Genomic DNA, 57497 nt, shown 5'->3' with positions numbered 1-57497 from the left:
GAAAATACGACGATGAAATACATCGTCTTTCTTCAGCAAAACCAGATTTCTGATGCAGTCGCCGGGGTCATGGACGCATTGATTGACGGTGCTGCAGGTCGCGATGGAGCCATATATGAGCCGGAGTGAAACGCAGATAACGTGGATGGCCGAAAATGTGCTGTCATGGGAGACGGTCAGCGGACACATCACTCAGCGGGATCTGAACCGATATTATTTACTTGACGTTTATCTTCAGGCTCATTTTTCAGATTATGTGTTGCTCCCCGGATGGTTTAGTGAACATTCGCATCTTGCCCGCCCTGAAAAACGCGATTTTATTGCCTCTCTGAAACGATTTCTTCTGTCTTACCGTCCCGCCGGAAGGTTAACCATTTTCCGTTATCTCAATATGTTTTTTATATGGCAGTCAGTCAATCAGTATGACTATGGCACGGCTGAAGGCGTTGAAATGTATATTAAACATCTCATGAACGATATTCGTCGGCGAAAAATTTCAGTCAGGATGGCAAGACACTACTTGTCCGTGGTCAACCGGTTTTTGCTTACGGGCGGGCAGATTCAGAGGCGGTATGAATATGAATTCTTACCGAAAGGAACGTATCAGCAGCAGGGAAGGGATAGCTATACCAGGAATGAACTTTCCGAGATCCTGAGGCAGTTGTCATCCATGAATGAGTTCCTTGCGGGATGTATCCGGGAGCATATCGCTAAATCGGAAAAAGGGGTGCGGCATTTCTCACCGTCTTTGCTGGCACCTGTTTATGAAGCGTATTTCCGGTATCCGGGAGAGAACGGGGTCAGCAGGGCAGAGATCATCATCAGGGACGTTCTGGAAAATTACTTTCTTACTTCTTTTTTTCTGTTCTGTTACCACACATGGGGAAACACCTCTCAGGTTCTGGGTCTGACGCGGGATGATATACATCTGGATGAAAAGGGTATCAGCACTGATTATGTTTATAAGGGGAGAGCGAATAAGTATATACGTCTGACGATAGGTAAATCGGAGTATGTGACCAAACGTGCGGGCTATTACTGGTTTCTGTCTTTTATCAGGCTCAGGGACGACATCGTTAACTATCTGGTTTCCGCAGATAACTTCCCTCCGGTACAGGCGCTGTTTCTGAGTGAGCCGCAGGTGAAATTCCGTAAGCTTTATTCTCTTAATCCCAGTCATCTGACTAAATTTTCTAACTCTGAGGGGGCGTGGGCCACGATGCGGCAGCTTAATCCCTCGCTTCCATCAATTACCGTTTCTGGCTTGCGCAAAACGTCTGAGCAGTATACGGACAGAACATTAAAGAATGGTCTGATTACGGCGGAAAAAGCACAGCATAACTGGGGCACTTACAGGCGGAATTATGCTGCAGGTAACCCACAGGGGGCGAAGGAAAACTTCAGTGCTGCACTTGATACGCTTATGAATCAGGGGATTGCGACACGTGCGTTATCCGAGCGGGTAAAAGTTGCTGATGAGCTGGGGATCGATCTGCGTGGAAGCGATGAGGGTGTGGATCTTTTATTGAATGGCCTGGGATGTCGATCGCAGGAGCCGCCTACAGATATTGAATTGCGCTTTATAAAAAAGCAAAAACGATTTGGCCGGACACCAAAGGCTTGTGCGGATTTTTCTCATTGTGTCGAATGTTCAAAAAGTTGCGTTGTGGAAACGCTGGAGTCTGTATGGCTCCTGCTGTCATTCAGGCATGCTATCGAGTATGGAAAACCGTTGTACATCGGTTCGGTCAATGCTGTGGAGCGTTATGAAACGTTACTCCTGAAGATTGATTTACGGCTTGGGCTGGTAGATGAGGCGACCCTGAAAAAAGCGCGCGTTAAACTTCAGCGAGAAGGTGTGGCTCCGGTATGGCAGATTTGAAGAAAAAAGAGGTAAGCCGTAGTCGAATGGCGGAGTTTCCTGCCGGAACGCCGCTTCGTTCAGGGGATGAGTTTCCGACTGAGGATATCATCTGTGAGGCACTAGAAAACAAAAGCTTTGAACGTCTGAATAACTGCCTGGTTATCGCCAGCTCAGATGAACATGATATGCGTTTTATCAATGAGGAGACGCTGAATATTTATTTCAGGGATGATGTCTGGACCAATCGCTATGTCAGAACCCATATTGGTGAAACGTTAAGAACCGTTAATTTTTCAGGCATACGGGATCCTGAACTGCGTCTTGAAGCCAAAATCATCTCAGCCAGCCTGCTCTGGATTGTCGGCAGGACCGCGAAGACGCAGTCCCTGATCCGGAAATGTGCAAACATTGTGGCGGGAGCCCGTATTATTGAGTCTATGGGGTATCGCAGTCTGTTTCAGCTTCGTTTTCCGCTTGTCCGGAATGCTTTCATTGTAAAGATGAAGGAGGAGGATGAGCACGGCAGGAAGCGTTCTGAAAGAACATTACGTAATTACTTTATGGACCTGGCGGATATCTCGCTGACAGGTCATACCCGTCTTCGAAAATACGGTTACTTTCCTGATATTAGCTTCGACAGTTACAACAGTGTGGATGATTCAAACCAGACATATTGTATGCCTTTCAGTCTTATGATGTCTGTCTGGGAAGGGCTGATTACTGAACTGGATGCTGAAATCAGTGATTTCGATTTTGACGGGTTTTCCCGGCTGTGCGCTATCATAAACGGTTTTTATGATTCGCCTTACTATACGTCGATGCTGGAAGCCCGTAAAAGAGGGACAGCAAAAAGCATACCGGATTACCGGGCCGCGTATTACTACAATATTGTTGCCGGGGAAATTCGGGCGCTTTTCGCGACACTTGGCCCCGGGATGCAGGGCTGGTTCTCGGTACATAAAAATAAGCGCTGGAGATCTGATTTTATTGGCGTTGATCACATAAAGCTGAACACCTGGCATTTTGAGCTGACGTTAAAAGTCATGAATGTGATACAGGCCATGTCGGGGATGAGACACAGCGAAGTGCTTGGCGTGATGCACGGTTCACTGATTTATGATGGTGATATCCTGGGACTTCGTTCGGTGTTGCATAAGTTCGCCCCGGAAGGTGGAAGTCACGAAGACTGGGTTGTTTGTCGCTATGTGGAAAAGCCTTTTCAGCATTTACGCAGAATTAATCAAATCATGACAGGCCTGGACGGGAAGACGCTGGACAATGTTCCATTGTCTTTAAATATCAGGTCGTGGTTCTCGGAGCAAAAACTCTCTTTTATGGGGACGCAGCGCCAGACTGAGTGGGCAAAGAAATTTGTGAAAAGACACCATCTGTTCATCCGACGTGACCATATTGATGAGTTCAGGCTTTTAAATCCAAACATACGTGATGATGAACGCGTTGCGATGGAGATTCGGGAGGGGGCTTTCTGGCCATTGCGAACCCATCAGTTTCGCCGTTCACTTGCTGTACACCTCAGGCGTCTTGATCTGATTTCTACTAATGATCTTATCCGGCAGTTTAAGCACTTAATCAGAGGCATGACGGAGTGGTATATGTCCGGTGCACTCAACGCTTCGCATTTTAGCCGGGCGATCCCTCAGGCATTCGCTGCCGAGATTGAGAGGGTTGATACCGAACTCTCAGCTTCCAGGGCTGTTTCTTATCAGCATGAAGGCCTGCTTTATGGCGAAGGCGGGAAGTTACTGATGTCCCAGAGAGGTGGGCACTTACATCAGATGACGTTTCCTACACTGAAAAAAGCGATGAGCATGGCTAAACGAGGCGGGCAAAAACTGGTATCTCTTGGAAACGGTTTTTATTGCATGAATGGCCATGACTGCGAGTTTAAGGCGGTTGTTCAGTCAGCGTCCTGCAATCCGGGATGTGAGAACATGCTGGCCGGAGCTGATTCTGTTCCCGTGTGGAAACGCAGGATGGCTCATTATGACAACCTTCTGGAGATTGCCGTGCGAAATAATGCTCCTCAGGCTGACAGGGATTTTCTGATGCTTGAGAGAGATTTTTATGCAGATGCTGTCCGTTTTTTTGAAAAGGATGAATAGAGCATGACGAACGAACAGTCGGGGGTTAAAAAAACACAGGCAAGAGCAGAGCAGGCCCTGAGGGAACTGATGTTATCAGGGGAGCGTATCAGCCAGTATGCTGTGGAAAAACGAGCGGGGCTGGCAAACGGCACCCTGAATTATAACTGTCCTGAGTACAGGCAGGTCAGGGAGGCTATCCGCAGTCTGAAAAAAACGTGCCAGGGCACCGCGCCGGTTGATGAGCAGGGCATTGAGCAGCAGATCAAGCTGAAAGAAAAGTATCGCCGTCAGAGAAATGAGCTGAGGGAAGAAATCAAAAAGATGATGGCTGAAAATGTAGAGCTGTTACATAACCTTATACTTTTACAGCAGTATGTCAGGGAGCTTGAACGCAACACCGGGAGGGAGAAAGGGGACGTCATTCCGTTCTCGGGTGGTGTCAGGGACTGAGGCTATACTGAACGGAAGGACGCGAGGTGAATCGCCACAGGTTTAACAGACACCTCAGAGTCATTTAAGATGACTTAAAGAGAGGTGCCCATGAGCGGTAAGCGTTATCCTGAAGAGTTTAAAATTGAAGCAGTCAAACAGGTTGTTGATCGCGGTTATTCTGTTGCCAGCGTTGCAACGCGTCTCGATATCACCACCCACAGCCTTTACGCCTGGATAAAGAACTACGGTCCGGATTCTTCCACTAATAAAGAACAGTCAGATGCTCAGGCCGAGATCCGCCGTCTTCAGAAAGAGCTGAAGCGGGTTACCGACGAACGGGACATATTAAAAAAAGCCGCGGCGTACTTCGCAAAGCTGTCCGACTGAGGTACGCCTTTATTCGTGACAACACCTATTGCTGGCCTGTTCGCCTGCTCTGTCGGGTGCTGGATGAACATCCCAGTGGTTTTTACGCCTGGCTTCAGCAGCCGCATTCACAACGCCATCAGGCAGACCTGAGACTGACAGGACAGATTAAACAGTTCTGGCTGGAATCGGGATGCGTCTATGGTTATCGCAAAATCCATCTGGATCTGCGGGACAGCGGGCAACAGTGCGGAGTGAACAGAGTCTGGCGACTGATGAAACGTGTCGGGATAAAGGCTCAGGTCGGATACCGGAGCCCGAGGGCATGTAAAGGCGAGGCCAGTATCGTGTCGCCCAACAAGCTCCAGCGACAGTTCAATCCGGATGCTCCGGATGAGCGTTGGGTAATCACAGCGTGGTTTCCTCAAACCCTCGCTGTGAATTAACTGAAATACTTCATTGAAGCTGTAACCAAACAGTTAACTGAAAGAATGAGCCCGCAGAGCATTGCACAGCGATGACACCATTTGTTGAGCTTCACCGTTTTCGCATACAACCGTCCGGAATTTGGAAAAGCACTGTCTTTTTGTACTGACCGATCATGATTAAGTGACACCTCTTCGAAAAAGAGAGCGCGATGAGCGATTAATATATGGCTCGAAAGACAATTATGTTGGGCTTTTATGACCGCTGTCAGAGGTATTATCTTACCCGGACGGCAACAGGGTCGGAATGTCATCAGCGGCACTGTAACAAGCTATCCGCCATCTTAAATATCTGCAGGTCCTTGCACCGAGTATGCACACCAACCGACAGAGTGATTTGACCCAAACTGGTGGATATTTTGCAAAACTATTAGCCTCTTATGACCGGTCTGCAGCCTGATATTGAGGAATTAGTGCGCTTTCATGGAATGCCTGCCGGGATCGCAAGTACGAACCCCCGGTACTGTTACACTGAATGTGCTCAGTCCTGTATCAGATTGTATTTTTCAGCAACTCAAGAACAACCCTTATTTTATCATTGTCACGTTTGTAGTACGTCCAGGGACCGATGCGCTGAGAAGTAACAAGTTGTGCCCGTTGAAGAGCTGAGAGGTAAAGAGAAACGGTAGACTGTGAGAGCCCGACCTTTTCCTGAATGATACTGACACACACACCGAACTCGTCCGCATCAGCATAAGGCTGATGGAAGTGTATTTTCGGTTCCTTGAGCATATGCAGAATTTTTCTTCTAACAGGGTTTCCCAGCGCCTTAATCACGTCATTCAAATCAATATCAGGCATAAACTCTGTCACTTGTCGCATTGAGGAATTGCAATGTTACGATACTTCTCTACGTTAAGCATCAGCTTTTGAAAAGCTGATGCTCATAAGAATGGTTAGCCAAAGGCGGGATAATCTGTGTAGCCTTTTGCCGTTCCACCATACATGGTTGTTGGATCGACCGGATTCAGTGGCCATTCATGATAAAGGCGCTGCGGTAAATCCGGATTAGCTATGAACGGGCGGCCAAATCCGATAATGTCTCCCCAGCCAGCACCGATAATCCGTTCGGCTTTTTCTTGCGTATATCGCCCGGCATACATAATTACACCGCTGAATAACTTACGGACTTCAGCTCTGAATGCTTCAGGCAATTCGGGAGCATCATCCCAGTCGGCTTCAGCAAGAGAAATATAGGCTATTCCGATTTCTTCAAGAATTTTAACGGCTTCGGTATAGGTTTCATGGGGATCATCTTCCACCAGGCCAAGATAGACCCTTACTTCATCCGTGGTCTGAAAGAGCGGAGCAAAACGGACTCCCACACGGTCTTTACCGACCACATCAGCGACAGCCTGCGTCACTTCGCGCAGAAACCGCAGCCGGTTATGTAATGAGCCACCATATTCATCCTCTCTTTTGTTGCTATGGGATGACATGAACTGGTTAACCAGGTATCCATTTGCACAGTGAATTTCCACACCGTCAAAACCGGCATCAAGGGCGTTCTGAGCTGCCCCGGCGTACATCCTGACAATCTCACTAATTTCCTCTTTTTCCAGTGCGCGGGGGCAGGAAGCGGTAGCCAGCGCACCCTCTCCCGGCCCGGTTTCGATGAATACCTTAACGTTTTCCCCTGCCGGTATCGCCGACGGAGCGACAGGCGAGGCGTTACATGGCTGCAGGGAGTTATGGGATACTCTTCCGACATGCCAGAGCTGGGCAAAAATGATGCCTTCTTTTTCATGCACTGCCCGCGTCACTTTCTTCCAGCCTTCCACTTGCCGTGAGCTGTAGATCCCCGGGGTCCACGCATAACCCTGCCCACGAGGTTCGATTTGTGTTCCTTCGGTCACCATAAACCCGGCACTGCTGCGCTGTGCGTAATATTCAGCCATCAGTTCGTTCGGAATATCACCCGGTTGTGAGCTCCGTGAGCGGGTTAAAGGCGGAAGTACAACACGATTCTTCAGGGTGTAGGGACCTAGTCTGGTGGGAGAGAACAGGTTTTTCGTCTTCATTACATATCCTGATATAGCGAATTTTCAATATCACTGAAACGCCATGTCTCAGCATTTACGACCTGGCATGTCGTCGTTCGGCCGATGTAGCCGCAGAACCACGACACTTTATTCCACATATTGAGATTTACCAATATCTAGATTTATAAAAATTATGATCGGATGAGCGGAACGGGGGGGTTGCCTGATGGCTCACAGAATCGGCATCATGAACCTAAATGGTTCTGATAATGTTATCGGAGATCCTGAACGGGAACGGTATGCGTCACGATTTTAATGACTATGTTGCATTCATGGCAGTAGCACAGGAGTGCAGTTTTTCACGGGCTGCTGTCCGCCTCGGGATCTCGGCATCCACGCTTTCACACACGATACGTCGTCTCGAGGAGCGCGTTGGCATGCCGTTACTTATGCGTACAACCAGGCGGGTGGCTGTCACCGAAGCCGGTAAACAATTATTACTGACGCTTGAACCCGGTCTTGCGCGCATTGAAGCGGGCGTGACAGCTCTTCAGAGACTGCGCCATACACCGGCTGGGCTGGTCAGACTTACGGTATCAGATCACATGATTCATGAATGTCTCTGGCCACGATTGTCACCGTTACTAAAAAAATATTCGGATATCAAGGTGGAAATGTCGCAGCAGAACGGTTTTGTCGACATTGTTGAGGGCAATTTTGATGCCGGAGTCCGAATTGGTGATGACATATTAAAGGATATGGTGGCCGTCCGAATCGCACCGGACATACGGTTTGTCGTCATTGGATCGTCCACCTATCTTGCAGAAAGAGGTCTGCCGCTACATCCCTCTCAGCTGGAAAAACATGACTGCATCAATATACGTCTGTCACCCACAGGCCCGCTGTATGGCTGGGAATTTGTCAGGCAGGGGGAGATTGTGAAAAAAGTGGACGGGCAGCTTACTTTTTCAAGCATTTATCCAATGCTTCAGGCAGTAAAAGATGGCTACGGCCTGGCCTACCTGCCGGAGTCTTCTGCCCTGGCGGGGATTGAGGCGGGACACTATTGTCGGGTGCTTGAGGACTGGTCAGAGGCTTTTCCCGCCGACATGATAATTCCAATAATGTCCATTACAGGCTCCGGTAAAGATAATACCGACACCTTACATGAGAAAGGCAAAAGCAATATAACCTGCTGTGCTCCGGATTTTAAGAATGAGCGGTTTACGTAGCAGGATGAGCAGTTCGAACCAGAAATTTCGTTACTATTGCTAAAGTAAAACCTGATGACCTCTAATCGTAACGGAGACCAATATGACTTCACAACTGAACTGGCAGGCCCCGGCTATCAATCGCAAAAAAGTAGGTGACATGACTGTGACCATGCTGAGTGATGGCTATCTGGACGTATCTTTTGAGCTGCTGTCTGGTATTGACGGCTCACGTGCCGAGGATTTACTGCAGAAGCGCGGTGTGCCAGCAGTACCCCGTATTAATATCAACGTCTACGTTATCCAGACGCCTGAGCGAACCATCCTGATTGACAGTGGTGCCGGAGGTATCAATGGCTGGGGCGGTCGGCTTCAGGTAGCCCTGGCCGCGGCAGGCATTGACCCGCTTCAGATTGATACCCTTCTCCTGACTCACGCGCATCCTGACCATATCGGCGGGCTTGCAGGCCCCCTGCAGACTCCCGTTTTCCGCAATGTTCAGCAGTTGTTTGTGCATGAGAAAGAACTCGCTTTCTGGCGTGATGAAACCATTTCCGCTGGCGCGCCTGACGCATTCAAGCCGTTCTTTGAAGTAGCAAGGAACGCCTTCAGCGCTTATGACGACAAACTGGTGCCATTCCGCGAGGAAGCGATTTTACCAGGTATTCAGACTGTACCGCTGTTCGGCCATACACCAGGACATACCGGTTATCTGCTGGGTGATGAAAAAGAGTCGCTGCTCATCTGGGGTGATATTGTTCACTTCCCGCACATTCAGGTTGCTCAGCCTGACGTTACTATCGCGTTCGACAGCGATCCTGCGGCGGCGGCGGCCATCCGTAGCAAAGTGCTTGACCGCGCAGCGAGCGATAACCTGGCTGTCAGTGGTATGCACTTCAACCTGCCTACTACCGGTAAGGTTATCCGTGAAGGTAACAGCTTCGCACTGAATTACGACCTGTGGTCACCCGCAGTCTGATCACCTTCCTTCCCGGTGCACACAATAGTGACCGGGAAGATCCCCTTTCATATCGCCCGACAAGAACCCACCTGCAATACTATGAATATCACTGCCTCACAAAAAAATGGCTCATTACTCTTGCGCCCTGGCTTTTTGTATTCCTCTGGAGTCAGGGTTTGTCGCAGCCAAATTTACCGTGCAGTACAGCGCGCCGTTTCATCTTTTATTCCTGCGTGGCGCATTTTCCTGTCTGGTCCTTCTGCTGCTTACACTGGGGTTCAGGGCCCGTTTTCCGTCCGGCAGAGGAATGGTTCGCAACCTGATTGTCGGACTTTTCCTGCAGAGCTTCTTTCTGGGCGGATGCTTTTATGCCATCCATCGTGGCATGCCGTCAGGCATTGTGGCGCTCATCACCGGCCTGCAGCCGGTACTGACTGCAATACTGGTTTCACTCATGCACCGTCAGTCCCTGCATCCCCGGAAATGGCTGGGTATTGCGATTGGCTTTGCGGGCGTTTTCCTGGTGCTCTCGCCAGGCCAGCATAGTTTTGCACTGGATCCTGTGGCTTTTGGGTCGGTCATGCTGGGGTTATTTGGCGTAACGATCGGAGCGCTTTATCAGCGCCGTGCTCAGGGAGATGGACATATCTTTGCGAACACGTTTTTACAGTACGTCACTTTGACAATATCGATGGGTGCAATTAGCCTGATGTTCGAATCTGCTCCGACGCAGTGGAGCTTATCATTTGCGCTGGGTCTGGGCTGGCTGGTTATTGGCGTATCGGTTCTGGCGATTATGTTGCTGATTTTTATGATACGAAGCGGTGAAGCAACCAAAGTCGCTACTTACTTTTACCTGGTTCCCATTCTCACGGCAGCTGAAGCGTGGTTGCTGTTTGGAGAGGCCATTACATTGCCCATGCTTGTGGGTATGGCAATAACTATAATCGGCCTGATTTTTGTCATCCGGGAATAGACAACCGCACGCGTCGCTGTATGCTTTTGTATATGGCGACGTATAATAGCGGTCAAAGTCAAATTCCGGATGAATATGCAAACAGTCAGCTTTTCCGATTCTCCCGTTGATGATCTCCTCGCTGAGCTTCTTACCCTGGCACGCTCCCGTTTTCCACTTCCCTGCGATTGCCTTCGCGCAGAACAGACGCATCAGGTAAAGAAGTTCGAGGTGGAAGGTGCGACCCTTTCCTTCCCGCTGGAAGGAGAATTCCGGTATCGTGAAAATGAGAAATGGCACCGGGTGATCCCGGGCGAGATTATGGTCGTCCCGAATGCCCGTAGCATCGATATAGAATATGCCCCTTCAGAACAAAGTGGTGAGTTTGTTGCCCTGAGCGTGGTGCTCGCGGAGGAACAGCTTGAAGCAGCCAGGCTGTTACTTGCCGCACCACCACCACAGGACACCGGCAGCATCGCAGCCATTTCCGTATCAGCTCTTCTTTCACCCCTTAACCGCTGGACAGCCGCAATGCGGGAAGGGAAGCGTCCGCTTTCCCTGCACGCCATGGTTGAAGTGGTGCTCTGGCTTTATGGCATGGGATACCATGCTTTGCTGCGAGCCCGGCAGCCAAGTCTGGCCATGAAAATCCGTCAGATGGTAGCGGACAAACCGGCTCATCCCTGGAGTGCTGCTGAAATTGAAGATCTGACGGGACTCAGTGGCCCCACGCTTCGGCGCCACCTGGCCAGTGAGTCAACCAGCTTACGCTCAGTTATCGCCGATGCACGTATCGCGGAGGCTCTCCGCCTGCTGATGACATCGACGCTGCCGGTAAAAACGGTCGCGGGGCGGGTGGGTTACAATTCACTATCGAGCTTCAGCAAGCAGTTTTCTGAACGCTATGGAATCGAACCTTCAGGGTTCCGCTGACTTCAGTTCGTTCAAGGTACACATTGCGTCCCTCGCACTTCAGTAACTTGCGTGGATCTTTCGAATATAACGGAAGATATTGGCCGGCATTGCGTGTAACCGGTTCAGGAGTTCTCATCGTGACGGGAGAGCTAAATCGGTACGGCTGTTGTTCTCAGCTATAAGAACAACTGAGTATCTGACCAGCTGTCTGGTGCTGGCAGCAGCATGCAGTGCAATCGGTCAGGCTCAAAGGAACTGACCTGATGTCAGGTTATAATTTCGGACACATCATAACCCCAGAAGGAGACAACTGTGGTTCATGTTTTCATTATCGGTGGTGCAGGCAAAATCGGCCAGCGTCTGTGCAGGATCCTTTCAGGTAGGGGGCATGCTGTTCGTGCCCTCTACCGTAAGCCAGAGCAGCAGGCATTGCTAGGCGAGCTGGGTGCTGAGCCCGTCAGTGGGAGCCTGACAGAGCTGGATGCAGCTGCGCTGGCGATGCACTTTGCAGGTAGTGATACAGTGGTGTTTACTGCCGGTGCCGGCGGTAAGGGGGGACAGGAGATGACCAATGCGGTCGACGGCGAAGGGCTGAAAAAGTCGGTAGCTGCCGCCCTCAGTGCCGGTGTGTCTCGCTTTCTGCTCGTTTCTGCATTCCCGGAGTCCGCACGGGGAGAAACCACTTCTGAATCATTCGAAAATTATATGCGTGTTAAAAAAATGGCCGATGTGGAACTAGCACAAAGCGAGCTTGACTGGGTGATCCTGCGCCCCGGCGCGCTGCAGGATAAGACTGGTACGGGTTATGTACGTGCCGGCCTGGCCATCCCGTATGGTAACGTGCCCCGTGATGACGTGGCGGCTACGCTGGCTGAACTCATTGAGCAACCTGCCGTCAGCCGCGTCATCATTGAGCTGACGTCTGGCGATGCTCCTGTCCGTGAAGCCATACAGAAGCTGGCGGGCCGATAAAAGGCAGCGCACGTACCAGCAGGCTGCAGGCCCCCAGGCGTTTACAATAAACTTTCCAGCCAGTCGGTAAACGCCCGTACTTTTCGGGAGAGATGGCGGTGCGGATACAGAAGTTACAGTTTGCGATTCGGGGACGTATTATCTGGCAGAACCTCTACCAACAGCCCGCGATCGAGATAAGGCTGCAAAAAAATATTCATGCCCTGTAGTATTCCCAGCCCCGCCAGGCCTGCTGCAATGTAGGCTTCTGAGTTATCCACGACAAGCCTGCCTGGAAGTTCAATTTCGGTGGAGCCCTCTGACGTCCCGAATGTCCAGGGCATAACTTGTCTGTTGCTGCTGTTAATCCAGTTGACGGCCTGATGCTGCTGCAACTCGTCCATTGTTTCCGGGGTGCCGTGTTGATCAAGATACGCAGGACTGGCGCAGGTCGTCATTTTAACGGTTCCCACCTCCTTTGCGATATAGTCGCCATCGTCCAGCTCCCCCACCCTCAGTATGCAGTCCAGGCCATCATGCAGCATATTCCGTCGGCGGTCTGAGCTGCTCAGGATAATTTCAATTCCGGGATGCTGGCGATAAAAATCAGGCAGGTTGGGTATAACAAGTAAAGCCGCAAACGCGACAGGCATATCTATGAGCGAATAGCGGGCGTCAAAATGATAGCGACAGGAAAGTTCTGCCATATTAAACATAACAACCCTTGGGCGCACCGCCGCAGGCGCCCTCAGCACGTTTCTGCGGCCTCCCGCCTGTTTCCGGCACCTTTCAAACGCCCCTGATGATTTCTGCGCGTCTGCATGGCTATGCAGTGAGATCTGCTCTCCACCGATTAGTGCATGCAGATTTTGGAAACGTCCAATTCTGGCACGAAGCGGTCACCCCGGCGGGGTGCAGTCCGCTGTCAGCGAAAACGGACATTGAGCCAATCAAATAATCTGTGCCAGAATTTGTCATTGAGGCTAGTACTTTCGAGTAGATCTATTTCCCGCCCGTACTCTTAAACTCATCTATCTCATCCTTCTACGACTTATTACCGGGAATATAAAACCCCGCCGAAGCGGGTTTGGTAATTTGAGTTTTTCTCAGGCGGCCATCTTTCTGCATTGTTCGGCGCAGTGATGACAAGCGCTTGAGCAATCCTGACAATGGTCATGTTCATGCTTTCCACACTCGTCACCGCACTTCTGACAAACATCAGCGCAAAGACGGCAAAGATCCTGGGCAGACCCGCTATTTAGTGTCATGAATTGAGCTGCAAGACGGCAGATATTTGCACACTGCATATCCAGTTTTATGCACTCGCGCATCATCTCCAGATTCTCTTCGTCGAGACACGAAGCCGCACAGTTATCACATGCCGTTGCACATAGATAACAGGCTTCGATGCATTTTTTGTATTCGTCTAACATAATTTCTCCTTAGCTAAGGTTACGTATTAAGCATGGAAGAGATAACTGATTATTCAAATTTTGAATTAGTTAATTACCTTTTCAGCATTTCATATCATTGATTCAAAGTGCATCTCTAGGGTTACCTAATTCACCTATGTCTACTTCTGGCACAATGCAGAAATGAGATAGATTTACTTTATCCGCTTCTCGCTCAAAGCTGTCCGTAATCCCTTGCCTGCTTAAAAAAACCGGATTAACGTGTGATGTTTTTACGTTTTCCAGGCAGCCTTCATCGGTAAGTACCTGTCTTACAGACTTCAATGCACTTAGTTAAGAAACATCCTAATCGTCCTTTCGCCGATCGCGAGATCTGTTATGGCAGCTAAACTCGATTGATACCCCAATCCGCGGGGCAGCATTTCCTTTCCGCACGCAAGAAGGAGAAGATCATGAAAGCAGTAATTTACAACGGTCCTTATGATGTAAAAGTAAAAGACGTACCGGATGCGAAAATTGTCCGCCCCACGGATGTACTCGTCCGCATCACCACCACCAACATTTGTGGGTCGGACTTGCACATGTATGAGGGCCGGACCAGCTTTGAACAGGGACGGATTCTGGGTCACGAAAACCTGGGTGAAGTGGTCGAAATTGGCTCAGGCGTTGAACGTATTAAGGTGGGCGACTATGTTTGTCTGCCGTTTAACGTGGGATGTGGTTTTTGCGAAAACTGTGAAAAAGGTCTGACCGGCTTTTGTCTCACTACCAATCCGGGTACGGCAGGCGCAGCTTATGGTTTTGCTGAAATGGGTCCCTGGGAGGGAGGTCAGGCGGAACTGCTTCGGGTGCCATTTGCCGACTTTAACTGCCTTGTTCTTCCCCCTGATGCGGCAGAAAAAGAAGATGATTATGTGATGCTCTCTGACATTTTTCCTACCGGCTGGCATGCAACAGAACTTGCCGGATTGAAGCCTGGTGAAAGCGTGGCCATTTATGGCGCGGGGCCGGTCGGTTTGATGGCAGCTCATTCGGCGATCATTAAAGGTGCTTCACAGGTGTTTGTGGTTGATACGCACACAGACCGGTTGGCTCTGGCTGAAAAAATGGGGGCGACGGGCATCAATGCTACTGGCGATGAAGCTGTACAAAAAATTCTCGACCTGACGGATGGACGCGGTACGGATTGTGGCTGCGAATGTGTTGGCTATCAGTGCTGTAACAAACATGGCCATGAAGATAACTCTGTTACCATGAACAGTCTTGTTGCGTCGACGAAAGCAACCGGGGGAATTGGTGTGGTTGGCGTCTTTATTCCTCAGGATCCGGGGGCTGAATCGGAGCTTGCCAGAGAGGGTAAGATGCCATTTGATTTTGGGAGTTTCTGGTTTAAAGGACAGGCAATCCGTACCGGCCAGGCGAACGTTAAGGCCTATAACCGTCAGCTGTCTCGCCTCATCCATCACGATAAAGCCAGTCCGGGCAAAATAATTTCTCATCGTCTTTCGCTTGAAGAGGCTCCTGCCGGATATAAGCACTTCGATGAGCGGGATGAAGGATGGACGAAGGTTATCCTTAAGCCTTAAATAGAGTTATCCGGTATGAGAAAGCAAAAACCGGGAAAGAATGTATGACTTTTGACAGGGTGCAATAAAATATCCTGTCAGGGCGTTATTATTCATACTTTCAGCTGCCAGGCGCTTCCATATCCAGACTTGTTCCCTGATTTTGCCGACGAGATAGCAAAATTAATACATTCAGGAGGAGGCATCTGCGGTTGATCTGTTCCGTATTTATTAACGCCCTGTGCTGTAAGTATTGTCTGCCTCTACCACATAGCAGACATGTGCGCAGGAACGGTCCGCTATGAGCGAAAAGCGGACTTCCGGTCCTTGCGCAAACTCCCGTTCCGAGAAGTTGCAGTTCACAAATCACCTGTTAAAGAAGGTATGGTAGCCCACAGCATTAATTTTGCTTCCATCTTCAGTCAGACTGGCCGGTACCGGCTTCCGATAAGTTTCGTCGGCTGAGGCCCGCTAAAGTAGAGAGGTCAAAAAATAACCTTGACGTACAATAATTTTCGATATCCAAACTGACCCCTAATTAGGTGGACACCTGATGACTGACTTAAAATTTCTATCACGCCAGCGTTACACATCCGCAGTCGCATCTTGCGGGGTTCAGCGGGGTGTTGCAGGCGGACGTGCACGTGCGGACGCCCTCTGACACCACGACCGAAGCGCTGTGCCGTATCGGCGAGCTGTATGGCATCGAGGCGGGCATCCGGGGCAAAAGCGCGGCGGAACGGCTGGCCATTCGGCAGGAAAAAGCGGTACCGCTGCTGACCGCGCTGGAGGGCTGGCTGCGTGAAAAGCAGAAAACGCTGTCACGGCACTCGGAGCTGTCGAAGGCGTTCGCGTACGCGCTGAACCAGTGGGATGCGCTGAAATTATACCTGCGGGAGATTACTGATACAGAACACGCCGGGAATGTGCCGCCATTGACGCAATGACGACACAGCCCTTTTTAACCGTTCCGTGAGAGTTCCCTGGCAATATACTGTGCGGTACGGCTTTCTTTGACCTGCGATACCTGTTCGGGAGTTCCTGCGGCAACCAGGCGTCCTCCCTCATGTCCCGCTCCAGGACCGATGTCGATAACCTGGTCTGCCTGAGTAACCGCCCGCATATCGTGTTCAATCATTATCACCGTATTTTCTGCATCAACAAGCCGCTGCAGCTGCACAAGGAGGCGGTCGGCGTCTGAAGCATGCAGGCCGGTTGTCGGTTCATCTAGGATATACAACGTGTGGCCACGTTGGCTACGTTGTAGTTCGGTTGCCAGCTTGATCCTTTGCGCCTCCCCTCCGGATAACTCGGTTGCTGGTTGTCCCAGACGCAGGTAGCCCAGACCAATTTCACTCAGCAGACGGAGGGGACGAGCCACTGGTTCTTCAGTCGCAAAGAACTGACTGGCTTCATCCACCGTCATATGCAGGACCTCCGCGATATTTTTGTCCTGCCAGCAGATCCTGAGAGTATCCCGGTTATACCGCGCGCCATGGCAGGTCGGGCACGGTGCATACACGCTCGGCATAAACAACAGCTCCACGCTGACGAATCCTTCACCTTCACAGGTTGCACAGCGGCCTTTTGCCACATTGAAAGAGAATTGACCCGCATCGTAATGATGGAGTTTGGCGTCAGTCGTTCCGGCAAAGAGCTTACGAACAGGATCAAACAACCCGGTATATGTCGCCAGGTTTGAACGGGGGGTCCTGCCTATCGGTTTCTGGTCAACCTGAACCAGACGCTTTACCAGTCCGGTATCACCGGTCAGGGTACCGTACGTTTTCTCCGTTACGGATGGCCCCTCAGCGTCGCTGGCTTCGGAAAGCACGTCTTCTGGCTCACCGCCAAGTGAAGAAAGCACCAGTTCCGGTAAGGCCTGGGCAATCAGACTGGATTTACCGGAGCCAGAGACTCCCGTCACGGCTGTCAGCACACCCAGAGGAATATCAACATCGATCCACTTAAGATTGTGGCGATGGATCCCCTGCAGTTTCAGCCACCCGGATGGGATACGGGCAAAAGATTGTGGTGGCCGGACTTCATCAAATAAATAACGCGCGGTACGAGATTGGGTGACGGCTTTCAGATCTTCAGGAATACCACTGTAGAGAACATGTCCTCCCTGTTCACCAGCCGACGGTCCCACATCAACAAGCCATTGCGCCCGTCGCATCAGGTTAAGATCATGTTCAACGACAAACACCGAGTTGCCGGCATCACGAAGGTTCTCAAGCGCATCGTAAAGCGCTTTACTGTCTGAGGGGTGCAGACCCGCAGACGGTTCATCAAGAACATAGACCACACCAAACAGCATCGAACTGAGTTGCGTGGCAAGACGCAGTCGCTGAAGCTCTCCTGCAGATAGAGTTGGGGTTGCTCTGTCCAGCGTAAGATAACCCAGCCCCAGCTTCTGCAACTGATACAACCGGGCCATGACACCACCGGTCAGCCGTTGTGCCGCCAGTCGTTTCTCTTCCGATAACGCCGATGTCCGGCAGACATCGGCGTTATCGGAATGGACCGCTTTTCCGGATGCAGCACGCTCTGTCAGATCCCGACGGGTGATATCCCTGTCGGCATCTGCGCCGGCGTGGTGGGCACTGAAATCCCCCCGGGAGATTGGAAGGAGCAATTCCGCCAGCTGGTCTAAGGGCATCTGCATAAATTCACCAATGTCCACACCGGCAAAGGTGACGGACAATGATTCTGACTTCAGTCTTTTCCCGTGACAGACCGGACACAGCTTGCCTTCCATAAAACGGGAGACTCGTTTTCTCATCAACGCGCTTTGCGTGCTGGCGAAGGTATGTAGCACATAACGACGTGCCCCGGTGAAGGTCCCCATATAACCCGGCGTCATTTTTTTCCTGACGGCTTCGCGCGTATCTTCCGGACTCAGTCCCGGGAAAACCGGTACAGTGGGGGTGTCTTCGGTAAAAAGGATCCACTGACGGTCTTCCGCTGGCAGATTTTTCCAGGGAGTGTCGATGTCATACCCCAGCGTCACCAGAATATCCCGCAGATTCTGTCCGTGCCAGGCCGGGGGCCAGGAAGCAATAGCCTTTTCACGGATACTAAGTGAGGGATCGGGCACCATCAGTGTTTCAGTTACCTCATAGATATGGCCCAGACCATGGCAAGAAGGGCATGCCCCCTGCGGCGTGTTGGGAGAAAAATCCTCGGCATACAGCATCGGTTGTCCGGCAGGATAAGCGCCCGCCCGTGAGTACATCATTCGCACCAGACTGGATAAGGTGGTCACGCTGCCGACAGAGGAGCGCGCGTTACTGGCACCGCGTTGTTGCTGAAGCGCAACGGCTGGCGGCAGTCCGTCAATGGCATCCACATCCGGAACCCCGACCTGATCAATGAGGCGACGAGCGTAGGGGGCAACCGATTCAAAGTAGCGCCGTTGCGCCTCAGCATAAATGGTGCCAAAGGCCAGTGAAGACTTACCCGAGCCTGACACACCCGAAAAAACAACCAATGCGTTGCGCGGAATGGAAACATCCACCTCTTTAAGGTTGTTCTCGCGAGCACCGCGAATCACAACTGAATTGTTGTCGTCAGTCAGGATGGGATGATAACCGAAAAGTTTCTTTGCCATAGAATTTCCTGTGCTAGGTGTGTCCGCTCTTAATAAGGCCACCTCTTGTGACGGTATCTGGTGTGCCGGACCGCTCGATCAGAAAGCCCGTCGAAAAAAGCGTTTGTGTGACTGGAAACAGATTGCTGAAGCTGGGCCCGGTGGTACCATGTGGGACACCGCTGAAGTTTCAGCGGTACCCTGCGGATCCGCCTTCTGTATGAGAACTGGCTGGCGGCGTACCCGGGACCGGAGATTTGGCTCCCGTGATAATGCGGGCTCCCCGGTACGCGACGCTGTGGTTCCAGACCCAGCTGATGGCGACACTCAGGCGGTTTCGGGTACCAATTAAAAAATACAGATGAATAATGCACGTGATTTCATATGTCATTTCCTTTCATTACAGTTTTAGACCCCATCAGACATCTGCCTGGCAGAGTTAACGGAGATAGGAGCGGACTATCGAAATGGTGTCGTCGATTGACCTCTTCTGCGACTCATTTCGTTTGCCCGTATCGGGGAATTCCTCCCGAAGATAGCTTTCCAGAACAACCGCCATCAGGTCGTTAACGGCTCCCTGGACTGACCCCGCCCCGGTAGACGATCCTGCCCTATAGTTTGAGTATAGGAGGAGCGTATGGGCACACCACGATTTACACCTGAATTTAAGGAAGAAGCCGTCCGTCAGATAACGGAACGCGGTTATTCCGTCGCCTAAGTATCTGAGCGTCTGGGCGTCTCTGCACACCGCCTCTACAAGTGGCTACGGGCTATCAAACCTGATAACAGCGAGCAGCATGCCCGGGATTTACTGGAAGCTAAAAGCGAGATCCTGAAACTCCGGGCGCAGCTAAAACGCACCGAAGAAGAACGGGATATCCTGAAAAAGGCCGCGCGGTACTTTGCAAAGGAGCCCGACTGAAGTACCGCTTTATCAATGAGCACCGAACTGTATGGGGTGTGATGACGATGTGTCGGGTACTGAATGTCGCCCGGGCCGGGTTCTATGCGTGGCTGCATAACCCTGTCTCGGCGCGTGATAAAGATAACCAGCGCCTGCTGATGCTTATCCGCGACTCATATTCCCTGAGCGGAGGCGTATACGGTTACCGGCGGGTTCATGGCGATCTGAACGAAATCGGGGAAACCTGTGGTAGAAACCGGGTGGGTCGGATCATGCAACTGGACCGGATTAAAGCTGTGCGCGGCTATAAAGCGCCACGTCGTATCGCTGGCAGGCCTTCAGTCGTTGCTCCTAATCTCGTGCAGCGGCAGTTCACCGTTGTCCGGGCCACCCAGGTCTGGGTCACCGATATTACTTATAGTGTGCCCGGAGTTCAGGGCGGGCATGGATGCTTAAATGAACCGCGAGTCTGTCTGGAATATTGAACCGGTAACTCACGATGAGAAACCCAACAATCCCACCGGGTGTGACGGTGGAGAACCTGAGCGGCAGTGACCTGCGGCATGCCCGCAGGGTGATGTAACCCGCTGACAACGGGGATTGAGGCGAGATCACTAAGCCGAGATGATCCTCAAGGTTAAGTACTGAAAGGCTGAAGAACATGAACCCGTTAATCCGCCTCTGTGGGTTGAAAACGTCACCACGGCCTACGTGATCTGACAGGCCGTGCAGGAGGAACTGGCAGTGATACGTAAGCACTGCCGGTCGAAGGTGTTTTGACATGTATGCGAAACACCGGGGCAGCAGCGTCTATCACGCTTGCGATGCTGACTTCTGCCAACTTGCGGCAAGCAAGGATAAAGAGTGCGACGGGCAGCCTCCTCAGTATGCCTGAGTCCAGGCAGGTAAACCGGGGAAGGTCAGCGACGGATGTTAAGGGGGCATGGCTCCGATGACGCGCTGGCTGGCGGAGCTTCCGTAGTAGTCCGCGATGGGGAAAGCCCATTACATGGCGAAGGGAAGCAGTTTGAATGTGTTTGCGACGTGAATTAACTGACCTAACGAGGTGAAGACCTTTGATAATCAGCGAAATGCAACGCAAGCTTGCCACATGGGCAGCCACCGATCCGTCCCTACGGATTCAACGGCTGCTGCGTCTGATAACACAACCAGAATGGCTGGCTGAAGCGGCGCGGATCACGCTTTCATCAAAGGGGGCCCATACCCCCGGCGTTGATGGCGTGAACAAAACAATGCTACAGGCCAGACTGGCTGTTGAGCTGCAAATCCTCAGGGATGAATTACTCTCAGGCCACTACCAGCCCTTGCCCGCCAGACGGGTTTACATCCCTAAAAGCAACGGCAAACTGCGACCACTGGGTATCCCCGCGTTGCGGGATCGTATTGTTCAGCGGGCCATGCTGATGGCGATGGAGCCGATATGGGAGAGTGATTTTCATACGCTCTCATATGGCTTCCGGCCTGAGCGCAGTGTCCACCACGCGATCCGCACGGTGAAATTACAGCTCACAGACTGTGGTGAAACCCGGGGACGCTGGGTGATTGAAGGCGACCTGTCCAGTTACTTCGACACCGTACATCATCGACTGCTGATGAAGGCTGTACGCCGCAGGATCAGTGACGCACGTTTCATGACTCTGCTGTGGAAAACCATCAAGGCGGGACATATCGATGTCGGTCTCTTTCGGGCGGCCAGTGAAGGTGTACCACAGGGCGGTGTTATATCGCCGCTATTATCGAACATCATGCTGAATGAGTTCGATCAATACCTGCATGAGCGCTACCTGAGCGGGAAAGCCAGAAAAGATCGGTGGTACTGGAATAACAGTATCCAACGGGGCCGAAGTACGGCGGTCAGAGAAAACTGGCAGTGGAAACCCGCGGTGGCGTACTGCCGCTATGCCGATGATTTTGTCCTCATCGTCAAAGGCACCAAAGCACAGGCGGAAGCCATCAGGGAGGAGTGTCGGGGTGTGCTCGAAGGCAGTCTGAAACTCAGGCTGAACATGGATAAGACTAAAATCACCCATGTTAATGACGGCTTTATCTTTCTGGGGCACAGGATCATTCGCAAACGCAGTCGTTATGGCGAGATGCGAGTGGTCTCAACGATCCCGCAGGAGAAAGCCAGAAACTTCGCCGCATCGCTGACAGCACTGTTATCAGGCAACTACAGTGAAAGCAAAGTCGATATGGCTGAACAACTCAACCGAAAACTGAAAGGCTGGGCCATGTTCTATCAGTTCGTTGATTTTAAGGCCAAAGTCTTCAGTTATATCGACCGTGTCGTGTTCTGGAAGCTGGCTCACTGGCTGGCCCGCAAATACCGTACAGGTATCGCTTCCCTGATGAGGTGGTGGTGTAAATCACCGAAACCGGGTCAGAGCAAAACGTGGGTTTTATTTGGTAAAACCAATCACGGCAAGCTCAGCGGCGAAATACTGTACCGGTTGGTGGGGCAAGGCAAGAAGCTGTTCCGCTGGCGGCTACCCGAAGGTAATCCCTATCTGAGGACGGAGACCAGAAACACGTATACATCGCGCTTTACAGAAGTGGCAATGGCGTTCGCCAGCATTTAAATGGAGAGCCGGATGCGCTGAAAGGTGCACGTCCGGTTCGGGGAGGAGAGGCAGGGAAATAGTCCGACTACGCCCTGCCTCTTACTCTACTCCGCACCTGGCAGGGCTGGCTGTATCTGGCGGTGGTTATCGATCTCTTCGCCCGTAATGTGGTCGGCTGGTCGATGAAACCCACTCTCTCACGCGAACTGGCGCTCGACGCGCTGATGATGGCGGTCTGGCGCCGAAAACCAGACAGCGAGGTTATCGTACATAGCGATAGTAATAATGCCGATGTCAGTCTTTACCACCACTTAGTTTGCCGTTTAACCAGATTGGTGTGATTACTGATGCAGTGAAGACCTTCCCGCATCCTGACTCACACAGCGATCGACCTTTTGTGTCCTGCCCTGGACCCGTCGGTTGCCGGAAGCGCCTTCATGCGAGGCATCTCCTCACCGATGCGCGTGACTCAAGAAGGGCCTGACGGCTTGTCTCGTTACTGTCCTGTCCGGGTTATCTGTCTGGAGATTCAACTCTGTTTCCTCACAGGAGCTCTGTCATGGTTGATAAAGTTACCGAAGCTGCCGTTGTGGGTGGCGTGGATACACATAAAGATTTGCACGTTGCCGCTGTCGTAGATCAGAACAATAAAGTCCTTGGGACTCAGTATTTCTCCACAACACGACAAGGTTACCGGCAGATGCTGGCATGGATGACCTCGTTTGGGACATTAAAGCGAATTGGTGTTGAGTGCACAGGTACCTATGGTTCCGGTTTGCTTCGTTATTTTCAGAACGCCGGGTTAGAAGTTCTTGAGGTGACTGCTCCAGACCGGATGGAGCGACGCAAACGGGGTAAAAGTGACACAATTGATGCTGAATGTGCCGCTCATGCAGCATTCTCAGGCATCAGGACAGTTACTCCCAAAACGCGTGATGGCATGATTGAGTCCCTGCGGGTATTAAAAACTTGCCGAAAAACAGCAATATCAGCCCGCAGAGTCGCTCTCCAGATTATCCATTCAAATATTATCTCTGCCCCGGATGAATTACGTGAACAGCTCAGAAATATGACGCGCATGCAGCTCATCAGGACCCTGGGTTCCTGGAGACCTGATGCCAGTGAATACCGCAATGTAACCAACGTTTATCGCATTTCATTAAAGTCCCTTGCCCGACGCTATCTCGAGTTACATGACGAAATCGCTGATCTGGATGTCATGATTGCGGCAATTGTCGACGAGTTGGCACCTGAGCTGATTAAACGTAATGCTATCGGATACGAAAGCGCTTCACAGTTGCTGATCACTGCCGGAGACAATCCTCAACGGTTAAGATCAGAATCAGGATTTGCGGCACTGTGTGGTGTCAGCCCGGTCCCCGTTTCTTCTGGAAAAACGAACCGTTACCGACTTAATCGTGGTGGAGATCGTGCTGCAAATAGTGCACTTCACATCATCGCCATCGGACGCTTACGAACTGACGCAAAAACAAAGGAATATGTCGCCAGGCGTGTAGCCGAAGGACATACAAAAATGGAAGCGATACGCTGTCTAAAGCGATATATCTCCCGCGAAGTTTACACGTTACTGCGCAATCAAAACAGGCGGATCAACAGTATCCCGATAACAGCTTGACTCTTAGAAGGGCGTCCAGGGCAGCCAGTACGGCAGTGACGACTGGCAGCGCTTCTACCGGGCCAATAACCTGGCGCCGAGCATGAGCCGGCGTGGCAACTGCTGGGATAATGCGGTGGCCGAATCGTTCTTCAGTTCGCTGAAAAAAGAACGGATCAGAAAACGCATATATAAAACCAGGGATCTGGCCCGGGCGGATCTTCGATTACATTGAAGTCTTCTATAACCGGTCCCGGCGCCACAGCCACCTCGGCGACGTCAGTCCGGAGGCCTTCGAACAGGCCTCGTCGTGAGGACAGGATTTGTCTACAGGCGTGGGGTCAGTCCAAACTATAGGGCAGGATCGTCTACCGGGGCGGGGTCAGTCCATCAACGGCTCGGAAGTGTCTAGATTATCCGTGGCGATTCAGTTACAGTACATCTCAGGTCTGCAGGGTTCAGGCCCTGTTCAGGCCTGAAAATTAAGCACATTTTCTGAGGCTGGAAATCAACTCATGCTGACAGCCTGAGCCTGTTGGCATGGTAAGCAATGTGCTCACCAATAAAGCTGGAAATGAAATAATAGCTGTGGTCGTATCCAGTATGATATCGGAACGACGCATTGAGGTTCATCTCATTGCATACTCTCTCAAGGATTTTGGTGCGCAGTTGCTCTTCATAAAAGGCGTCACTCAGCCCCTGATCAATGAAGATTTCTGGTAATTTTTCACCCTGTAAAATGAGGCTGACTGGATCGTAGGCTTCCCACGTTTTTCTGTTTTCACCCAGGTAAGCGCTAAATGCCTGTTGCCCCCATGGCACCTGAGAAGGCGATACTATCGGGGAAAATGCTGATACGCTCACATATTCACCAGGATTTCGCAGAGCCAGCACCAGAGCACCCAGCCCTCCCATAGAATGACCGGATATAGATTTTCTTGCCGTTGCAGGAAAATGATTCATGACGACATCCGGAAGCTCTCTGAGAATATAGTCATACATCCTGTAATGAACATTCCACGGCTGTTCCGTCGCGTTCAGATAAAAACCGGCCCCCTGGCCAAGATCGTAACTGTCGGCATCCGGGACATTATTACCCCGGGGACTGGTATCCGGGACAACAACGATGACGTTATGCCGGGCTGCATAATGCTGCATACCTGATTTGGTGATGAAATTCTGCTCAGTACAGGTCAGGCCCGACAACCAGTATAGTACCGGCAGTTTTTCTGTTACTGCTTTGGGAGGAAGATACACACCGAAATTCATTTCACAATTAAGGGATTGTGAATAATGCCGGTACACGTTTTGCCAGCCGCCAGAGCTGGCATGCTGCTCAATGAGTTCCATCAGCCGTTATCTCATGGTTATTTCCCCTGACCGAAGCCAGGGGAAGTATCTTTAAATCCGGACGTCAGATAAACGTATACGCCGTGATTTTGTTACCCGCCGGATCCCGCAGGTAGGCAGCATAGGCCCCGGGAAGGTGACCACGCGGGCCAGGTTGACCTTCATCAGCTCCACCGGCGGCAAGGCCGGCAGCATGGAAAGCATCAACCTCTTCCGGGGTGGCAGCAGCGAAGCCGACAGTCACCCCGTTAGCGGAAGGTGCTTCACCGTTGCCCGGACGGGCAATGATAAATGCCGGCTTTTCGCGGCCATAGAGTACCCAGCCGTTGCCAAACGGGCCGAGGTTATTGATACCAAGCGTGCCCAGGACGACATCGTAAAATGCGGAGGATTTCTCGACATCGGCTGCGCCAATGAACACATGAGAAAAGATGCCGTCACCAGAAATTACCGGAGTTGTCATTTTCCACTTCCTTCAGTTTGAGTTGATTAAAATTCTGATGGGATCAGTAATGAATCACTGTCCGGATAGATTTGCCTTCATGCATAAGCTCGAAGGCGTCATTGATTTCATCCAGTGTCATCGTATGGGTTACAAATGGCTCAAGGTCAATATCCCCCTTCATGGCATCCTCGACCATACCGGGGAGCTGAGTGCGGCCTTTTACTCCGCCAAACGCGGAACCTTTCCATACGCGCCCGGTGACCAGCTGGAAAGGACGGGTGGAAATCTCCTGTCCGGCCCCTGCGACACCAATGACAACGGACTGCCCCCACCCACGGTGAGCACTTTCCAGCGCTGCACGCATGACGTTAACGTTACCGATACATTCAAAGGTATGGTCAATACCCCACTTGTTGATATCCAGCAGAACATCTTTAATCGGTTTGTCATAATCATTCGGGTTAATGCAGTCAGTGGCCCCGAACTGACGGGCCAGGTCAAATTTTGTCGGATTAGTATCGATAGCGATAATACGTCCCGCTTTTGCCTGACGGGCCCCCTGTACCGCAGCCAGACCAATTGCCCCCAGACCAAAAATGGCAACTGAATCGCCCGGCTGCACTTTAGCCGTGTTATGGACGGCGCCAATACCGGTAGTCACGCCACAACCCAACAGGCAGACGTGTTCATGGTTCGCCTCCGGGTTAATTTTTGCCAGAGAAACCTCGGCCACAACGGTGTATTCACTGAATGTGGAACATCCCATGTAGTGGTAAAGAGGCTGACCGTTGTATGAAAAGCGAGTGGTCCCGTCAGGCATCAGTCCTTTGCCCTGAGTCTCGCGAACCGATACACAGAGGTTCGTTTTACCGGACTGGCAGAATTCACACTCCCCGCATTCAGCGGTGTAGAGCGGAATAACATGGTCACCCGGCTTCACACTGGTGACGCCTTCACCAACTTCAACGACGATACCGGCTCCCTCGTGGCCGAGAACCACCGGGAAAACGCCCTCAGGGTCATTCCCTGAGAGGGTAAAGGCATCGGTATGGCAGACACCTGTGTGGGTGTTTTTAATCAGCACCTCGCCTTTTTTAGGCGGAGCAACATCAATTTCAACAATCTCCAGGGGCTTCCCTGGTGCAAATGCAACAGCGGCACGTGATTTCATACGTAATATATCCTCAATGTAATAATGGCCTCACCTATTTAAGATAGGCACGAACCAGCTCAATCGTATCGTCAACTGATTTACTGACTTCATGACTGTAGCTGTCATTCTGGTCAAAGGTTTCCCGTATGTGGCTCTCCAGCACCTCTGCCATCAGTCCGTTAGCGGCGCCCCGGACGGCGGCGATTTGCTGGAGAACGGAACGGCATTCAGCGCCACTTTCAAGTGCTCTTTCCAGAGCATCAATCTGACCCCGGATACGGCGAACCCGGGTTAGGACCTTTTTTTTCTCTTCAGGAGTACTGGGCATTGCTTACCTCACTGCTCTGTATTTCTTATACTATAGGGGAGTATTACATTAAGATCAACACATACCCCACTATAGTATAATAAATATATCAGAGCACCGGTAATGACTCCAACTTACTGATAGTGTTTTATGTTCAGATAATGCCCGATGACTTTGTCATGCAGCTCCACCGATTTTGAGAACGACAGTGACTTCCTGCCCAGCCTTGCCAGATGCTGCCTCAGATTCAGGTTATGCCGCTCAATGCGCTGCGTATATCGCTTGCTGATAACGTGCAGTTCTCCCTTCAGGCGTGATTCATAAAGCGGCCAGCCATCCGTCATCCATACCACGACCTCAAAGGCCGACAGCAGGCCCAGAAGACGCTCCAGCGTGACCAACGTGCGTTCACCGAATACGTGCGCCACAACCGTCCTCCGTATCCTGTCATACGCGTAAAACAACCAGCGCTGGCGTGATTTAGCGCCGACGTAACCCCACTGTTCGTCCATTTCCGCGCAAACAATGACGTCACTGCCCGGTTGTATGCGTGAGTTTACCGACTGCGGCCTGAGTTTTTTAAGTGTCGTAAAATCGTGTTGAGGCCAACGCCCATAATGCGTGCACTGGCGCGACATCCGACGCCATTCATGGCCATATCAATAATTTTCTGGTGTGTACCGGGCTGAGAGACGGTGTAAGTGAACTGTAGCTGCCATGTTTTACGGCAGTGAGAGCAGAGATAGCGCTGATGTCCGGCAGTACTTTTACCGTTACGCACCACGCCTTCAGTAGCTGAACAGGAGGGACAGCTGATAGAAACAGAAGCCACTGGAGCACCTCAAAAACACCATCATACACTAAATCAGTAAGTTGGCACCATTACCCGAATTACCAGCGTCTGCTCTTGGCACGGAGCGGACCTATTTACTGAGCCGAAGGTCCGCTCAGACTAACTCATTAAAGCCTGGTTGTTTTATCGCATCATCAGCCGTGTTCTGAAGCATTAGCTATGTATCTTCAGGGATGCTGATTTTCCCTCTGCACCAGATAAACCAGAATACAGTTTGATGTCGGTCAAAAAAGACAGCTTTAAGTGCATGAAATGAATAATGTTTCTTGAATGCTGGCAAAGCACTGGGATCGTAGTGTTGATTATTAGACGATCGGTCAATATTATTTATTGACGACTTAATGACTGAACGGTAAACGCCCGGACAAACGAGGTGAACGTGTTTAAATCTTTATTAATCAACAAAACAGATGGACGCTATAGTGCGCAACTTGCTGAAATCGCTGAAAGTGAACTACCGCAGGGGGATGTGGAGGTCAATGTTGACTATTCATCCATCAACTACAAAGACGCACTGGCCATTACGGGCCGGGGCCCAATCGTCCGACGCTTTCCCATGGTGCCCGGCATTGATTTTACCGGTACAGTGTCCGCCAGTTCACATCCCGAATATCAGGCCGGAGATAAGGTTCTCCTGACCGGCTGGGGTGTTGGGGAAAAACACTGGGGCGGACTATCCGAAAAAGCACGGGTAAATGGAGACTGGCTGACGCCGCTCCCGGCTGGCGCTAACGGCAAACACGTAATGGCAATCGGAACAGCTGGGTTTACCGCGATGCTGTGCGTAGACGCACTTCTGAATCATGGTATTAAGCCTGAAGATGGTCCGGTACTTGTTACCGGTGCCAGCGGCGGCGTCGGGAGCATTGCGGCCATGATCCTTGCATCAATGGGGTACCGCGTTACGGCGTCTACTGGACGCCCGGAAGAGGCTGCCTGGCTCTATAAAACGGTCGGTGTGGACGAGATTATTAACCGTTCCGAGCTCTCCTGTCCCGGAAAACCGTTACAGAAAGAACGCTGGGCTGCCGCCATTGATACAGTCGGTAGCCATACGCTCTGCAATGTATGCGCCGGGGTGCGTTATGGCAGTATTGTTGCAGCCTGCGGCATGGCACAGGGGATGGAACTAATGGGGAATGTGGCTCCGTTTATCCTGCGTGGCGTCACGCTGAAAGGGATTGACAGTGTCATGTTCGCGAAGGAAAAAAGAGCGGCGATCTGGCAGCAGGCGGTACAGTATTTACCGGAGTCCAGACTGGATAGCCTGACCACCGTTTATCCGCTGAGTGATGCCATCAATGTGGCCGAAAAACTTCTGAGTGGCGGAATTCGTGGCCGGGCAGTAATTCAGTGTAGCTAATGAAGTGGAAGCCAGGCTCAGCCTGGGTTTGATAATTATTATCAGGGGCTGCGGCCCCTTTTTTACTTTTCAACAGCCGTGTCCTTAGAGGGCTGATAGCGTACTGACTTTTTGAAATAGCTCCAGAAGTCGTACACAGGCTGGGTTGAGCAATAAAGTTTGGCACGCATTACGGCACCCTCCCAACTGCTCCAGAAAATGGCCGCCAGTTGCGTATTATTCATATCGGAACGGATTTCGCCCGAAGATAACGCGTCGGACAGACAGCACGCCACAAGCGCCTGCCAGCGCTCAAGTATTTCGTGGAGCTGTTTGATAAAGGACAGTGGAAGACCCGGACTCTCCTGCATCATATTGCCAACCAGACAGCCCCGGGTGAAATTGTACTTTTTAATGCCGTCGCAGGCATCGTCGATGAAATTTTCCAGACGCATCATTGGTGTGAAGGATGATTCATACAGATGTTTTTGGAGTTTATGCACAAAGAAACTGTCATAGGCGCTCAGAACAGTCTGGGCATACTCTTCTTTGCTCTTGAAATAGTAATAAAATGAGCCTTTAGGAACACTGGCATTTTTGACAATGGCATCGACTCCCGTTGAAAGAAAACCATTCTGCGTGAGCAGTTCAAGCCCGCTTCGGATCAGGTCATTACGGGTATCTGTATAGGTACTCTCTGTTTTTCGTGGCCTGCCTCGCCCACGAATTTCGCCAGTCATGACTTTGCTCCTGCATTTTATTAACGGAAAAGAATAAGTGATTTTGCGCGGAGGCTTCAATCAGTTTATCCCCGGCGGTGACGAGGTGGCCACCTATGCCGACTGGACAGGGGACTGACTATTGCCATAACGCCATCGCAGGTTGCTTCAGTAAACCTGCTAATCCCGTACAATGGCGAATTCGCTATATCCGCTTCTCGCACTTAGCTGCCATAAATCGGCCAGGCAATCACAGGTCATTTCTGTCTCGCAAAGAAGGTGCCGTTTCTGCTTTGCGTTGACACCCCTAAATATTAGAATTAAAAGGAGAGAGTTACTGGAAAAAGGCAGCGGAGGCAGTGACAATCGTGGCTTGAAGCCACTACTCGATGGATGCGGACATGTAGTTGGCGTCATTCGACAAAACTAGCAAACTTCTAATAGTCACCATTTCTCCCGTCTGGCGGGAGTGCTGTCAAATGCCCCCCTCATCTCTGTGTGGGAAATGAAGGGTGAAGGGGAAATAGATGACAGCGTTATTTCTACGCCCAGAATACTGAATACCTTGTACAGACGATCAATACTGGCGCTAGCAGGGTTTGCTTCCAGGCGGGCATAGGTTTGCTGCGTTACGGCAAGCCTCTCAGACACATCTTTTTGCGTGAAGCCCTTGATTTTGCGAAACCCGATTAGCACAGGTCTGAGCTGGTTCAGCGTTTTTATCGGGAACTGATTATTCATAAGTGACCTGCCTCGCAGACTGAGTAGGGAGTACCGCCCTGTAATACAGCAGGTAAGGTGTATTTTGTGTTATACAGACTATAGGCTGTAAAACCTTTATTGAAAAGATGCTGATGTTCCAGGGGCATGCCGAGCATGGACGATTTTCTGCGGGGCGGTATTTCGCTACGGGGGAGATTGCGTTCGGGCAATGTACCGGTGTAAAAAACGTCAATTTTTCAAAACCGCTGTTATCGGGATAAGCTGAAAACTCCGAAGGCAGACACAGCCACGAATAATGTCAGACTTAAACTCTGTAGCTGTCTTCTTTTGCCTGTAAATAACGTCTAGTTTGACTCTGATGAAGGCTGTACCAGGCAGAGAACATGTCACTCTCGGGGCCGGATGATAAAATGTGTTCAACTGGCTGGGCAGGGTAATAGCGAAGAACGTTCTCTGAAATTCGATTCAGCTCAGCGTAACGTGCGCTGTAGGTATGTATAATCCATTGCATCAATTTTGCATCCGTATTATTCGCAGATTACACACAAGAAGCTTAACAATGGCTGAAAGAGTGAGCAGGGATATGTAACAAAAACAAGGGCTTCAAGATGAACTGGATAAAACCGGAGCAGAGCAAGCCCTGTTCCGGTTTGTCAGGCTTTGGAATTTCTTCCAGGCCCCTGCAGCTAGTCACAACAAACACATTAATGTTTTCATTGCTTCAATTCAATATTATTGTGTGAAAGGGATTCCATCGAAATCGGCTTATGCATGCTTAAAACTAAACTGCCCCGGCTGCAGTCATTTGGTTGCTGTGGGCTCTGTACTGTGTCTAATAGTGAAAGAATCTTACGTTATAACGAAGGAAATTGCTGAATGACTCTACGATTGCAGACGGAATCACCCGCTGACCAGGATATGTTTAGAGGCAGCAGTCATGAAAAAGTTGCAGAGAATGTGGCTCAGATCATCAGGACACCTGATGTCAATATTATTGGTCTGGAAGGTGAGCTGGGTTCAGGTAAGTCAACAATATTGAAGTTCCTGCAGAAAAAGCTTAAAGATGATTTTACGTTCATTAACTTTGATGCAGAACGTTACCATCATGGCTCAACTAAAAAAGCGCTTATCGATGTCATCCACCACGGGGTCAGCCTACAATGTCCGGGCTCCCGGGATGTGTTGGATAAGTATAAAAATCTGGCTCTGGGTAACATCGTTGAATACGACAAGAGGGTCAGCAGCAGGCTAAGCTGGTTGACCGTCGTTTTTATTTTACTGTCATTGCTTTCCGTGCAGATGCTTCGTTATGTGCTAACAGACCTTAATCAATATTTTACTAACAAGGAGTCATTATTAGGGTGGCTTTTTTATGTTGAGGTGGCCGCGTTTCTTTCTCCTGCCATTATGGTCGCAGGACTGGCATGCCTGCAGAACATGGAATGGTACAGAAAGAAAGGGTATTCGAGTATTGGTGATTTGTTCAAACGCAACAGTACTGACAGGATTGAAGAGACTTGGCTAGTTAATAAGGAGGTCGGAGCTATTGAGCTGGCTGAAGCTCTGCAGGGATTTACCTCCAAAGAGGTCATTTCCCATGGAGATCGCTTCATCCTTATCATTGATAATCTGGACCGAATCAGTGCAGACAAAGTGAAAGAGCTCTGGAGTGATATGGAGCTTATTGCCGGAGCCACTCATGAACACTTCAGGATAGTGGTGCCCTATTCGGCAAGACAGGTTTCAGCCTCACTTTCTGTGGCGGGTTTCAGCGGGCGTGAGTTTATTGCAAAGCGGATTCCTGTAAGTTTTCAGGTTCCTCCTCTTATTTCGGCAGGATGGCAGGAAGCGTTAAGGCAGTACTGGAAAGAAACAGTAAATGAGGATGCAGGGATAGCGTGCCGGGAAGCAACGGTGTTGCTTGAGCGCTGGAAACCCTCTGAGTATCCTCGTATCACACCGCGATTAATGAAGAAGTTTGTTAATGATATTCATATTCTGAACCTTACCGTTCCTGCAACAGAAGATCATCGCCATATTCTTATTGCTCTCTACTTACTGGTGGTCAGATACGGGGAGCGAGATATTAAAGTATTACTTCGCGATCCCAAAGCTAGTCAGACCGAACCCGGTATTGCTCCGGATGATTTTGACGAGATGCTCTCGCTAACTTATCAACAAATATCCCGAATTTTTAATAACGATACAGAAAGATGGAGCGAATTTCTGATGAGCATCCACTATCAGTCCACGGTGGAGCTTGCCAGGAGCGAGTTGCTTGATACGCCTCTTAAAGACGCGATTGGTGCTATAAATATCCCACGGCTTGAAGAACTGACGGCCTTGTGGGGTTTCGCTGAAGCATGGCAGCGAGTGGCACCACATATTCAGATGCGAGACTGGCTGGTTTCTTATAGCCGGATGGATGAGAAGTGTCAGGCTCTCGCCGAACCGCAACTCAAAGTCGCAGTGCAAATGCTGAATCAGAGTTATGCTGTTTCACTCAGAGAAAAGAATGATGAAGGTTTCGTATTGAGTCTGCAGAAACTGATGGCTGACGGGCGGATAAGCCTAGAGCCTTTCGTCGAAAGGCAAATATCGTTTATTGTGAGTAAACTTGATGAAATTCAGGATTCAGAAAAATTGGAGGCTGAATCCACGCAGACGTTGCTGCAGGAAGCTGATTCATACTCTGTTCTGGCCGGTGAATCACTACTGAATAAAATGGAGAATTTTGTAGATGGCGTATTTTATGTGGAATACCTTGTCAATAATGAAGAGACCTTGTCAAACCTGAAAATTGGCACACTAGATATCGGAAATCACGGTCGGGAGGAGATGTTACGCTATGGAGCTGAGCAACCTCAGATAGACCTTTTTAATCCGGGAATTATCCGGCATATCAATATTGCATCGAAGGCGGTACAGAACGTAATTGGAAAGAATGATGGTACAGGTGGGGCTCAGGTTAGCTCTGCAATAATGACGCTTAAAAATCGTCAGGTTGTTGAGGACGTTATCCATTTCAGAAAAATTGTTCTGAGCCCGGACTGGAATAATAATGTTTTAAATCAATATTATCTTAATAATACGGCGACGAGGAATCTCTTCCCTGCGGAATTTGCTGCACAGGCTGTTGCTCACATGGTGCTCCATGGTAACTATGCCGGTATCGAGTCGTACAGTGAACATATTGGTGAGGAACGGTTTGACCTGGCTTTGGCTGCATATCTTCGTTATCTACGTACTGCCGAGAGTATCTTTATAGCACTTAAGGATAAAAATGTTCTGCCGTACATCAAAAATGCTGTTGGCAGGATTGTTGATTTAGGTCTTCTGGTGAATATACCTGTCCTGAGCTTTGTTAAAGGTCAGTATGACGTCATCAAAGAAGCTACAAATGCAACCTCTCTTTTAATATTTGTGCGAGAGCGTCAAAAAGCACTGTCAGAGAAAATAATTGAGTCTGATGTGAATGCTATGGGTCCAGTATTTCTCCATGACGTATATCAGTCAGGTGAGCAGTTTGATATTTTGAAGAAAAAGCTGAACGCCCTGGCATGTGGAGTATTTAGTTCTTCTGAAAGGCTTATTGAGTGTTTTACGGTTCTTCCTGTGAACATGCGCTTTATCCTTGAACAAATGCAACTTCAGGGGCAGCATATCCGGATGGAAGGTAGTGTGGGTATCTTTGCATCATGGTTCCGTGATGCAGAGCCAGACGTTGTCACAAATGCCGAGAACATTCATTTCCTGTGGTCTTGCCTCGACGATACCCAGAGAGAGACTGTACTTGATGAGTTGCACGATGTCTTACTTGAAAGACATATTCGTATTGACAGCCGTATTGCGATTATTACCCGTTTTCATAATGAGTTGTCGTTTATTGAACCTGAGAAGGCCGTTGAACGCAGGGCTATTGCGGCGCTGTTTAGCGCTTCTGTTGATAATGTATTATTGTCTCAATGGCTTGACCGTCAGACGTTTTCATTTTCATCATGGTCTCCGGAGGACGCCCGTACGGCAACGAGTTGTATAATGAATAACTCGGAGATTTTTCCTCTCATCTGCAGGAATTCACAGTATATTAAAAACAGAATGTTACCAGAGAAAGCGGACGTTACAGAAGATAGTGATACGTTTCCGGACTGAGTTCGTTCTTTAAATCCTATACCTGAAGACCACAGCGGTGGTCTTTGGGAGTTTTTTTATTGCCTGATATACATTAAGCATGTTATATCTTGCTAAGAAATAATCATTCAGGGATTAATCATAACTACTGAAGTTATGTTGTGTTCTTTTCTTTTAAAAATAAATTATTCAGATTTATTTTCTATTGATTTAATGAGGTAGGGAATGACAGAAAGTGCTTTGCTTTTGCGAGAGGCATTTAATGAATCGGTTAACTATATGACATGGTCTTTTTATTCACTGATAACTGCTTACGTTTCGATGGCTTTTTATGATAGAGTTGAGGTTAAGACCCGAATAAATAATTATCTGAATAAGTTACTTTTCGTGATTGCTATGTCCGTTTTTATCCCAAATATGTACTTTGTTTCAATGGTGTTCAGTCAGAAGTTAGGCACCGCAGCTGGCGTTGCGTCATTCATTATTGGGCTACTTTTCATGATGTTAAACTCGGCGCCTGTAATTACTGGTATCGTACAGCAGCGCAAAGATTGAGTTTTATGAGTATAGTCAGTTGGGTTTTCATCTGTTTTATCAGACTTAGAAAAATGAAATCTTTCAATTCATTGATTTTAAACGCAAAAAAATTTCTAAATGATCAGAATTATAGGGTGCTCGCTCTGCTCCATCACCGAGCACGAAGGCCGTATCATTCAGAGCCGCTCTGAAGACTCCATCGTTAACGAGATCGAAGCCATTCGCGACACGGTGCCGGGCTTTACCGGGATTATCTCCGATCTGGGCGGCCCGACCGCCAATATGTATATGCTGCGCTGTAAGTCGCCGCGCGCGGAGCAAACCTGCCGCCGCCTGTCGTGCGTCTATCCGAGCATCTGCGAGCACATGGACACCAACCATGAGCCGACGATCAACCTCTATCGCCGCGCCCGCGACCTGAAGGGCATCAAGAAGATCCTGATCGCCTCAGGCGTGCGTTACGACATCGCCGTGGAAGATCCGCGCTACATCAAAGAGCTGGCGACGCACCACGTCGGCGGGTATCTGAAGATTGCGCCAGAGCACACCGAAGAAGGCCCGCTGTCAAAAATGATGAAGCCGGGCATGGGCAGCTACGATCGCTTCAAAGAGCTGTTCGACACCTACTCTAAGCAGGCGGGCAAAGAGCAGTATTTGATCCCCTACTTTATCTCCGCGCACCCGGGTACGCGTGATGAAGACATGGTGAACCTCGCCCTGTGGCTGAAGCAGCGCCGCTTCCGTCTGGATCAGGTGCAGAACTTCTATCCGTCGCCGCTCGCCAATTCCACGACCATGTATTACACCGGGAAAAACCCGCTGAGTAAGGTGGGTTATAAGAGTGAGGATGTGGTGATCCCGAAAGGCGATAAACAGCGCCGTCTGCACAAAGCGCTGCTGCGCTATCACGATCCGAAAAACTGGCCGCTGATCCGCCAGGCGCTGGAAGAGATGGGTAAAAAGCACCTGATTGGCTCGCGTCGCGACTGCCTGGTGCCTGCGCCGACGCTGGAGGAGATGCGCGAAGCGCGTCGTCAGAACCGCAATACGCGCCCTGCGCTGACCAAACATACGCCGATTGTGCATCAGCGTTCGAACGGTAGCGCAGGGGCGAAAAAACCGGTGAAGCGTAAAGCGTAATCCGGTTATGGCCGGGCGGAGGACTCTTTTTTCTGCCTGGCCGTATCTTGCTTCAGTCCCTGTTTCAGACTGCCCGAATCCGGGTAAACAACGTCATCAACTGCCCACATTTTCCCTTTCGGGATAAGCTTCAGGGTCAGCGTCTTTTTTCCCTGCCCGGTAAGCGTGTAACTCACCCGCATCGACTCTTCAAACTGTGACGGATTCGCCAGGTTTACGCGGGTTACTTTTCGCAGTGAGAATTTGCCGTCCTGACAGGCGCAGAGCGGGTTGAAGTTCAGATACGGCACTTCGTCTTCAGGCGTCGCCGCCGCGTTTTCCTGAATGGCGGCGAACAGATCCTTTGAATAGACGCGCTGAGCGTCCAGCTTGCTGAGATCGGAATACAGATTCATCACAAATGTTTTCGGGCTTTGCGCCGGGGAATCACTGAATTGTGCCGGGGTTTGAGCAAATACCGCTGCCGGAAGCAGCAGCAGCGAAAAGAGAACATGTTTCATAGCAGAAATCCGTTTTGCTAAGGGAAGTCTGCTGAGTGTATGTGGGCGGCGCGCAAAGCAACAGCCCTGATAAACAAAACCCGGGGAATTCCCCGGGTTTTCGGATTTTAGCCTTAGCCGCCAAACTGGTCCGGATCCGGCCCCAAACGCTTGCCCTGATCCAGCTTCGCAATCTCACCGAGCTCGTCTTTGTCCAGGCGGAAGTCCCAGACGTCGAAATTCTCGGCGATACGCGCCGGGGTGACCGATTTCGGGATCACCACCAGGCCGCTGTCCAGATGCCAGCGAATGACAATCTGCGCCGGGGTTTTGCCGTACTTATCGGCGAGATCGCGGATGATTTTCTGATTGAAAACGCCATCGCCGCCCTGCGCCAGCGGGCTCCAGGATTCGGTCTGGATCTTGTGCGTGGCGTTCCAGCTGTGAAGCTGGCGCTGCTGCATCAGCGGGTGCAGCTCAATCTGGTTAATCACCGGCGCCACGCCCGTTTCGTCAATCAGACGTTGCAGATGGTGGACCTGGAAATTACAGACGCCGATGCTTTTTACCAGCCCGGCTTCCTGCAATGCGATCAACCCTTTCCAGGCTTCAACGTAGTGGTCGATAGCCGGAACCGGCCAGTGGATCAGATAGAGATCGACGAAATCGAGCTGAAGCTTGTCCAGACTCTCTTGCAGGGCCTCCTGCGGGCGTTTCTGATCGTCGTTCCACAGTTTGGTGGTAATGAACAGGTCGTCGCGGGAAACGCCCGCGCTGGCGAGTGCTTTACCCACGCCCTCTTCATTTTTGTAGGCGGCCGCGGTATCAATCGAGCGATAGCCGACTTCCAGTGCTTTATGAATGGCGGATACGACCTCGTCGTTACCGGCTTTCCATACGCCCAGCCCCAGCTGGGGCATCACGTTGCCGTCCTGAAGCTTGATTACGGTTTGGTTTGCCATTTTTCCTCCTTCAATTGCTCATCGCCGGAGGGAGCCCCGGCGATGGGGTGTGCATTAAGTCTGGACGAAATGTCAAAAAACGAAAGGCGGGTGACTAAAAACGCTTAGCGTGCCGCTTCATAGATGCGACGGCTCACGTCCAGCGTGATGTCGCCGTGCTCGCCCAGTTGGGTCATGCCGTGCTCTTCCAGTTTTGCCAGCAGGGCAGGGATAGAGCTGCCGTCCAGGCCATAGCCGGAGAGGCGGGTTGGCACGCCGAGAGACTCAAAGAAGCCGCGGGTTGCTTCGATGGCCGCATCGATACGCGCGTCGTCAGAGCCTTCTGTGATGTTCCATACGCGCTCGGCGTATTGCAGCAGCTTGGCGCGCTTGGTGTCGCGTTTTTCGTTCCACAGCGCAGGCAGAACCACCGCCAGCGTCTGGGCGTGATCCAGGCCGTGCATTGCCGTCAGCTCGTGGCCCAGCATGTGGGTCGCCCAGTCCTGCGGCACGCCGGCACCGATCAGGCCGTTCAGCGCCTGGGTTGCCGCCCACATCACGTTGGCGCGCACGTCGTAGTTTTCTGGCTCTTTCAGCGCTTTCGGGCCATCTTCCACCAGCGTCAGCAGAATGCCTTCTGCAAAACGATCCTGAATTTTGCCGTCAACCGGATAGGTAACGTACTGCTCAACGGTGTGAACAAAGGCATCCACCACGCCGTTCGCCACCTGGCGCGCGGGCAGGGTGTAGGTGTAAACCGGATCCAGGATCGCAAAGACGGGCTGAACGTGTTCGTTCATAAAGGCCTGTTTGTCGCCGGTGGTTTTACGGGAGATCACCGCGCCTTTGTTGGATTCAGAGCCGGTCGCGGGCAGCGTCAGCACGGAGCCCATCGGGATCGCGCTTTTCACGTCGCTGCCGCGGGTTTCCAGGATATGCCACGGATCGATGCCGTCCGGATAATGCGCGGCGGCGGCGATAAATTTGGTGCCGTCGAGAACCGAACCGCCGCCTACGGCCAGCAGGAAGGTGATCTTCTCGTCGCGGGCAATTTTCACCGCGTTCATCAGCGTTTCATAGGATGGGTTAGGCTCAATGCCGCCGAACTCACGCACGTTCAGACCTTCCAGAGCGCTGTAGACCTGATCCAGCACGCCGGTTTTTTTCACGCTGCCGCCACCGTAGGTGATCAGCACGCGAGCGTCCGCCGGGATCTGATCGCGCAGGTCGGCGATAGCGCCTTTACCAAACAGAATGCGGGTTGGGGTGTGGAGATTAAAGTTGTTCATTGCTCGTTCCCTTATGTGGGTGAAAAACCGTGGTGGCGCAGATGGCTACCTGATGCTGCACATTGTGGCCATCCGGCGCTATCCTCTCAATGCACATTCCTGCCGATGTCTTGCCCATTTCTACAGAGCGCTGGAGAAATCGAGAGAAACTGCGCACACTGTGAAGGTCGGAAACCGTACCCGGAGTAAGTTAAAATGAACCGTGAAGAGATTTGCCTTCAGCTCACCTCGCAAATTAACAGGCTGAAAGTAAAAGAAAATAGCCTAAGCGAGATGCTGCCTGATATCCGCCTGCTCTACGGCACGCAGCCGGGAACCCGCACCCCGGTGATGTACCAGCCGGGCATCGTGTTTCTCTTTTCCGGGCATAAAATTGGGTATATCAACGAGCGCGTGTTTCGTTACGACACCAATGAATATCTGCTGCTGACGGTACCTTTACCCTTCGAATGTGAAACCTTCGCGACGGAGGCGGTGCCGCTGGCGGGTATTCGCCTGAACGTGGATATTCTCCAGTTGCAGGAGCTGCTAATGGACATCGGCGAAGACGAACTCTTCCAGCCGTCGATGGCGGCAAGCGGGATTAACTCCGCGACCTTGTCCGATGAAATCCTCTGTGCGATTGAGCGTCTGCTGGACGTGATGGAACGGCCGCTGGACGCGCGCATTCTCGGCAAGCAGATTATCCGCGAAATTCTCTATCACGTGCTGCTCGGGCCGGGGGGCGGGGCGCTGCTGGCGCTGGTGAGCCGTCAGACCCATTTCAGCCTGATTAGCCGCGTTTTGAAACGCATTGAGAGCCAGTACACGGAAAACCTCAGCGTCGACCAGCTGGCGGCGGAGGCCAACATGAGCGTGTCGGCGTTTCACCATAATTTTAAATCCGTGACCAGCACCTCGCCGCTGCAATATCTGAAAACGTACCGCCTGCACAAAGCGCGGATGCTGATGATCCACGACGGCATGAAGGCCAGCGCGGCGGCAATGCGGGTCGGGTATGAAAGCGCGTCGCAGTTCAGTCGGGAGTTTAAGCGCTACTTTGGCGTGACGCCGGGGGAAGATGCGTCACGTATCAGAACAATGCAGGGAGTTTAGAGTTTTTCCCTCTCCCTGTGGGAGAGGGTCAGGGTGAGGGGAACATACGGCTGTGGTGGTTATTCCGTTCACCTTAGGTTCCTTGCTTCTCTGTCACCACAATACGTGTGAACGTGTCAGGGAGGCTCACCGCCGCCTCCCTGACCACCCGGGCTCCCGGCAAGAAAATCGCCGCTTCGCGGTGGCCCTCAGCTTATTCCTTCATGCTATCGGGTCGGGCACCAGCCTGCATCCATGCAGGCTATGCCCTCTCGGCGCGTCCATGCGCCTCGCCCCGGCATTGCGGAAACGCTTCGGCGATTTACAGCCGGACCAGGGTGCCATTTGCAGGTACTGGAGTCGCTGGAACAGTTCCCTCTCCCTGGGGGAGAGGGTCAGGGTGAGGGGATCACGCGCTGCAATACTTCTTCTTAATCACTACCGCAATTGTCCCCACCAGTCCGGCAACCAGCAGGAAAATTGGTAGGATCATCAGGAAAGTCATCACCTGATCTTCATGACGTTTCACAAACGGGATCATGTTCAGCGCATAGCCGAGCGAGGTCACTACGCCCACCCACAGCAGCGCGCTCAGCCAGTTAAAGAACTGGAAACGGCGATTCGACAGGCCAGAGATGCCCGCCATGGTTGGCAGTAGCGTGCGGACAAAGGCCAGAAAACGCCCGGCAAGCAGCGCGAGTAGGCCGTGGCGGTCAAACATGCAGGTCGCACGCTGGTGGTATTTATGCGGGAGCTGGGCCAGCCAGCCTTTCACCACGCGCGTGTTGCCGAGCCAGCGACCCTGCAAATAGCTTAACCAGCAGCCGAGGCTGGCGGCGGAGGTCAGAATGACCATGGTCGGCGTGAAGTCCATCACCCCTTTGCCGATTAACGCACCGGCCAACAACAGCAGGCTGTCGCCGGGAAGAAACGAGGCGGGCAGTAATCCATTTTCCAGAAACAGGGTCGCAAACATCACGAGGTAAACAATCCCCACAACGTGCGGGTCCGCCAGCGCGGCAAAATCGTGATGCCAGAGTGCCGAAATAATATCTTGAATAACAGCCATGGACTTTCCTGTGGAACAACGGATAGAGCGCTATTGTACACCCTGACTGGCCCGACGGGGTTGATCGCGGGCGCAAGTCATGCAGACTTTTCGTGTAAAAATGTTCACAAAACCGTCCAGGCGTACACTTCAGCCAGCACTCTACACGATACGTTCAAACCCTGCCGCTAAATCGGCAAGTAAATCGTCAACATCTTCTAAACCAATGTGCAAACGAATTAAGGTGCCGCTGAAGTCCACCTCGCCGCCGGGGCGCAGCGCCGCGATTTGCTCCGGCTGATTCGGCAAAATCAGCGACTCAAAACCGCCCCATGAGTAGGCCATGCTAAAGAGGGTAAAATTATCCAGATAGGTGGCGAGCTCGTCGTTGCTCAGCCGTTTTTTCAGCACAAATGAGAACAGGCCGCTGCTGCCCGTAAAGTCACGTTGCCAGAATTCATGCCCAACGCTGCCCGGCAGCGCAGGGTGGTTCACGCGCTCAACCTGCGGATGCTGCGCCAGCCATTCGGCGACTTTCAGGCTGCTTTCATGATGCTGACGCAGGCGCAGGCCCAGCGTGCGAATGCCTCGGCTGGTCATGTAGGCGGTATCCGCGTCCACCATCTGCCCCATCAGGTAGGCATTTTCACGCAGCTGATCCCAGCAGCGGGCGTTCGACACCGCCGTGCCAATCATGCCGTCGGAGTGCCCAATCAGGTATTTGGTCGCCGCCTGAATCGAGATATCGATGTCAAATTCCAGCGCCTTAAACAGCACGCCCGCCGCCCAGGTATTGTCGATCATGATAATGGCGTCCGGCGCTTTGCTGCGAACCGCCCTGACGATCGCCGGGACGTCGTGAACTTCCATGGTGATCGACCCCGGTGATTCCAGGAACACGATGCGGGTATTGGGCTGGATCAGCTCTGCGATGCCTTCGCCGATCGTCGGATCGAACCATCCGGTGGTCACGCCGAGCTTGCTGAGGATTTTGGTGCAGAAATCCTGGCTCGGCTCGTAGGCGGTGTTGGTCATCAGGATGTGGTCACCCTGTTCCACGAACGCCAGAATGGTATTGGCGACGGCCGCCGCGCCACAGGGGAACAGGGCGCAGCCTGCGCCGCCTTCCAGTTCGCACATGGCTTCCTGGAGCGAGAAATGGGTTAGGGTGCCGCGACGACCGTAAAACAGCCCGCCTTTGGCGCGGTTGCGCGTGGCAATTTTTTTCTCCTCCAGGGTATCAAATACCAGTGAGGAGGCCCGCTGGATCACGCTGTTCACCGAGCCCTGAGTATATTTTTTGCTGCGTCCGGCCTGTACCAGCGTGGTATCAAGATGCTTCTTCGTCATGTTCGCCAACCCTGTTTTTATACGTCTGGACGTCCAGACTACCATGAAAGTAAAAATGTGTGCTTCTCTGCTGTTCGAATAAGCACAAAATTTTCTAGAATTGGCGCTCAGAAAATTTTTCCTGTTTAAGCGCAAGGAAAATGAAACGATTTTGCGGCAATATGTAAATACTAATGAGAACTACTATCAATTCGACGATGTTTTGATATTATTATGCTCAGATTTTGTGATTTGCGTCCTGGAGATACAGAGTGGGTAATAATTTGATGCAGACGGATCTCTCCGTCTGGGGCATGTATCATCATGCTGACATCGTGGTTAAGATTGTGATGATCGGCCTGATCCTGGCCTCCGTTGTCACCTGGGCTATTTTCTTCAGCAAGAGCGCTGAGCTTATTTCGCAAAAGCGTCGCCTCAAGCGCGAACAGAAGCAGCTGGCTGAAGCCCGCTCTCTGGAGCAGGCGTCTGACATGACCTCCTCTTTCCACGCGAAAAGCCTGACCACCCTTTTAGTGAACGAAGCTCAGAACGAGCTGGAACTCTCCGCAGGCAGTGACGATAACGACGGCATTAAAGAGCGTACCGGCTTCCGCCTGGAGCGCCGCGTGGCGGCCGTAGGTCGTTACATGGGCCGCGGTAACGGTTATCTGGCTACCATCGGCGCCATTTCCCCGTTCGTTGGTCTGTTTGGTACCGTCTGGGGCATCATGAACAGCTTCATCGGCATCGCCCAGACCCAAACCACTAACCTGGCCGTCGTTGCGCCGGGTATCGCAGAAGCGCTGCTGGCAACGGCCATCGGTCTGGTTGCGGCGATTCCTGCGGTGGTTATCTACAACATCTTCGCGCGTATGATTGGCAGCTACAAAGCTACACTCGGTGACGTTGCGGCGCAGGTTCTGCTGCTGCAAAGCCGCGATTTGGATCTGAACGCCAGCTCCGCTAAACCGGTTCACGCTGCGTCTAAACTGCGCGTAGGTTGATCTTATGGCAATGCGTCTTAACGAAAACCTGGACGATAACGGCGAAATGCATGAAATCAACGTGACGCCGTTTATCGACGTTATGCTGGTTCTGCTGATTATCTTCATGGTGGCTGCGCCGCTGGCGACGGTTGACGTGAAGGTGAACCTGCCGGCCTCTTCCAGCCAGCCGCAGCCGCGCCCTGAGAAACCGATTTATCTGTCGGTGAAGGCCGATAAATCGATGTTCCTCGGCAACGATCCGGTGACCGACGACTCGGTTATCCCGGCGCTGGACACGCTGACGGGCGGCAAGAAAGACACCACCGTCTTCTTCCGCGCGGATAAAACCGTGGATTACGAGACCATGATGAGGGTAATGGACACGCTACATCAGGCGGGTTACCTGAAGATTGGGCTGGTCGGTGAAGAGAAAGCCGCAGCGAAATAAAAGAAAAGGCAACGTAAGTTGCCTTTTTTAATGCTTATTCCCTCTCCCAAAAGGAGAGGGAGTTGTCCGTGCAACGCTATCTGAGTATTACGCCAGATGTTCCCCACCGCACACGCCGTGCACCTCTGCCGTCACGTAGCTTGATTCCTGGCTCGCCAGATAGACGTACACCGGTGCCAGCTCTGCCGGCTGGCCCGCGCGCTTCATCGGCGTCTGCTGACCAAACTGCGGGATTTTATCCTGCGTCTGACCGCCGGAGATTTGCAGCGCCGTCCAGATTGGACCCGGCGCGACCACGTTCACGCGAATGCCTTTTTCCGCCACCTGTTTCGCCAGCCCGCGGCTGTAGTTGAGAATGGCCGCCTTGGTGGACGCATAGTCCAACAGGTGTGGACTCGGCTGATACGCCTGAATCGACGAGGTCGTCACGATGCTCGAACCGGCCGGCAGCAGCGGGATCGCCTCCTGGGTGATGTAGAATAGCGCCAGCACGTTCACCGCGTAGGTTTGCTTAAACTGCTCGGTTGTCAGATCGGCAATCTTCTCCACCGCCGTCTGTTTACCGGCTACCAGCGCCAGCACGTCCAGCCCACCCAGGGCCTCGTGCGCCTTATGCACCAGCGAGCGGGCAAAGGATTCGTCGCTCAAATCGCCGGGGATCAGCACCGCTTTGCGCCCGGCCTCTTCAATCAGCTGTTTTACCTGCTGCGCATCTTCTTCCTCGGCGGGCAGATAGTTAATAGCTACGTCAGCACCTTCACGCGCGTAAGCAATGGCGGCAGCGCGTCCGATACCGGAATCGCCCCCTGTCACCAGCGCCTTACGATCCTGGAGTCGTCCACTGCCCTTGTAGCTCTTCTCGCCACAGTCAGGCACTGGCGTCATTTTGGCCTGTACGCCAGGGGCGGGTTGCTTCTGCTTAGGGTATTCACCGGTGTAGTACTGCGTGGTGGGATCCTGAATTTTCGTCTGGTCATTTGCCATGAGAAGCTCCTTGTTGTTGAGTTCACTACTAAGGGTAGTGACTATTACCGGGGCTGGGGCAAATTCAGGATAATCCTGAAATCATTAAATCGTGATGACGATCAACGTCATTATTGGATGTGACGACGGCAGGGCATTCAGTAGAAGGGATTAGTCGTGTGATTCGGTGGCGGTATTAATACCCGGTGCCAGCGCGTCTTCGTCCAGCGCGACGCGTGTGACGTTCGACGTGCGGTAGTCGCCGTCAGATAATTTGCGGGTCAGACGCAGGGTGGCGGTTTCTCTCGCGAGCAGATATTGATAGTTCGCTTCGAGGCGGCCAAGAATTTTTTCTTTCAGCTCCGGGCGTTGCTCAATAATGTCGTTAATGACAGCGCCATAAATTTCTTCTTTTACCTGCAAGGCATAAATCTCGCGACGGTTCTGCCATTTCAGGCGCACCAGCGTGGCGGGTATTGACACCAGATCTTGGGTAATACGCGACATCTCCACATTCTTTGTGTTTTTTAAGGCGTCGAGATTTTGCTTTAAGATAAACTCGTCACTTTTTTTGTCATCTAAAGTCAAATAAACGTTGTTATCGTTGTTAACTTTCACGCTAATCATCCCCCAGCTGATAAAAAATAGGGTTGTTTTTCTCTCGGGTAATTAAATTAAGCCAAATTTCATTGCCCGCTTCGTTTATTTCTTTGGTTTTATCGGAAATTATTTGGCTGAGTTTTTGGGCATCTATTTCGCCTTCGGCCTGAAGATCGTTAAGCAGATGAACAAAGGCTTCAATTTTAACCGCGCGGAACAGGCGATCTTTAATATGGCGATCGTGCTCTTCCAGCACCATATTACGGGACTTCCCTGTTCGGGAAACACCAATTAATATGTCTGCTTCGAAATCGGAGAGTTTTCTTTTTCCCTGAGTGAAATTCGCCTCTTTTTCTGCTTCCACCGGTTGCTGTTCCGCAGGCGTAATGTGGTATTTAGCCGGGACAAGATTGTCAGGCAGCATTTTTTAATTTCCTTTAATTTCAACAGGGTGGGGTTGGAAAAGGCGTGAGATTCGTTGACAATAACATGAGGCAATTTTAAAATCAAAAAAAATGGAGCCTACCCATGAACAGCATTTTTTTCACGGTCATTACATTACTATTACTGACCGCTGGCGTGCTTTTATTGATGCAAGAGTTCAATAAAACCAAAGAGTCAAAACACGCCGGTGAATCACCACAGCCTGAGCCGATGACAAAAGAGGAGGGGGAAGATCATTTCTCCGTTTTAATGAACTCCGTCACCCCGGTTTGGTACTGGCGAGTTAACCATGAATATATCGACTTCCTTCATGCCACTATTAAGCGGATGAAGATGGCGCAAATTAATGACACGCCGGGATTATTTGAAGCGCAGCGCCGTTGCAGCGACCTCAATTCCGCGGTGTATAAATATTATGACAACATCAAGAAGCGCTGTCTCAATGGCGAGAAAGTGTCGTACTCGGATTTAGATGTGTTAAACCTGCGCCAGTGTTTCCGTGAGTTTAGCCTGGAAGCCTATCCGGAGCTGGTGGTGCTGGTTTGGCCTGAATATGCCCGCCCCGACGTTAATCCTGACGACGTATAGGGTTTTAAAGTTTTGCTCTTGCAAACAGTCAGCGCCGTTGCGATATACTGCGCGCTGGTTTCGTTTGCAGACAGGACACTATGGAACGCTTCTTTGAAAACGCAATGTACGCCTCTCGCTGGATACTGGCACCCGTCTATTTTGGGCTTTCTCTGGCGCTGATCGCGCTGGCCATTAAATTCTTCCAGGAAATCCTGCACGTTCTGCCCAGTATTTTTTCTATCGCAGAAGCCGATTTGATTCTGGTGCTGCTGTCGCTGGTGGATATGACCCTGGTCGGCGGGCTGCTGGTGATGGTGATGTTCTCCGGCTACGAGAATTTTGTGTCGCAGCTGAATATTTCCGAACATAAAGAGAAGCTGAACTGGCTGGGTAAAATGGATGCGTCGTCGCTGAAGAATAAAGTGGCAGCGTCGATTGTGGCCATTTCATCCATTCACCTGCTGCGCGTGTTTATGGACGCCAAGAACGTGCCGGATAATAAGCTGATGTGGTATGTGATTATTCACCTGACGTTTGTGCTGTCGGCGTTTGTGATGGGGTATCTGGATAAGATCAGTAAGAAGTAAAGTACTACACCTTACCCCAAGGGAGAAAGGTCGCACCGAGCAGTTCCCTCTCCCTTGGGGAGAGGGTTAGGGTGAGGGGAACGGATAGAACTACTTATCCGACGACGCCTGCCACAAATTCAGCTCGCCATCCGCAACGTGCTGGTCAATCTGCTTCAGCTCTTCATCCGTAAAACGTAGGTTATTCAGCGCCTGTACGTTCTCCTCCAGCTGTTCCGGGCGGCTTGCGCCAATCAGTACCGACGTCACGCGATCGTCTTTCAGCAGCCAGCTTAGCGCCATCTGCGCCATCGTCTGCCCGCGCGCGTGGGCCATTTTGTTCAGCAGTTGCAGGCTGTTCAGGTTGGCATCCGTCAGCATTTTCTCCGTCAGGCCGCGCACTTTTTTGCCCTCGCGCTGCATCCGCGACCCCTCCGGGATCCCGTTCAGGTATTTTCCGGTCAGCAGACCCTGCGCCAGCGGGGTGAAGGCGATACAGCCCGTGCCGTTGGCGGCGAGCGTATCCAACAGCCCGGTTTTATCCACCCAGCGGTTTAGCAGGTTGTAGGAGGGCTGATGGATCAGCAGCGGGATTTTCCATTCGGCCAGCAGCTCAGCCATTTTCTGCGTGCGCTCCGTCGAGTACGACGAAATCCCGACGTACAGCGCCTTACCGCTTTGCACGGCGTGCGCCAGCGCGGAAGCGGTCTCCTCCATCGGCGTGTTTTCATCCACCCGGTGAGAATAGAAAATATCCACATACTCCAGCCCCATGCGTTTCAGGCTCTGGTCGAGGCTCGCGAGCAGGTACTTGCGGGAGCCGCCCGATCCATAAGGCCCAGGCCACATGTCGTAGCCCGCTTTGGTGGAGATAATCAGCTCATCGCGGTGGGCGGCCAAATCGTCCCGCAGCAGACGGCCAAAGTTTTCTTCTGCACTGCCCGGCGGCGGGCCGTAGTTGTTAGCGAGATCGAAATGGGTAATACCGAGATCGAAGGCTTTACGCAGCAGCGCGCGCTGGGAATCGAGCGCCTGTACGTGACCAAAACTGTGCCACAGCCCCAGCGACAGGGCGGGCAGGCGCAGGCCGCTTTTTCCGCAGTAGCGGTACTGCATACTTTCATAGCGGCCAGGGTAGGGTTGCCAGGACATGATGTCTCCTTTCTTATCGATGAATTTTCGAAACAGCGTTTTCATTCTATGCTTATCAAATCACAATTCCTGGAGATATGCGATGACGCGCCTGACCGCCAAAGATTTTCCGCAAGAATTGCTCGATTACTACGACTATTACGCCCACGGTAAAATCAGCAAGCGTGAGTTCCTCAACCTGGCCGCGCGCTATGCGGTTGGCGGCGTCACGGCGCTGGCGCTCTTCAATATGCTCAAGCCCAACTACGCGCTGGCGGAGCAGGTCAAATTCACCGATCCCGATATTCTTCCTGAATACATCCACTACCCGTCGCCCAACGGTCACGGCGAGGTGCGGGGCTATCTGGTAAAACCGGCCAAAGCCAGCGGCAAGGTGCCTGCCGTGGTGGTGGTACACGAAAACCGGGGGCTGAATCCCTATATCGAAGACGTTGCGAGGCGCGTGGCAAAAGCCGGGTACATCGCCCTGGCGCCGGACGGCTTAAGCTCGGTGGGCGGTTATCCGGGAAATGACGAAGAGGGGAAGGTGCTACAGCAGAAGGTCGACCCGACAAAGCTGATGAACGACTTCTTCGCCGCCGTCGAGTTTATGAAAGCGCACCCGGAGGCCACCGGCAAAGTGGGCATCACCGGATTTTGCTATGGCGGAGGCGTCTCGAACGCCGCGGCGGTGGCCTACCCGGAGCTGGACTGCGCCGTACCCTTTTACGGACGCCAGCCCGCCGCTGCCGACGTACCGAAGATAAAAGCGCCGATCCTGCTGCATTACGCCGAACTGGATAAAAATATTAATGAGGGCTGGCCCACCTATGAAGCAGCGCTTAAATTGAATAATAAGGTGTACGAAGCGTACATCTATCCGGGGGTAAACCACGGATTTCACAACGATTCCACCCCCCGGTACGATGAACCCGCCGCGGAGCTTGCCTGGAAGCGAACGTTAAGCTGGTTTGAAAAGTACCTGAAATCATGAATATTTCTCCTCGAAAATAATCACAAAAGGTTAGATTTTCCGCAGCGTCTGCCGATAACGAGGGTAAGACTCGCCTCTGGGCGAATTTACCCTCACGGCAAGGAAAACACCTTATGCAGATGCTTCGTAATTTCACGATCCGCTTCGTCATGCTGGCGATTTTGGGGATCTTTTGTTTGATGTGGGCAGGCGTTGGCCTTTACAGCACCTGGTCGCTGTCGAAAGTATCGGACGGTAACGAGGTCGACCGGCAGCTGGTGCAGCAGATGACGGTGCTGAGCCAGGGCAACGATCAGTACTTCCGCTTTGTCACCCGCCTGAGCCGCGCCATGGAGGCTAAAGCCGCTGGCGGTACGCCGGATCTGGCCTCTGCGCAGCAGGCGCTGGACAACATGGGCAAAAAGCTGGAGCAGATGAAATCTCTCTCTCCCGGCCCGATGGACGAGAAGGTCTCCGCACAGGTGATTGGCACCTGGCAGGCGCTGCTCGACCAGGGCGTCACGCCGCAAATGCAGCAGGCGCAGCAGGGCTCTCTGGACGGCTATCGCCAGCAGGCGAATAACGTTACGCCACCGCTGAGTCGCGCGTTCGGCGCGGCCGCCGAGCAGTTCAACAACGCTGCCGCGACGTCGCTCGACAGCACCCGCGTGGTGGTCGACGGCCTGACCAGCATGACCCGCACGGTGATCGTCACCGCCACCATTATTGGCCTGCTGATCCTGCTCTTCACCGACCGCTACCTGGTGGCGATGCTGGTGAAACCGCTGGATCGAATTCGTCATCAGTTCCGCCAGATTGCCCAGGGCGATCTCAGCCAGCCGATTGAACCCTTTGGCCGCAACTGCGTGGGACAGCTCGTTCCGCTGCTGAGCGCCATGCAGGACAGCCTGCGTGAAGCGGTTAGCACCATTCGTTCCGGCAGCGAGAACATCTGGCGCGGCGCGACCGAAATCTCCAGCGGTAACAACGACCTCTCCTCCCGCACCGAAGAGCAGGCGGCGGCGCTGGAAGAAACTGCCGCCAGCATGGAACAGCTTACCGCCACCGTGAAGCTGAACGCCGAAAGCGCGCGTCAGGCTAGCGAGCTGGCCGATATCGCCTCCACCACCGCCAGCCGCGGCGGCTCGCTGGTGGACGACGTAGTCACCACCATGAGCGGTATTTCCGACAGCTCGCGCAAGATTGCGGAGATCACCAACGTGATCAACAGCATCGCGTTTCAGACCAACATTCTGGCGCTGAACGCCGCCGTAGAAGCGGCGCGTGCGGGCGAGCAGGGGCGCGGGTTTGCCGTGGTAGCGGGCGAGGTGCGTAACCTGGCAAGCCGCAGCGCGAATGCCGCCAAAGAGATCGAAGGGCTGATCGCCGATTCCGTCAGCCGCGTGGAGCAGGGGGCGCAGCTGGTTAACGACACCGGCACGACGATGGAGGCGATCCTGCGCGACGTGACCGAAGTGACCACCATCATGAAGCAGATTGCGTCCGCCTCTGAGGAGCAAAGCAAGGGCATTTCTCAGGTCGGGATCGCCATCACCCAGATGGACGGCGTGACCCAGCAAAACGCCTCGCTGGTGGAGCAGGTTTCCGCCGCCGCCTCGGCGCTGGAGCGCCAGACCGAGGAGCTTCAGCGCTCGGTACAAAAATTCCGGCTTTCCGCCTAATCCTCACGCCTCTAATGGCCGCCCCGTGCGGCCTTTATTAACGTCTGGAAGGGTTATCGCCCTGAATCACGTGGGTCACCTGAGAGATCAGCCCGACTTTCACCTCGCTGGCGCGCTGGAATTTACTCTTATCGATAAGCAGCAGGGACTGGTTCGCCCGGCTTAACAGCTGGGCTTTATAGGCGGCGTTGTGGGCCACCGGATCCCAGATTATCCCCTGCTCGTCCACCCCCTCGCAGGAAAAGATAAACAGGTCGATCTCCAGGGATTTTAGCTGCGTCACCAGCGCCGGATTGACGTAGCAGCGGTATTTGCGATCCAGCGTGCCGCCGGCGCAGATCAGCGTGATTTTCTCGCGCTTTGCCATCTCATGGCAGATGGGCAGGCTGTTGGTAAAGACGGTGAGAGACAGGTCTGGCAGCTGCCGCGCCAGATGGAAACACGTGGAGCTGGCGTCCAGCGCGATGGTCATCCCTTCGCTTATCCAGGCCAGCGCGTGGCGGGCGATATCGGCCTTAACCGCATAGTGGCTTTTCAGGCGTGAGCCGAACGGCTCGCCGCCGTCGCCGCCCGGGTGGATCAGGCGCGCCCGGCCGTGATGGCGCAGGATCTTCCCCTGCTGCTGTAGAAACCCCAGATCCCGGCGGATAGTCTCTTTGCTCACCCCAAGCTGCGCCGCCAGCGCGTCGGTGGTCAGCCAGCCGCTGTCGCTTAACAGCGCTACGATCTTGTGCTGTCGCTCTGTCTTCATGCATCCGTTCCGGTGCGGGAAATAAGAATGATTCTTGCCAGTTTGTTAAGCGATGTAAATATGCTGTTGAAAAAAGAGGGGTCAGAAATGTCGGGCAAGAAACGAGCCTTACCCGACAGAAATATCGTGCGCTTTTATCACAGCGTTTGTGCGTTAAACGTGGAGGCTGACGTCGTGTCGCTCACCCAGGCGGCGAGTAATTTCCAGGAAACCGCCAGAAGAACGGGGCCAATCATCAGTCCTGTCATCCCCCAGGTCAGCATCCCGCCGATGACGCCCGCCATAATCAGCAGCAGCGACGTATCCGCCCCGCGCTTAATCAGCATCGGCTTGAGAATGTTGTCCAGCGAGCCCGCCACAAATGACCAGATCAGCAGCAGCCCGCCGGTCCAGTGGTAGCCGGTGTAAAGCAGCCACACCGCCGCAGGCACCATCACGATCGTCGGCCCAAGCTGCATCAGGCACAGCATGAAAATAATCCCGGTGAGCAGTGCGGAAGAGGGTATCTGGCAGACAAACAGCCCCAAGCCTGCGACGGCGGCCTGGATCACGGCGGTCAGCACCACGCCCATTGCCACCGTCTGCACCGTTTTTCCGGCAAGGGTAATGGCCAGCGCGCCGCGCTCCCGTGCGATACGAAACGCAAACAGGTGCAGTCCGGCGGCGATGGTCTTGCCGTGCAGATAGAACATCAGGCAGCCCAGCAGCATTAAGATCCCGTTGATAAACAGCGATCCAAACTGGCCCAGCTCTTTAATCAGCATCATGGCGCCCTTCAGGATCCACGGCTTCAGCGTCGCGAAGACATTATCGGCGTGGGCGACGATGAACTGCTGCCACTGGTCGTGTAACCTCTCGCCAACGTGCGGGATGTTTAGCAGAAAATCGAAGGCCGGAAGATGCCCTTTATCCATGTGCATCAACCATTGCAGCAGGTGCTCCATCGACAGAGAAAGCATGGCCGCGCTGAACACCATCGGCAGCAGGAAAATCACCGTCAGGAACAGCATCATGACCGCAATCGCCATGCCTTTGCGGCCCTTAAGTTTCCGCGTCACCAGCATAAACAGGGGCCATGTGGCCGTCACAATCAGCCCCGCCCAGACGATGCTGAGCAAAAACGGGTGCAGCAGCCACAGGGCGCAGACCAGCAGCGTCATAAAGATAAGGGTGCTAAACAGCGTTTGAGGCAAATCGCGCTGGGGTTTAATCATCTCCATCAGTGAGCCATTTCCTGTGTGCCGACGTGCTGGCGAATATCGTTCAGATGAATATCCATCTGCGGGTAGGGCATTTGAATATGATTAGCATCGAGCGCATTTTTAATGTTCTCCATCAAATCGAAATAGACGTCCCAGTAGTTTTTATTTTCCGTCCAGACGCGGACCACAAAATTCAGCGACGAGGGGGCAAATTCATTCAGCCGGATGGTATCGCCTTTGCTGTGAATAATGCGCGGATCCAGCAACACCACCGTTTTGATGACGTCCTTAACGTGTTCAATGGACGTGTTATAGGCAACCCCGACGGTAATATCGACGCGGCGATGATGCTGGCGTGAATAGTTAATAATTTCCCCGGAGATAATTTTGCCGTTAGGGATCACCACGACTTTGTTATCAACGGTGCGCAGCGTTGTGGAGAAAATATGCACCTCTTCAATCGTGCCCGCCACCGCGCCGACGCTTGCATATTCACCGGCCCGGATAGGGCGCAGCGTCACCAGCATCACCCCTGCCGCGAAGTTGGAGAGGGAGCTTTGCAATGCCAGACCAATGGCCAGGCCCGCCGCGCCGATCACCGCGATAATCGAAGAGGTTTCCACGCCGATGCGCCCCAGCGCGGCAATAAGCGCAAACGCCAGCAGGGCATAGCGTAACAGCGCGCTGCAAAACTGCGTGATGGTGGTATCCACGTTGCGACTGAGCAGTATTTTTCGAAAACCCGAACTGGCGAAACGGGCGATAAGTACACCGAAGTAAAAAATAATTAACGCTCCGATGATATTAAAGAGTCCCTGAACGATAGCCGACTCATTATTTACGACCCAGCTAATTAGCTGGCGAATACCCGGAAAAGCCTGAATTTCCATATTTGCACTCTTAGGTTAAATCGCAGAGGGTAATGACCGCTGGGGCGTTTATCAAAAATAACCGCTATCCTTTATTGGACAGCTGATTGGTTGTGTTCTTAAACCAAAAAACTCCAGAATAAAGGGATAATTAACCCGGTTGTATTTTTCAGGACATGAACATGAACGTGAAATCTAAATGGGCGCTGGCAGCAATGCTGCTGGCAACGCTGGCGGGTGCCACTACTGCACAGGCAACGGAGCAGGCACAGCAGCGCCGACAGGCGCGCGATACGCGTCAGGATACCCGCCAGGATGCGCGCCAGGACAAGCGCCAGTGTGTGGTAAGCAACGATAAAAGTAACCAGGACTGCCGTCAGGATAAGCGCCAGAGCAAGCAGGACGGCCGCCAGGAAGCCCGCGACATTAAATATTAATACTGTAAACAGGGTGGCGGCTGCTATTGCCGCCCTGTTTATCTCTGCACGCGTATTTTAAGATTCGTCATACCCTCTTTGCGCTATTTTATCTCTCCTTCATCAATTATTATCCTGCGAAATCAGCAATGCTGACCCACAGCATTAATATCTATCTTTGCAGGCTAATAAATGCATCAAATAAGGTCATATCAATTTAAGGCATTAACCGGTCTTCTGGCGCTGTCGGCTGCCGGTTTTGTCAGCGCTGAAGAGGCGAGCACCTGGTTTTCACCTGAAAAATTCTCCGCCAGCGCCAGCCTCGGGGCGCTTAGCGGTGAAACGAAAGAGCGTGTGTATAGCACCGGCGGCAAGGAAAAAATAAGCCAGCTGGACTGGAAATACAGCAACGCGGCCATCGTTAAAGGCCGTCTGGAGTGGGAGCCGATCGAGTGGGTCACGCTTGGCGCATCCGGCTGGACGACGCTTGCGGGTAAAGGCGGCGAGATGAACGACTATGACTGGCTGAATAAGGACAATAATGCCTTAAGCCATTACAGCCATCATCCCGATACGCGGCTTAACTTTGCCAACGAATACGATCTGAATGTGACAGGCTGGATAGTGAACGAGCCGGACTGGCGCGTTGGCGTGATGGCCGGATATCAGGAAAGCCGCTACAGCTTTACCGCCAAAGGGGGCACCTTCCGCTACGACAATGGCGCAACCACGGGCAGCTTCAGCGATGGCGTGGCCGTGATTGGCTATAAGCAGCGCTACCGCACGCCATATATTGGCCTGACCGGACGTTATCGCTATGAAAATTACGAAATCGACGGCGCGTTTAAATACAGTGGATGGGTTCACTCTTCCGATAATGACGAACATTACCTGAAAACGACAACCTATACTGCCGACGTGCATAACCAGAATTTCTACGCCCTGTCAGGCAACGTTGGATATTACATTACGCCGAATACAAAGCTCTTTATGGAAGGGGTCTGGAGCAGAACGACAAATAAAAAAGGCGACACGCAGTTAAATAATTACGATCAGAATATCCATCTGTCGGCTGCCAAACGAAGCGGCATTGAAAATAACAATGTGATGTTAACCACCGGGGTTAAATATATTTTCTAAGAGAGCATTGTCCTCGCCGTTTTTCAGTGCAGCAGCGGGGCTGCACTGAAACCTACCCCTAAAGCACACCACGACTCGCCTGTCAGATCGCTGTATAATCCATTGCATAACGAAAATGTGAGGGCATTATGAAACAGCGCTTTTGGCAGGCAGTCGCGTTTAGCGTACTGATTTTACTCCCGTTATCATCTCAGGCATCCCGCCAGATAACCGACCAGATTGGCCGCACCGTCACGATCCCTGATGAGGTTGATCGCGTAGTGGTGCTTCAGCATCAAACCCTGAACCTGCTGGTGCAGATGAACGCCACCGACAAAATCGTCGGCGTCATGGCGAACTGGAAACAGCAGCTCGGCGAAGGCTACGCGCGCCTGGCGCCAGAACTGAACCAGAAAGCGACGCTGGGGGATCTGACCCACGTTGACCCGGAAAAGCTGGTGGCGCTGAAGCCGCAGGTGGTGTTTGTCACCAACTACGCGCCGCAGGAGATGATCGACAAGATTAGCAGCCTCGGTATTCCGGTCATCGCCATTTCACTTCGCCACGATGCGCCCGGTGAAAAAGCCAAAATGAACCCGACGATGGCGGACGAAGAGCAGGCTTACGACCGGGGGCTGCGCGAGGGAATTCATCTGATTGGCGAGATCGTCAATAAACAGCCTGAAGCGAAGGCGCTGATCGAGGCTACCGATCGCGGGCGCAGGATGGTCAGCGATCGCCTGAAAGATATCCCGCCGGAGAAACGTGTTCGCGCTTATATGGCCAACCCGGAACTCACCACCTACGGCTCCGGCAAATATACCGGGCTGATGATGGCCCACGCCGGAGCGGTTAACGTGGCGGCGGCGACCATTAAGGGCTTTAAAACCGTGGCGATGGAGCAGGTGATCGCCTGGGATCCGCAGGCGATCTTCGTGCAGGATCGCTATCCGTCAGTGGTCAACGAGATTAAAACGGGCGCCCAGTGGCAGACCATCGACGCGGTGAAAAACCAGCGCGTTTACCTGATGCCGGACTACGCCAAAGCCTGGGGCTACCCGATGCCGGAGGCGATGGGCATTGGCGAACTGTGGATGGCGAAAAAGCTCTATCCAGAGAAGTTTAAAGACGTGGACGTGCGCAAGGTGGCAAACGACTGGTATCAGCGCTTCTACCGCACGACGTATCAGGGTATCGACTGATGCGCGCGCTGGCGGCGGGTAGCCTGCGAGCGGTATGGGGCGAGCTGATGGTGCACTTCCCGGAATCTGTCGAAACGCAGTTCGGCCCGGCCGGGCTGTTACGGGAACGTATTGAAGCGGGCGAGCCGTGCGATCTGTTTGCCTCGGCGAATCTCGCGCATCCTCACGCGTTGCTGACTGCCGGTAAGGCGTTATCGGTGGTGCCTTTTGCCAGCAACAGGCTCTGCCTCACCGTGCGCAGCGATCGGCTGCACGACGGCGATGACTGGTTTACGCTGCTGACGCGCGAAGATCTGCGTATCGCGACCTCCACCGCCGGGGCGGATCCTTCCGGGGATTACGCCCAGACACTGTTCACCCGCATGGGTGAGGCAGGCGAGGCGGTGAGGAAACGGGCGCAGGCGCTGGTGGGCGGGCGCGTTCCGGCACCCATTCCGCCGGGCAGCCTGGCGGCGGAATGGGTTATTCTTTACGGGAAGGCGGATCTGTTTATCGGCTATGCGAGTTACGCCGCCAAACTGCGCGAGATAGCAGGGCTGACGGTAATTGATATCCCCGCGCCGTATAATCCGCACGCGGAGTACGGGTGCGCGGTGCTCACGCCATGGGGAAAGGCGCTGGCGGAGTATCTCGTATCGGCGGAGGCGAAAACGATCCTGCAAAAGGCAGGGTTCGGCGTGTGATTTTGCCGGGTGGCGCATTTTACTCCCTCTCCCTTTGGGAGAGGGCTGGGGTGAGGGGAAACATACGGCTGTTGTGGTCATTCCGTTCACCTCACGTTCCTTGCTTCTCTGTCACCACAATACGTGTGAACGTGC

Annotated in this window: 49 protein-coding genes and 7 pseudogenes (1 of these 56 running past the window's edge); 32 read left to right on the top strand and 24 right to left on the bottom strand. The window is 52.4% G+C overall.

The annotated features are described in order from the left end of the window. The 5 genes and pseudogenes from ACSVHP_RS18605 to ACSVHP_RS18585 form a co-directional block, all read left to right on the top strand. A protein-coding gene (locus tag ACSVHP_RS18605; protein ID WP_007897923.1) for a tyrosine-type recombinase/integrase crosses the window boundary here: on the top strand, positions 1-129 show its 3' portion. Its footprint begins 1119 nt before the window's first position; the window shows 129 of its 1248 coding nt (coding positions 1120-1248); the start codon falls outside the window, past its left edge; it ends in the stop codon at positions 127-129. Next, positions 116-1882: a hypothetical protein gene (locus ACSVHP_RS18600; protein ID WP_007897920.1), complete on the top strand. Its 1767-nt coding sequence runs from the start codon at positions 116-118 to the stop codon at positions 1880-1882. The genes ACSVHP_RS18605 and ACSVHP_RS18600 overlap by 14 nt, the downstream gene beginning before the upstream one ends. Further along, positions 1870-3987: a hypothetical protein gene (locus ACSVHP_RS18595; protein ID WP_017384059.1), complete on the top strand. Its 2118-nt coding sequence runs from the start codon at positions 1870-1872 to the stop codon at positions 3985-3987. Before ACSVHP_RS18600 ends, ACSVHP_RS18595 begins: the two co-directional genes overlap by 13 nt. A 3-nt stretch (positions 3988-3990) precedes the next feature. After that, positions 3991-4419 (top strand): hypothetical protein, encoded by a 429-nt coding sequence (locus ACSVHP_RS18590; protein ID WP_017384060.1) that lies wholly within the window; start codon positions 3991-3993, stop codon positions 4417-4419. 90 nt (positions 4420-4509) lie between these two features. Beyond that, positions 4510-5198, top strand: a pseudogene (locus tag ACSVHP_RS18585) (IS3 family transposase); the annotation flags it as partial. Between the two features lie 546 nt (positions 5199-5744). Here the strand turns inward: ACSVHP_RS18585 and ACSVHP_RS18580 are convergent. Together ACSVHP_RS18580 and ACSVHP_RS18575 are read right to left on the bottom strand one after the other, a co-directional pair. Next, positions 5745-6053 carry an ArsR/SmtB family transcription factor gene (locus ACSVHP_RS18580; RefSeq protein ID WP_032415288.1) on the bottom strand — a complete coding sequence of 103 codons (309 nt, stop codon included), beginning with the start codon at positions 6051-6053 and terminating at the stop codon, positions 5745-5747. A gap of 95 nt (positions 6054-6148) precedes the next feature. Continuing rightward, positions 6149-7273, bottom strand: coding sequence for an alkene reductase (locus ACSVHP_RS18575; RefSeq protein ID WP_023279877.1), 1125 nt, complete (start codon positions 7271-7273; stop codon positions 6149-6151). 260 nt (positions 7274-7533) lie between these two features. On the opposite strand from ACSVHP_RS18575, the gene ACSVHP_RS18570 reads away from it, so the two are divergent. From ACSVHP_RS18570 to ACSVHP_RS18550, 5 genes are all read left to right on the top strand, one after another. Beyond that, entirely contained in the window at positions 7534-8466 is a 933-nt protein-coding gene (locus ACSVHP_RS18570) for a LysR family transcriptional regulator (RefSeq protein ID WP_158002126.1), read from the top strand. A gap of 82 nt (positions 8467-8548) precedes the next feature. Next, a complete protein-coding gene (locus ACSVHP_RS18565) occupies positions 8549-9424 on the top strand; it encodes an MBL fold metallo-hydrolase (protein ID WP_017384065.1) in 876 nt (291 codons plus the stop codon). A gap of 106 nt (positions 9425-9530) precedes the next feature. After that, the gene (locus ACSVHP_RS18560; protein ID WP_023279882.1) at positions 9531-10382 is read left to right on the top strand and encodes a DMT family transporter; all 852 of its coding nucleotides are present in this window, start codon (positions 9531-9533) and stop codon (positions 10380-10382) included. Between the two features lie 75 nt (positions 10383-10457). Further along, positions 10458-11294 carry a helix-turn-helix transcriptional regulator gene (locus ACSVHP_RS18555; RefSeq protein ID WP_023279881.1) on the top strand — a complete coding sequence of 279 codons (837 nt, stop codon included), beginning with the start codon at positions 10458-10460 and terminating at the stop codon, positions 11292-11294. Positions 11295-11588: 294 nt separating this feature from the next. Next, positions 11589-12248, top strand: a complete 660-nt coding sequence (locus tag ACSVHP_RS18550) for an SDR family oxidoreductase (protein ID WP_007897903.1) — start codon at positions 11589-11591, stop codon at positions 12246-12248. A gap of 41 nt (positions 12249-12289) precedes the next feature. Here ACSVHP_RS18550 and ACSVHP_RS18545 read toward each other — a convergent pair. Continuing rightward, positions 12290-12886: pseudogene (locus ACSVHP_RS18545) on the bottom strand (LysR substrate-binding domain-containing protein); the annotation flags it as partial. 447 nt (positions 12887-13333) lie between these two features. Next, positions 13334-13660, bottom strand: a complete 327-nt coding sequence (locus ACSVHP_RS18540) for a four-helix bundle copper-binding protein (protein ID WP_022649401.1) — start codon at positions 13658-13660, stop codon at positions 13334-13336. 431 nt (positions 13661-14091) lie between these two features. Between ACSVHP_RS18540 and ACSVHP_RS18535 the strand changes: the two genes are divergently transcribed. Further along, positions 14092-15225 (top strand): glutathione-independent formaldehyde dehydrogenase, encoded by a 1134-nt coding sequence (locus ACSVHP_RS18535; RefSeq protein ID WP_022651297.1) that lies wholly within the window; start codon positions 14092-14094, stop codon positions 15223-15225. Positions 15226-15794: 569 nt separating this feature from the next. Continuing rightward, positions 15795-16094, top strand: a pseudogene (locus ACSVHP_RS18530) (IS66 family transposase); the annotation flags it as partial. 71 nt (positions 16095-16165) lie between these two features. On the opposite strand, the gene ACSVHP_RS18525 reads toward ACSVHP_RS18530, so the two are convergent. Beyond that, positions 16166-18817 carry an excinuclease ABC subunit UvrA gene (locus tag ACSVHP_RS18525; RefSeq protein WP_012561117.1) on the bottom strand — a complete coding sequence of 884 codons (2652 nt, stop codon included), beginning with the start codon at positions 18815-18817 and terminating at the stop codon, positions 16166-16168. 616 nt (positions 18818-19433) lie between these two features. Between ACSVHP_RS18525 and ACSVHP_RS18520 the strand changes: the two are divergent. The 5 genes and pseudogenes from ACSVHP_RS18520 to ACSVHP_RS18500 all read left to right on the top strand — a co-directional run. Beyond that, positions 19434-20119, top strand: a pseudogene (locus tag ACSVHP_RS18520) (IS3 family transposase); the annotation flags it as partial. Between the two features lie 672 nt (positions 20120-20791). Then, the gene (ltrA, locus tag ACSVHP_RS18515) at positions 20792-22300 is read left to right on the top strand and encodes a group II intron reverse transcriptase/maturase (protein WP_001189111.1); all 1509 of its coding nucleotides are present in this window, start codon (positions 20792-20794) and stop codon (positions 22298-22300) included. Between the two features lie 80 nt (positions 22301-22380). Next, positions 22381-22617, top strand: a pseudogene (locus ACSVHP_RS18510) (DDE-type integrase/transposase/recombinase); the annotation flags it as partial. Between the two features lie 224 nt (positions 22618-22841). Further along, positions 22842-23918 carry an IS110 family transposase gene (locus tag ACSVHP_RS18505; protein ID WP_000227969.1) on the top strand — a complete coding sequence of 359 codons (1077 nt, stop codon included), beginning with the start codon at positions 22842-22844 and terminating at the stop codon, positions 23916-23918. 16 nt (positions 23919-23934) lie between these two features. After that, positions 23935-24211, top strand: a pseudogene (locus ACSVHP_RS18500) (IS3 family transposase); the annotation flags it as partial. A 199-nt stretch (positions 24212-24410) separates the two neighbouring features. Here the strand turns inward: ACSVHP_RS18500 and fghA are convergent. The 5 genes from fghA to ACSVHP_RS18475 form a co-directional block, all read right to left on the bottom strand. After that, positions 24411-25247 (bottom strand): S-formylglutathione hydrolase, encoded by an 837-nt coding sequence (fghA, locus tag ACSVHP_RS18495; RefSeq protein ID WP_012561110.1) that lies wholly within the window; start codon positions 25245-25247, stop codon positions 24411-24413. Positions 25248-25311: 64 nt separating this feature from the next. Beyond that, the gene (locus tag ACSVHP_RS18490; RefSeq protein WP_012561111.1) at positions 25312-25710 is read right to left on the bottom strand and encodes a VOC family protein; all 399 of its coding nucleotides are present in this window, start codon (positions 25708-25710) and stop codon (positions 25312-25314) included. A 43-nt stretch (positions 25711-25753) separates the two neighbouring features. Beyond that, entirely contained in the window at positions 25754-26863 is a 1110-nt protein-coding gene (gene frmA, locus ACSVHP_RS18485) for an S-(hydroxymethyl)glutathione dehydrogenase (protein WP_017384070.1), read from the bottom strand. A 34-nt stretch (positions 26864-26897) separates the two neighbouring features. Continuing rightward, a complete protein-coding gene (gene frmR, locus ACSVHP_RS18480; protein WP_017384071.1) occupies positions 26898-27173 on the bottom strand; it encodes a formaldehyde-responsive transcriptional repressor FrmR in 276 nt (91 codons plus the stop codon). A 113-nt stretch (positions 27174-27286) separates the two neighbouring features. Next, positions 27287-27984, bottom strand: a protein-coding gene (locus ACSVHP_RS18475; protein ID WP_223195083.1) for an IS1 family transposase whose coding sequence is annotated in 2 segments (ribosomal slippage) — positions 27287-27735 and positions 27735-27984 — 699 coding nt in all. Because the reading frame shifts where the segments join, the coding sequence is not laid out codon by codon here. A gap of 400 nt (positions 27985-28384) precedes the next feature. On the opposite strand from ACSVHP_RS18475, the gene acuI reads away from it, so the two are divergent. Continuing rightward, a complete protein-coding gene (acuI, locus tag ACSVHP_RS18470; RefSeq protein WP_023280857.1) occupies positions 28385-29368 on the top strand; it encodes an acrylyl-CoA reductase (NADPH) in 984 nt (327 codons plus the stop codon). Positions 29369-29430: 62 nt separating this feature from the next. Here the strand turns inward: acuI and acuR are convergent, their stop codons facing one another. Together acuR and ACSVHP_RS18460 are read right to left on the bottom strand one after the other, a co-directional pair. Continuing rightward, positions 29431-30087 carry an acrylate utilization transcriptional regulator AcuR gene (gene acuR, locus ACSVHP_RS18465; protein WP_023280966.1) on the bottom strand — a complete coding sequence of 219 codons (657 nt, stop codon included), beginning with the start codon at positions 30085-30087 and terminating at the stop codon, positions 29431-29433. Between the two features lie 423 nt (positions 30088-30510). Then, positions 30511-30807, bottom strand: coding sequence for a helix-turn-helix transcriptional regulator (locus tag ACSVHP_RS18460; protein ID WP_023314851.1), 297 nt, complete (start codon positions 30805-30807; stop codon positions 30511-30513). Positions 30808-31665: 858 nt separating this feature from the next. Between ACSVHP_RS18460 and ACSVHP_RS18455 the strand changes: the two genes are divergently transcribed. The 3 genes and pseudogenes from ACSVHP_RS18455 to ACSVHP_RS18445 form a co-directional block, all read left to right on the top strand. After that, positions 31666-34941, top strand: a complete 3276-nt coding sequence (locus tag ACSVHP_RS18455) for a P-loop NTPase fold protein (RefSeq protein WP_023314849.1) — start codon at positions 31666-31668, stop codon at positions 34939-34941. A 204-nt stretch (positions 34942-35145) separates the two neighbouring features. Further along, positions 35146-35475 carry a hypothetical protein gene (locus ACSVHP_RS18450; RefSeq protein ID WP_000140246.1) on the top strand — a complete coding sequence of 110 codons (330 nt, stop codon included), beginning with the start codon at positions 35146-35148 and terminating at the stop codon, positions 35473-35475. A 114-nt stretch (positions 35476-35589) separates the two neighbouring features. Further along, positions 35590-36597 (top strand): annotated as a pseudogene (locus ACSVHP_RS18445) (DUF3362 domain-containing protein); the annotation flags it as partial. 5 nt (positions 36598-36602) lie between these two features. Here ACSVHP_RS18445 and ACSVHP_RS18440 read toward each other — a convergent pair. The 3 genes from ACSVHP_RS18440 to yqhD all read right to left on the bottom strand — a co-directional run bounded on the left by ACSVHP_RS18440 (position 36603) and on the right by yqhD (position 39306). Further along, positions 36603-37097 carry a DUF3828 domain-containing protein gene (locus tag ACSVHP_RS18440; protein ID WP_447552664.1) on the bottom strand — a complete coding sequence of 165 codons (495 nt, stop codon included), beginning with the start codon at positions 37095-37097 and terminating at the stop codon, positions 36603-36605. 113 nt (positions 37098-37210) lie between these two features. Beyond that, entirely contained in the window at positions 37211-38038 is an 828-nt protein-coding gene (gene dkgA / locus ACSVHP_RS18435) for a 2,5-didehydrogluconate reductase DkgA (protein ID WP_447552663.1), read from the bottom strand. 104 nt (positions 38039-38142) lie between these two features. Continuing rightward, positions 38143-39306 (bottom strand): alcohol dehydrogenase, encoded by a 1164-nt coding sequence (gene yqhD, locus ACSVHP_RS18430; RefSeq protein WP_447552662.1) that lies wholly within the window; start codon positions 39304-39306, stop codon positions 38143-38145. 195 nt (positions 39307-39501) lie between these two features. On the opposite strand from yqhD, the gene ACSVHP_RS18425 reads away from it, so the two are divergent. Then, positions 39502-40401, top strand: a complete 900-nt coding sequence (locus tag ACSVHP_RS18425) for an AraC family transcriptional regulator (RefSeq protein ID WP_234674984.1) — start codon at positions 39502-39504, stop codon at positions 40399-40401. A 388-nt stretch (positions 40402-40789) separates the two neighbouring features. On the opposite strand, the gene yghB is transcribed toward ACSVHP_RS18425, so the two are convergent. Both yghB and metC read right to left on the bottom strand, forming a co-directional pair. Continuing rightward, on the bottom strand, positions 40790-41449 hold the full coding sequence (gene yghB / locus ACSVHP_RS18420; RefSeq protein ID WP_234674985.1) for a DedA family general envelope maintenance protein YghB: 660 nt from the start codon (positions 41447-41449) through the stop codon (positions 40790-40792). A 141-nt stretch (positions 41450-41590) separates the two neighbouring features. Beyond that, positions 41591-42778, bottom strand: a complete 1188-nt coding sequence (gene metC, locus ACSVHP_RS18415; RefSeq protein WP_447552661.1) for a cystathionine beta-lyase — start codon at positions 42776-42778, stop codon at positions 41591-41593. A 251-nt stretch (positions 42779-43029) separates the two neighbouring features. Between metC and exbB the strand changes: the two genes are divergently transcribed. Both exbB and exbD read left to right on the top strand, forming a co-directional pair. Next, positions 43030-43761: a tol-pal system-associated acyl-CoA thioesterase gene (gene exbB / locus ACSVHP_RS18410; RefSeq protein ID WP_234674987.1), complete on the top strand. Its 732-nt coding sequence runs from the start codon at positions 43030-43032 to the stop codon at positions 43759-43761. Positions 43762-43765: 4 nt separating this feature from the next. After that, complete coding sequence (exbD, locus tag ACSVHP_RS18405) at positions 43766-44191, top strand: TonB system transport protein ExbD (protein ID WP_234674988.1); 426 nt, start codon at positions 43766-43768, stop codon at positions 44189-44191. Positions 44192-44278: 87 nt separating this feature from the next. On the opposite strand, the gene ACSVHP_RS18400 is transcribed toward exbD, so the two are convergent. The 3 genes from ACSVHP_RS18400 to ACSVHP_RS18390 all read right to left on the bottom strand — a co-directional run bounded on the left by ACSVHP_RS18400 (position 44279) and on the right by ACSVHP_RS18390 (position 46178). Further along, entirely contained in the window at positions 44279-45175 is an 897-nt protein-coding gene (locus ACSVHP_RS18400; RefSeq protein WP_234674989.1) for an SDR family oxidoreductase, read from the bottom strand. Between the two features lie 150 nt (positions 45176-45325). Next, complete coding sequence (locus ACSVHP_RS18395) at positions 45326-45781, bottom strand: cytoplasmic protein (RefSeq protein ID WP_447552660.1); 456 nt, start codon at positions 45779-45781, stop codon at positions 45326-45328. Then, on the bottom strand, positions 45774-46178 hold the full coding sequence (locus tag ACSVHP_RS18390; RefSeq protein ID WP_447552659.1) for a hypothetical protein: 405 nt from the start codon (positions 46176-46178) through the stop codon (positions 45774-45776). The genes ACSVHP_RS18395 and ACSVHP_RS18390 overlap by 8 nt, the downstream gene beginning before the upstream one ends. A 104-nt stretch (positions 46179-46282) precedes the next feature. On the opposite strand from ACSVHP_RS18390, the gene ACSVHP_RS18385 reads away from it, so the two are divergent. Next, positions 46283-46786: an ESA_00282 family adhesion-associated protein gene (locus ACSVHP_RS18385; RefSeq protein WP_234674992.1), complete on the top strand. Its 504-nt coding sequence runs from the start codon at positions 46283-46285 to the stop codon at positions 46784-46786. A gap of 80 nt (positions 46787-46866) precedes the next feature. Then, positions 46867-47355 (top strand): TIGR00645 family protein, encoded by a 489-nt coding sequence (locus tag ACSVHP_RS18380; RefSeq protein WP_234674993.1) that lies wholly within the window; start codon positions 46867-46869, stop codon positions 47353-47355. 90 nt (positions 47356-47445) lie between these two features. On the opposite strand, the gene ACSVHP_RS18375 is transcribed toward ACSVHP_RS18380, so the two are convergent. Beyond that, a complete protein-coding gene (locus ACSVHP_RS18375; RefSeq protein WP_447552658.1) occupies positions 47446-48486 on the bottom strand; it encodes an aldo/keto reductase in 1041 nt (346 codons plus the stop codon). Positions 48487-48568: 82 nt separating this feature from the next. On the opposite strand from ACSVHP_RS18375, the gene yghX reads away from it, so the two are divergent. Next, positions 48569-49459, top strand: coding sequence for a YghX family hydrolase (yghX, locus tag ACSVHP_RS18370; protein WP_234674995.1), 891 nt, complete (start codon positions 48569-48571; stop codon positions 49457-49459). A 113-nt stretch (positions 49460-49572) separates the two neighbouring features. Then, the gene (locus tag ACSVHP_RS18365) at positions 49573-51120 is read left to right on the top strand and encodes a methyl-accepting chemotaxis protein (protein WP_417312797.1); all 1548 of its coding nucleotides are present in this window, start codon (positions 49573-49575) and stop codon (positions 51118-51120) included. A 37-nt stretch (positions 51121-51157) separates the two neighbouring features. Here ACSVHP_RS18365 and fucR read toward each other — a convergent pair whose 3' ends face one another. From fucR to mscS, 3 genes are all read right to left on the bottom strand, one after another. Continuing rightward, complete coding sequence (fucR, locus tag ACSVHP_RS18360) at positions 51158-51871, bottom strand: L-fucose operon activator (RefSeq protein ID WP_417312795.1); 714 nt, start codon at positions 51869-51871, stop codon at positions 51158-51160. Between the two features lie 137 nt (positions 51872-52008). Further along, positions 52009-53091 (bottom strand): AI-2E family transporter YdiK, encoded by a 1083-nt coding sequence (gene ydiK, locus ACSVHP_RS18355; RefSeq protein WP_447552657.1) that lies wholly within the window; start codon positions 53089-53091, stop codon positions 52009-52011. After that, on the bottom strand, positions 53091-53963 hold the full coding sequence (mscS, locus tag ACSVHP_RS18350; RefSeq protein WP_447552656.1) for a small-conductance mechanosensitive channel MscS: 873 nt from the start codon (positions 53961-53963) through the stop codon (positions 53091-53093). Before mscS ends, ydiK begins: the two co-directional genes overlap by 1 nt. Before the next feature lie 161 nt (positions 53964-54124). Here mscS and ACSVHP_RS18345 point away from each other — a divergent pair, with 161 nt between their 5' ends. The 4 genes from ACSVHP_RS18345 to ACSVHP_RS18330 all read left to right on the top strand — a co-directional run bounded on the left by ACSVHP_RS18345 (position 54125) and on the right by ACSVHP_RS18330 (position 57362). Next, a complete protein-coding gene (locus ACSVHP_RS18345; RefSeq protein ID WP_417312791.1) occupies positions 54125-54379 on the top strand; it encodes a hypothetical protein in 255 nt (84 codons plus the stop codon). Positions 54380-54550: 171 nt separating this feature from the next. After that, a complete protein-coding gene (locus ACSVHP_RS18340) occupies positions 54551-55498 on the top strand; it encodes an omptin family outer membrane protease (RefSeq protein ID WP_447552655.1) in 948 nt (315 codons plus the stop codon). Positions 55499-55626: 128 nt separating this feature from the next. Further along, a complete protein-coding gene (locus ACSVHP_RS18335) occupies positions 55627-56679 on the top strand; it encodes an ABC transporter substrate-binding protein (RefSeq protein WP_447552654.1) in 1053 nt (350 codons plus the stop codon). Next, on the top strand, positions 56679-57362 hold the full coding sequence (locus ACSVHP_RS18330) for a substrate-binding domain-containing protein (RefSeq protein ID WP_447552653.1): 684 nt from the start codon (positions 56679-56681) through the stop codon (positions 57360-57362). The genes ACSVHP_RS18335 and ACSVHP_RS18330 overlap by 1 nt, the downstream gene beginning before the upstream one ends. Positions 57363-57497: the final 135 nt, after the last annotated feature.

The sequence above is a fragment of the Enterobacter sp. 186315 genome (assembly GCF_053290175.1).
This window is presented reverse-complemented; position numbering and strand designations above follow the sequence as displayed.

Coding starts and splice junctions, on each gene's coding strand:
- ACSVHP_RS18525 (WP_012561117.1), bottom strand. CDS start 18,817: ATGGCAAAGAAACTTTTCGGTTATCATCCCATCCTGACTGACGACAAC.
- exbD (WP_234674988.1), top strand. CDS start 43,766: ATGGCAATGCGTCTTAACGAAAACCTGGACGATAACGGCGAAATGCAT.
- ACSVHP_RS18455 (WP_023314849.1), top strand. CDS start 31,666: ATGACTCTACGATTGCAGACGGAATCACCCGCTGACCAGGATATGTTT.
- ACSVHP_RS18340 (WP_447552655.1), top strand. CDS start 54,551: ATGCATCAAATAAGGTCATATCAATTTAAGGCATTAACCGGTCTTCTG.
- yghB (WP_234674985.1), bottom strand. CDS start 41,449: ATGGCTGTTATTCAAGATATTATTTCGGCACTCTGGCATCACGATTTT.
- ACSVHP_RS18330 (WP_447552653.1), top strand. CDS start 56,679: ATGCGCGCGCTGGCGGCGGGTAGCCTGCGAGCGGTATGGGGCGAGCTG.
- metC (WP_447552661.1), bottom strand. CDS start 42,778: ATGACGAAGAAGCATCTTGATACCACGCTGGTACAGGCCGGACGCAGC.
- ACSVHP_RS18490 (WP_012561111.1), bottom strand. CDS start 25,710: ATGACAACTCCGGTAATTTCTGGTGACGGCATCTTTTCTCATGTGTTC.
- ACSVHP_RS18555 (WP_023279881.1), top strand. CDS start 10,458: ATGCAAACAGTCAGCTTTTCCGATTCTCCCGTTGATGATCTCCTCGCT.
- ACSVHP_RS18380 (WP_234674993.1), top strand. CDS start 46,867: ATGGAACGCTTCTTTGAAAACGCAATGTACGCCTCTCGCTGGATACTG.
- ACSVHP_RS18460 (WP_023314851.1), bottom strand. CDS start 30,807: ATGAATAATCAGTTCCCGATAAAAACGCTGAACCAGCTCAGACCTGTG.
- ACSVHP_RS18540 (WP_022649401.1), bottom strand. CDS start 13,660: ATGTTAGACGAATACAAAAAATGCATCGAAGCCTGTTATCTATGTGCA.
- ACSVHP_RS18575 (WP_023279877.1), bottom strand. CDS start 7,273: ATGAAGACGAAAAACCTGTTCTCTCCCACCAGACTAGGTCCCTACACC.
- ACSVHP_RS18560 (WP_023279882.1), top strand. CDS start 9,531: ATGGCTCATTACTCTTGCGCCCTGGCTTTTTGTATTCCTCTGGAGTCA.
- yqhD (WP_447552662.1), bottom strand. CDS start 39,306: ATGAACAACTTTAATCTCCACACCCCAACCCGCATTCTGTTTGGTAAA.
- ACSVHP_RS18365 (WP_417312797.1), top strand. CDS start 49,573: ATGCAGATGCTTCGTAATTTCACGATCCGCTTCGTCATGCTGGCGATT.
- ACSVHP_RS18450 (WP_000140246.1), top strand. CDS start 35,146: ATGACAGAAAGTGCTTTGCTTTTGCGAGAGGCATTTAATGAATCGGTT.
- ACSVHP_RS18580 (WP_032415288.1), bottom strand. CDS start 6,053: ATGCCTGATATTGATTTGAATGACGTGATTAAGGCGCTGGGAAACCCT.
- ACSVHP_RS18385 (WP_234674992.1), top strand. CDS start 46,283: ATGAACAGCATTTTTTTCACGGTCATTACATTACTATTACTGACCGCT.
- ACSVHP_RS18390 (WP_447552659.1), bottom strand. CDS start 46,178: ATGCTGCCTGACAATCTTGTCCCGGCTAAATACCACATTACGCCTGCG.
- mscS (WP_447552656.1), bottom strand. CDS start 53,963: ATGGAAATTCAGGCTTTTCCGGGTATTCGCCAGCTAATTAGCTGGGTC.
- ACSVHP_RS18395 (WP_447552660.1), bottom strand. CDS start 45,781: ATGATTAGCGTGAAAGTTAACAACGATAACAACGTTTATTTGACTTTA.
- ydiK (WP_447552657.1), bottom strand. CDS start 53,091: ATGGAGATGATTAAACCCCAGCGCGATTTGCCTCAAACGCTGTTTAGC.
- ACSVHP_RS18590 (WP_017384060.1), top strand. CDS start 3,991: ATGACGAACGAACAGTCGGGGGTTAAAAAAACACAGGCAAGAGCAGAG.
- ACSVHP_RS18345 (WP_417312791.1), top strand. CDS start 54,125: ATGAACGTGAAATCTAAATGGGCGCTGGCAGCAATGCTGCTGGCAACG.
- frmA (WP_017384070.1), bottom strand. CDS start 26,863: ATGAAATCACGTGCCGCTGTTGCATTTGCACCAGGGAAGCCCCTGGAG.
- ACSVHP_RS18375 (WP_447552658.1), bottom strand. CDS start 48,486: ATGTCCTGGCAACCCTACCCTGGCCGCTATGAAAGTATGCAGTACCGC.
- ACSVHP_RS18565 (WP_017384065.1), top strand. CDS start 8,549: ATGACTTCACAACTGAACTGGCAGGCCCCGGCTATCAATCGCAAAAAA.
- ACSVHP_RS18440 (WP_447552664.1), bottom strand. CDS start 37,097: ATGAAACATGTTCTCTTTTCGCTGCTGCTGCTTCCGGCAGCGGTATTT.
- fghA (WP_012561110.1), bottom strand. CDS start 25,247: ATGGAACTCATTGAGCAGCATGCCAGCTCTGGCGGCTGGCAAAACGTG.
- fucR (WP_417312795.1), bottom strand. CDS start 51,871: ATGAAGACAGAGCGACAGCACAAGATCGTAGCGCTGTTAAGCGACAGC.
- ltrA (WP_001189111.1), top strand. CDS start 20,792: ATGCAACGCAAGCTTGCCACATGGGCAGCCACCGATCCGTCCCTACGG.
- ACSVHP_RS18400 (WP_234674989.1), bottom strand. CDS start 45,175: ATGGCAAATGACCAGACGAAAATTCAGGATCCCACCACGCAGTACTAC.
- yghX (WP_234674995.1), top strand. CDS start 48,569: ATGACGCGCCTGACCGCCAAAGATTTTCCGCAAGAATTGCTCGATTAC.
- ACSVHP_RS18535 (WP_022651297.1), top strand. CDS start 14,092: ATGAAAGCAGTAATTTACAACGGTCCTTATGATGTAAAAGTAAAAGAC.
- ACSVHP_RS18595 (WP_017384059.1), top strand. CDS start 1,870: ATGGCAGATTTGAAGAAAAAAGAGGTAAGCCGTAGTCGAATGGCGGAG.
- dkgA (WP_447552663.1), bottom strand. CDS start 38,038: ATGGCAAACCAAACCGTAATCAAGCTTCAGGACGGCAACGTGATGCCC.
- ACSVHP_RS18425 (WP_234674984.1), top strand. CDS start 39,502: ATGAACCGTGAAGAGATTTGCCTTCAGCTCACCTCGCAAATTAACAGG.
- ACSVHP_RS18600 (WP_007897920.1), top strand. CDS start 116: ATGAGCCGGAGTGAAACGCAGATAACGTGGATGGCCGAAAATGTGCTG.
- ACSVHP_RS18570 (WP_158002126.1), top strand. CDS start 7,534: ATGCGTCACGATTTTAATGACTATGTTGCATTCATGGCAGTAGCACAG.
- frmR (WP_017384071.1), bottom strand. CDS start 27,173: ATGCCCAGTACTCCTGAAGAGAAAAAAAAGGTCCTAACCCGGGTTCGC.
- ACSVHP_RS18335 (WP_447552654.1), top strand. CDS start 55,627: ATGAAACAGCGCTTTTGGCAGGCAGTCGCGTTTAGCGTACTGATTTTA.
- acuR (WP_023280966.1), bottom strand. CDS start 30,087: ATGACTGGCGAAATTCGTGGGCGAGGCAGGCCACGAAAAACAGAGAGT.
- ACSVHP_RS18505 (WP_000227969.1), top strand. CDS start 22,842: ATGGTTGATAAAGTTACCGAAGCTGCCGTTGTGGGTGGCGTGGATACA.